Origin of the sequence: Leptolyngbya sp. FACHB-671 (assembly GCF_014695745.1) — a bacterium.
Lineage (GTDB): Bacteria > Cyanobacteriota > Cyanobacteriia > Elainellales > Elainellaceae > JAAUTN01.
On the sequence record NZ_JACJOV010000128.1, the window covers coordinates 1 to 43139 of the forward strand.

The window sequence follows — 43139 nt, forward strand, 5'->3', positions numbered from 1 at the left end:
TTGAGTAATTCTCCTTGCTCATTGATAACTAGATGCAGCTTGAAGCCAAAAAACCAATCGACCGAGGTTTTGCCTCGTGCTGCTAACGGTTTGAACACTTTGTGAGAAGCAATTCGACGGTTATGACAGACCTTGATACTGGTCGCATCGATGAAACTGAGTCCTGTACACGGACCAAAACACTGACGCAAATAGCCGCACCAGGGAATCAAAGCAGATGGCAAGGATTCTCTTGACCTGCCGCCTAAATTTGTGGGATGGGAATCGAAATTCGCTGGATCAGTTCGATACATACCGCACGTTGGAGTTTGCTTATCCAAATCAGATAGAGCAGTTTATTGAGCAATGGTTTGCGCCACGGGAAAAAGCTAATCTTGGTTTCGCTTAGCGTCCTAACGTATCTACGTAGGGCCATATCCCTCTTCCGTCACTCTCGCTGGAGAATAGCTGAAACGACACAAATTCGTTGATATTAGACCGGATGAATTCAGCTAAACCGTACATCAACAGCACGAGAATTTATCCTCCTCTCAGAGTGACAGAAGAGGGATACTCTAATCGGAGAAGCGAATTGAAACTGGAGGTTAGCAACGATTCGTGTAACAACAGAATTCAGGCATCTGGACTGTACACCTCAAAGGGAATGGAGAATGCTGCGAGTTCCTGGCTGCTGATATAACGTCCATTATCTTGAACAAGTTGGACTGAGCGGTTTGAACTGCTCTGAGTGAGGTCATTAATTAAAGTTTCGCTCAGTTGTAAAAAGGCATCATCGCTTTGTAGTGGGGTTCCACGCTGAATGCCTCGATTGGCTGCGAGTTGTCCGATCGCCTGTAATGCCTCGCGAATCGGGAGTAAGCTGGCTATCACCAAAATCTCATGTTTTCCAGTAGGTGGTGTCAGTCTCAAGTTGAAGCGATCGCCCCGATTTGGATCAGGTACCTGTAAAGTTTCACCACTTCTCACGGTTGCTGCTGTCTCTAGAGCATCGTAATCGGTAGGGAACAAACTCACGATTCTGCCATCCGGTTCTACCAGAAGAATACTTGTAAACAAGTCCTGACTAGTATTGTTTTTAACAACAATTTGAACGTAAGTTTCAACGGGCAAACGATTAGGATCTTCAGACACCAAAACAGGTTGTGATGGCATCGTGTTTGCTGCTGATATACCCCGCTGTCCTCGAATTTCGATTGGTGCCGCCGTTGCTCCAGCCGAACTACCTGCTGGTATCAGCGATGCTGTTACATCTAACTGAGATGACCCCGGATTTAGCAACAGCCGTAGCAGGCGTACCGCCAGCAAAACGCTAAATTTAGGACGCAGGCGGTCAATGGCAGCCTGGATTAGTTCTTCGGGCTGTCCAAAGGAATCATGCAGGATCTGTTGTCCAGGCAAAAAGATTCCGATACTGCCAACGGCTGGACGTTCGGCTTCTGGTAGAACCAAGAATGCCCAATACTCAGGAGTCATTCGCCCTATAATGTAGTCTATTTCCCCAGCTAAAACTGGCTTGACCTGCACACGCGGTATATCGACTAATTGCTGCTCTACAGCGCTGCGATCGCCGTCCAGCGAGGAGTCTAACCCCAGTTGCAAAGATAGGTTTTCTGGAATGCTGCGCTGGTCTTCCTGTAAAAATATAGGCTGATTTGAGGAAGGCAGGTTTCCCTCAATCCATTCTCCTTGGGCTACCAAGCCACTGCGCTCAAGGGTTTGTACTTGTCCCAACAGTTGACCCTGGGCATCAATAGCGCGAAAAACGGTGCGATCGTAGGATGCTAACTGCTCCGGATGCACTCCCCCTAACCAAAATCTAACTTGCTGATGGTTAACATCAGTGACAACCGCTTCAGCAGCCGGAGTTGATTTAGAAATGAAGTAAATTGGTGGTTGCTCTATTTGAGAAGGCACTTCGATTTCAAATTCGGGGCGTTGCAATCGTCCAGTATATTTCTCGGCAACGGTGCTAGCAGCTTGAGCAATCGTGTTAAACGCACGCTCAACAGAGTCATTATGGGCTTCTTGCCAAAGGGATTGAGTCATTAAATAGGTGAATGCACCTGCATGAAATTCACCAAAATTGACATCAGCCGCCACTTCTTCTTCTTTTGCAGAGGCAATCACTACGCCTTTTGCAATTCCAGCACAGCGCTGTGTGGCGAAAGCTTCTGGAGATAATCCAAGAGCCGATCGCCATTGTTCTTGATAACTTAGCTCCGTTTGATTGGGATAGATTTGGGGGTTGGTATCGGCTCCATCGCGCGATCGAATCGTCATAGTGCCACGTTTGCCGCCACCCGAATAGCAGCTATCCAGCACTACAGTCACATGTTCGGTTTGCAGCGCACTCATGAGTAAAAAGAGCGATCGCCCCATGATGTCTTGTACTTCACCGCCCTCAGTTCGATAGTTCTCTGGTAGTGGGCTATCAATCGGTACAAGGCTGCTATTCAGCGGGTTTTCACAAGGATTTGGATCAACGATACGAGAGCCATGTCCAGAGAAATGGAACACTACCACATCACCAGGTTTTGCCTGTTGAATTAAATGATCATTGAAGGCAGTGAGAATGCCTGTTCGAGTGGCTTGTTGATCGATCAACGTGACAATATCGCGGTGGTTAAACCCAAAACGATGCACCAGCAATTCTTCCTGCATCTGAATGTCGGTGACACAGCCATTCAGAGGACTCCACCCTGCCGCATCCTGAGAATAAGCATTAATTCCCACCAGCAGCGCTAATTTTCGGGAGGTAGGTTGTGCCAACACTTGAGCATAACGTCTACCTTGCCGCACAACATTTAAAGCATTCATCCCGACTGCTGCGAATGCCGATCCGGTAAGTTGCAGAAAACGACGACGGTTGAGGATAGCCATGAGTTTTGCTAGGTTGCATCCTAAATTATGAACCGACCTTTATTGTGCTTCGCCAATCAGGGTAAAGGCTGCCCAGTCTTTTGGGTCAGGGTGTTGCTGCATCGTGATTAACATGGCTTGTCGTAGTGCCTGCGCTTTGTCAGGATTCGCTTGTAACTGGCGGTAAAACTCGGTCATCAAATCAGCCGTTGGCGCATCCGGTACTGCCCACAGCGATACCACCACACTGGGAACTCCTGCACTGATGAGCGCACGCGATAATCCCACAACTCCATCTCCGGTAATCCGTCCTCTCCCTGTATCACAGGCACTTAATACAACGAGTTCTGCCTGCAAGTCCATCTCTAGAATCTCAGCAGAAGTGAGTAATCCATCGTCACTGCCATCAGGAGTGAGGGCGATCGCCCCTGGCACGTCCAGCACTCCAGAATCGGACGGAATACCATACTCCAGTAATCCATGAGTTGCGAGATGAATAATCTGGGCATCAGGCATTTGCTGCGTGACTGCCGTTTCGGTTGCTGCTTCACCTATAATCGCTTCCGTGTTGAGGAATTGGGCGATCGCTTCGGCTTCCCGTTCGGCTCCAGGTAAGGAAGCAAGTGGAACTTCGGTACTGGTTTGAGTATCCCAAATTTGAGGCATGACGGGGTTCCCCACGATTAAGGCATTCTCTGGCGATCGCTCGTGATTCTGCTGTTGTTGAGTTAGACCGAGAACTTGAATGGAAGGGGCGATCGAAATTGTGTGATTCTCAATCAGATAGTCTCCACTAGCATCTTGCAACGCAGCAAAAGGAACGAGAAATAAACCGCCTTGAGGAATGAAAACAATGCGATCGCTTTGATTCATAGGTAGTAGGTCTGCGATCGGTTCTATCAACAGTTGGTGTAGTTGTAGTAGGCTGTCAGATGCCAAGTCAGGATTATGCTCAAACTCAATATCGCGACTAGCAGAGCGATCCGCAGGGCGCACATTCGAGACTAAGTTTGAGATGGTAGTGCTATCACTCCGAAAAACAGGACTGCCACCAAAAGCTGTATCAATTGCACCAGTTAAGATCTGCTGGTTCTCTTCATTTAACTCCGTTGAACGAAAGCTGATTTCTCCAGTGGGACGAACTACCCATATGTAAATGGCTGGAGCAGCAATTTCTGCATTAATTACAGAATATTGTATTAGCGTGGCGTTTTGCTCTCTGGCAATTTGTTGAATATCGCTAATGGAGGGTGCAGGAAGGTTAGTCGTAACATCATCCTGCAATTGTTGGGAGAGCAGAGAGACAAACGGACGGGCACGACCACGCTCTGAGGTTTCTAGCGCTGCTTCAATTTTGTTCTGAGCAATCTGGATCTGTTGCAGAACCCCATAAAAAAGAACCTGCGTATCAAATAGTGAGATTTTATCCGTGTCTGTGAGATCTTGCTGCAACAATGCGTCTAAAACTGAAAGAGCATCTGAAAGAGCTATTTCAGCAGGTTCAAGCCGATTAGATAGAAAAAGTGACGCTCCAATGTTACTAAGGGTTATACCTTCTCCTGAGCGATCGCCGAGTTCCTGACGAATAGACAACGCCTGTTGGTAATAGTTCAAGGCTTGAATATGCTGCTCCTGGTCGGCGTAAGCTGTTCCCAAATTGTGGATAGCAGTTGCCTCAGCAAACCGATTGCCCAACTCTTGCGCAATAAACAATGCTTGCTGGAGATCATCTCTGGCTTCAGGATATTGCCTTAGCGCAAGATGAACATTCGCAATATTGTTGAGCGATCCTCCCTCCCCTGCGCGATCGCCTATGTCTCGTCGAATGGATAATGATTGCTCGTAGTAGTTCAACGCTTGTGAATATTGTCCCTGGTAATAATAAATTCCTCCAATATTGTTAAGGAGTCCTCCCTCTCCTGCGCGATCGCCGATCTGTTGAGTAATAGTTAGTGCTTGCTGATAGTAGTCTAATGCTTGGGAATGCTGACCTATATGGTTATAAACGAAACCAAGACCACCCAGGGCAAGTATTTCAACTGCCCGATTGCTTGTTTGTTGAGCGAGGGTTAAAGCTTGCCGCAAGGAGCTTAACGCTTGAGGATATTGCCCTAAATGGGTATACCCTTTTCCAATGTTACTGAGAACAAGCCCAGTTTGAGATGAGCTGCCTACTTCTTGCAAAAGTGTTAGTGCTTGTTGGAAATAAGTGAGTGCTTGAGCTGACTGCCCTAAAATGACATGGACTTCTCCAATATTGTTAAGTGTAAGCCCTTCTCCTAAACGATCCCCAATTTCTCGGCGATTCGCTAACGCTTGCTCAAGATAATGTAATGCTTGACTGTATTGACCTAGATTGGAATAAACAGCTCCAATGTTGTTGAAAATAAGTCCTTCGCCATCCTCATCGCCTTCTTCCTGAGCAATTGCTAATGCCTGTTGATGATGATTTAGGGCTTGACGGTATTGCCCACGACTACGGTGAATTTCTCCAATACTGCCAAGAATCCGAACTTCTTGCGCTCGATCGCTTGTCTGTTGAGCCAGGAACAACGCTTCTTGAGCATAGTTCAAAGACTGTGAATAGTCGCCCAGGTGATGGTAGATACCCACAAGGGTGATAAGAATATTTCCCTGTATAGACCGATCACCTAGTTCTTGAGCAATAGACAATGACTGTTGGTAGTAATCTAAGGCTTGGGTAGGTTGTCCGAGGTTACTATAAGCTAGTGCTATATAGGCGAGAGTGCGTCCTTCTCCTGCCTGGTCGCTCTCTTCTTGAGCAATAGACAGCGATTGCTGATAGTAATCTAAGGCGTTTGAGTAGTTTCCTAAGTTCAAGTGAGTTGACCCAAGCCCAGTGAGAGCAGACTTTTCGCCTGTGCGATCGCCAATGTCCTGATAAATCCCTAACGCTCGCTGTAGCGACTGCAACGCCGCTTGGAATTGGCTGGTTTGATATTGCTCATGTCCTCGTTGTAACAGAGCATCAGCTTCAGCCCTACGATCCTCGGTTGTCTGGGCAAGGACTTGAGGAGGAACAACCAAGATTGGAAAAAAGGCAAAAGGGAGGGAAAGCGAGTACGCAGAAAGTATGAGGGGCAGCAGTTGACGAGTGGCGATCGCTTTAGGCAGACTAATTGCGCGAAGGAGAATGAGCATAAATTGTCCTCTCATACAGTGCGGCACCAGAAGGCGACAGGATTTACTTCTCTCAGTTGAGTTGAGCAACAATCCGATCTATGGGAACAGCCAAATTGATAATAATTTCTCCCGATTCAGTATCTACAGCTTCTGCCGTATTGATTGCAACAATTTTTAGTTCGCCGTCCACCAGTCCAAGAATTGGGCCGCCCGATGAACCGCCAAATGTGTCACAGTTATGTAGCAAGACTTCTTCCATTTCATCGAGAATACTACAGCCGAACTGAGCACCCGCTGTTGCTCCTGGATTCTCATTGGGATAGTCACCTGAGTAACCGACAAAAATGAGTTGCTCTTGATACTCTGGGCTAGAGAGTGTGGAAATGGGTAAACTTGACCATCCTAACCAACCATACTTTTCACCAAACGGCTTATCAAGCTTGAGAAATGCCCAATCGTCAGGATGGGGGTGGCTAGGGCGATCGCTAAAATCCGTCCCGACGTAAACACCCTCGACATAGGCAACATCGGCAGCATCAGGAATCTGATTGTTAATCAGGTTGGGCATGAATCGGATTGCCTGACTGAGTTGCTGTGTGGTGATATCAACAACACAGTGAGCATTCGTTAACACAACATCACCACTGACTAGGGTTCCTGTGCAGATGTAGCTTTCTCCATTCACATCAATCCCTTCTATACGACCGATTGTAGACCAGGGATAGGCTTGGCTTAGCACTTCAATGCGATCGTCCGTTCCCAATACTCCTCTTCCTCCAGTTGGAGAATCAGGCTGGTTATCTAAATGAGCGGGAATGAAAGATTGAATATCAGGCGACAAGTTGAAACTTGCCAAATCAGAGATAGGCATAGATTGAGCAAGTTCTGTGTCTGGATGAGTTAAAAACCGGGCTGAAGCAGTAGAGCGATCGCTTGAGGTCAAATGAGGTGAAACAGCAGTTAAGGAAGTACTTGCTGCAAATAGAATAGCGAATTGTTTAAAGACTGCTTTTGTATTCATAAACCTAACTTGATGGAGTTAAAACGAGATTTGATAACAATCTACATTGAGCGAGTTCTTAGACCCAAGAACTCTCGAATTTGATAAGCGATTACCTCTGATAAAGCTACGCAATCATACCCATCTGATAAAGGAATAGCTCCAAAGTTTCCTATGATCAGCCAGAGTCGGGCTGATTCTAATGTGGCTCCATAAGCATAGAATGGACTTTTTCTCACCTCGACTGCCCGAACATTTTGAGATGGAAACTCCTCGATTTTGGCTTGAAATCCGTAATATTTGATAGTTACTTTTCGGAGAGTTTTGTTAAAACTGCAAATTCTAACTACATCACTTGCCCACAAATTTGTCAGTGCTAAAAGAAACCCAACTGCTAGTAAAACGAAACAGAGAGAACCCCACCACCCACTAGGAGAAGCAATTAATACGATGATGAGTAGAGGACCAGTAAACAAAAGAGAAATATTGCCAAACCAATAATTTATAGCTGAATTTTGAAGTGTTAGAACATTTTCAGATTGCTCTAGAATCCTCATTTCTTAATTTTCTCCTACTCGTAGTTGCGCTATCACAAACTTCTGTTCGCTTCTTAAAAGGTCTGATCGCCTTATTTAAAGCTGTTAACCTATAGTTCTGGTGTGAAGCAAGGTATGCAGTCATGAATAGCGCTATGATGACTTAATTACTCTATCTCCCCAATCAATGTGAAAGCTGCCCAATCCTTTGGGTCTGGATGTTGCTGCATGGTGATTAACATTGCCTGTCGTAATGCCTGCGCTTTGTCAGGGTTGGTTTCTAACCGATGATAAAACTCAGTCATCAACTCCGCTGTAGGAGCATCAGGCACAGCCCAGAGAGATACAATAACGCTAGGAACTCCGGCACTAATGAGCGCACGCGATAAACCAACGACACCATCTCCGGTAATTTGTCCTTGCCCGGTGTCACAAGCACTCAATACGACTAATTCTGCCTGCAAGTCCATTTCTAGAATTTCAGCGGAGGTCAACAAACCATCGTCATTGGCAGAAGGAGTGAGGGCGATCGCCCCCGGAACATCCAGCACTCCGGATTCAGAGGGAATGCCATACTCTAATAGCCCGTGTGTCGCCAGATGAATAATTTGAGCATTGGGCATTTGTTGAGTAATGGCTGTTTCTGTGGCGGCTGCACCTGTAATCGCTTCGGTGTTGAGGAATTGGGCGATCGCTTGTGCTTCTTGTTCGGCTCCTGGAAGTGGATTGAGTTGGATGTCAGTGCTGCTTTGAGTATCCCAAACAGTGGGCATCTCAGGATTGCCTACGACCAAGGCATTGTCCAACGACTGGTCAGGACTCGCTTGTTGACGAGTTAGATCGAGAATTTGAATCGAAGGGGCAATCGAGATTGTATGATTCTCAATCAAGTAATCTCCATTTGCGTCTTGCAGCGCTGCAAAGGGAACGAGAAATAAGCCGCCTTGGGGTATGAACACGATGCGATCGCTTTCATTCGTAGGAAGTAAGTCTGCGATCGGTTCTATCAGCAGTTGGTGCAGTTGTCTGAGGCTATCAGTTGCCAGACTGGGATTATATTCAAACTCGATATCGCGAGTAGCGGAACGACTGGTAGGACGCACATCTGAGACTAAGTTTGAGATGGTCGTACTATCGCTACGAAAGACGGCATTGCTATCAAAAGCAGTGGCGATCGCTCCAGACAAGGTTCGTTGATTTGCCTCATTCAGCTCGACGGAACGAAAGGCAATTTCTCCCGCAGGAGGAATCACCCAGATGTAAATAGCTGGAGTACCCACTGATGTGTTGATCACAGAATACTGTACCAACGTAGCATTTTGCGCTCTTGCGGTTTGTTGGATATCGCCAACGGAAGGAGCAGGCAGATTTGCGGTTGCTTCCGTTTGTTGAAACCGTTGAGAGAGCAGAGAAACGAAGGGACGAGCGCGACCGCGTTCTGAGGTTTCTAGAGCAGGTTCAATTTTGTTTTGAGCAATCTGCACTTGTTGTAGAACATCGTAGGCATCAACCTGCGTATCAAACAGCGAGATTTTATCTGCATCGCTAAGGTCTTGTTGCCGTAGCTCGTCTAGTACCGTGATCGCCTCTAAGAGTTCTGCTTCAGCCGATTGGGGTTGACCCAACTCAAAGAGACTTGCCCCAGTACTGCTGAGGATAGTCCCTTCCCCCGCCCGATCGCCCACTTCTCGTGCAATGGATAAGGCTTGCTGGTAAAACTCCAGCGCTTGGGGGTATTGTCCCTGATTGAAATAAACGCTACCAATATTGCCTAGGGTAGCCCCTGCTCCTGCCCGGTTGCCCACTGCTTGTGCAATGGACAAGGCTTGCTGGTAAAACTCCAGCGCTTGGGGGTATTGTCCCTGATTGGTGTAAACTAACCCAATATTATTGAGGGTATTCCCTTCCACAGCCGGGTTGCCCAATTCTCTTGCAATGGACAAGGATTGCTGCAAAGACTCCAGCGCTTGGGGGTATTGTCCCAGATAGAAGTAAACAGTTCCAATATTGCTGAGGATAATCCCTGCTCCTGCCGGGTTGCCCACTTCTCGTGTAATAGACAAGGCTTGCTGATAAGACTCTAACGCTTGGGGGTATTGTCCCAGATTGCGGTAAACAGTCCCAATATTATTGAGGACAGCCCCTGCTCCTGCCGGGTTGCCCACTTCTCGCATAATGGACAAGGCTTGCTGCCAAGACTCCAGCGCTTGGGGGTATTGTCCCAGATTGCGGTAAACAGTCCCAATATTATTGAGGACAGCCCCTTCCCCCACCCGATCGCCCACTTCTCGTGTAATGGACAAGGCTTGCTGATAAGACTCTAACGCTTGGGGGTATTGTCCCAGATTGCGGTAAACTTCCCCAATACCAGTGAGGGTATTCCCTTCCACAGCCCGATTACCCACTGCTCGTGCAATAGACAAGGCTTGCTGATAAGACTCCAACGCTTGGGGGTATTGTCCCTGATAGAGGTAAACACCCCCAATATTATTGAGGGCAGCCCCTTCCCCCACCCGATCACCCACTGCTTGTGCAATGGACAAGGCTTGCTGCAAAGACTCCAACGCTTGGGGGTATTGTCCCTGATGGAGGTAAACATTCCCAATACCAGAGAGGATAATCCCTTCTCCCACCCGATCGTTCACTGCTCGTGTAATAGACAAGGCTTGCCGCCAAGACTCTAGCGCTTGGGGGTATTGTCCCAGATCGAAGTAAACAGCCCCAATACCAGAGAGGGTATCCCCTTCTCCCACCCGATCGCCAATCTCTCGATAAATCTCCAATGCCTCCTGTAAAGATTGCAACGCTGCTTGAAGTTGGCTGGTTTGATACTGTCCCAATCCTTGTTGAGCTAAACGATTTGCTTCCGCTTGACGGTTATCTTGGGTTTGTGCCAACACCTGAATTGTCCGTCCAGGAACTATCCCAGTTGTGAGGCTGGTGGCAATTAAGGTAAGCAGGGCGATCGCGGTGGTAACGCTGAGTTTGGATAAGTTCATAACAACCGTTGAATATTTGTGTGACGACAAACGGACTGAAGCAGGCGATCGCCTCTAGTCTTCTTCACAGACTGCAGTGACGGTTTGATCAATCAGTTCACTCAATTCGCTCGATGGTCGTTCAACGGCAAGCACTTCTCGCCAAAAATCTGACCAGAGTTCCTGTTGAGCGAAGTGATAGGCACGTTCGATAGCGATCGCCTCATTCTGCTGCATTGATGGCAACTGTCGGGCAATCAGGTTCCGTTCTTGAGGGGGGATGACCTGGAACGAAATAATCCGCTGCGGTTCATTACCAAAATCCGAAGTGAAGATTAACCATTGATAAGTGATGTTTGGCTGTAGAGCTTCACCTATGTACGTTATGTGAGTTAAGCCCGTTGCGGCAGCATTCCAAATTTCGTTCTCGCTGTTGGCTCGTCTCACTGCAATTTTTTCAACGTCTCCATCCCAAACAAAAGTGGGGTGCTCGTTCCATACCACTGCGACTTCTGGTAGGGCAAATGGAGCGATTGGGCAGGGTTCATCGGGACCACGTCCACCGCCTCGACCATAGGGGGCAGGAGGGGTTCTGCGACCGTCACCCTCCCAAAAATCTGACCAGGCTTGGCGAAATGAGGCGTGAGCAGGTGGACTGACCAGCAGCCACGGCAAAGAGAGCGTGATGCTTAATACTGAAATGAGTAAAATACGGCGGAGGTAGAGTCGAAGTAGAGTGAGATGAATATAGCGCATCAGTGTTTCCTCATAACTTAGATTGGCAAGAGATTGTTGAGTTGAAATTGCCGCATAATCCTGTGATTCCACCTTGCCAGGGACTACCTGCTTGTTCTTAAAATTTCTGGTTAAGTTGACAGTATCTTCCACAGATATCTAGGGGAAAGCTTGGATCAATAGAGCCCAGTGAGATTTAGAACGTATCGAATTCCTCGCTAAAGGGATTTTTTGTTTGCGCCCTTGAACTCACTTCAAGGGCGCAAACTTGATATCACCATTAGTCCACAGCCGAACAAGGTTGCTCCTGCAAAACGATTGAGCCATTTGAGGACAGTGGGGTGAAATGGCGAACGTCCTACCCTAGCAGAATAATTCTTTAGCCTGGAACGTAATAGTTCACAAGTGCTGCAAAGCCCTAACCACCAGAGCATAGAGCCACTGAAAACACCCAGGCTCAACATTCCAACGTGAAACGGATAAGTGGTCGGTTTAATCCCTGCCAAAATGACAATGGAAAGAAAAATGGGAACCGGATCGGCTAGCGTCAAAGCCAACATGGAACCGTAGCGATTGAGCAGTTTTGTATTGTGTACAGAGGCAAGTTGAATAGCAGGCATCAGAGCAATTCTGCATCCGACTATGCATAACAACAGTCCTGCAAAGCCGCGTAACCAGTGATGATAATGCTCTAAAAGATGGGCCACCAAATCTGCTCCAGAGCTGGCGATCGCACTATAAAATGCGTCAACTGTTGCGATCCCCAAACCAGAAGTTACCCCACACAGCCATCCTTCTGCTAGCGTGCGCCGAACACACAAAATACTCAATCCAACAGACGGCGCAGCTGCTGCTAAGCCAACCATACATCCTCTGAAATAGCTTAGATTCATCATGACGATCTTCTTCACTTATCCAATTGCAAAAGGTAGCTTTAGTGGACTTGCTCATACTCAAGGCAGCATCTTTGATAGAAACTGCTGTAGTTCAAGCGCTCTACACAAAATCAATGCGTTTCCAGACTGTGAATAGAAGTATTGAAGGAATACCACTGGTAAGTGTGGAAGGAGGATAGGCAAGGAATTGCGGAATTGTTATGCCGTCTCTTATTGGTTAATTGCAGGTAGCTTCAAAATCTACGAAAACCGATCGCTATTTGAAGCGAATTTCTTCCGCCGAAATTGGCGCAATGTCTTTTAGAACAAGAACTGGCTGAAGTTTTTGAGCCGTATGAACTTGATTAGCCGTCCATTCATACTCTGTACCTTATGATCTTCTTTTTAGTTTGTCGGTCTGCAAAAGTCAGAAAAGGTCAGAAACATAATTCCTAGAAATGGAGTGATAGCTTGATATAGGGTTGTATCGCAAAGATCAGTCAATAGTAAGGTAGACAAACCGAACTCTGCCGACTCATTCTCATGATGTCTACTCCTGCTCGTGCCCACTTAGCCCATTGGGCACGAGTTTGTCCTGGAAATCATGAAAGTGCTGGCTAAGCGCTACACGGGGGCAATTGGACAGGGAAATAATTGGTTACGCAGTGTTTTGGTTCAAGCCGCCAATAGCCACATCCCGTTGCAAAACATCGTATTTGTCTGCTGTTTATCGTCACTTAGCTGCACGTCGAGGTCGTAAGCGAGCCATTATTGCGGTGGCTCATCGGATTCTTAATTGCTGTTTATCATATGCTCAGCAAGCAGCAACCCTTCCGTGATCTAGGGACAACTCATTTGGATGAGCATCACAAAGACCATTTGCTCAAGCGAATGTGTAACCGTATTCAGCAGTTAGGCTACAAGGTTAGTTTAGAACCTATCTCAAGCCTATCTTCTTAAGTCACAGCTATCTTTGAGTTTCAGGATAGAACCGGAGGAACTGCTCTTTCCATTCAACTTCACCTCCCTATTTCCGATTAAGTTTATTGTTTGTCTTTAGAGGATTTTTGCAACACAACCTTCTGAGAAACGACTAATTTACAGTCCCATGAGTTGAGCAAATAATCCTGCTTGATTTTCCAGCTCTGTAAAACTTCCTTGCTGAACAATCCGACCCGCTTGCAGCACATAAATACGATCGGCATTGCGAATGGTACTGAGGCGATGAGCAATCACCAATCGAGTCGCCTGCAATCGATCGAGACTGTCGCTGACGATCGCCTGAGTTTTATTATCTAAGGCACTGGTGGCTTCATCAAACAGCAAAATTCGCGGCTTGAGCGCTAATGCCCGCGCAATCAAGAGGCGCTGTCGTTGTCCGCCTGAAAGGTTGCCGCCTCCCTCGCTGATCACCGTATGCATTTGCATCGGCATTGCCGTGATGTCCTCCGCCAACCCAGCCATTTGTGCTGCTTCCCAGGCTTCATCTAAGCTAATGTGAGCACCGCTGGCAATGTTCTCAAAAATGGAAGCAGACAGAATGCGTCCGGACTGTAAAACCACGCCCATTTGACGGCGAACCGCATCGACATCCAGTCCTGCTAAATCTTGTCCATCATAGTAGACAGCACCCATTTCAGGCGTCTCGAAGCCTAGCAGGAGCCGAAGCAAGGTTGATTTGCCGCTACCAGAGCTTCCCACGAGGGCAACAAACTCTCCCGGTTCGGCATATAAGCTGACATCGTTTAAGGTAGAAGCACCCTCCTGACGGTAGCGGAAGCTGATTCGATCGACGATAATTCTGCCCTTTAATTGACCCGGATCGGCTTTGCTCAAATCAACTTCTGGGACAGTTGCCAGAATCGGCTGGGCCCGCTTCCACTGCGGAACGATTTGTAACGCGCCTGTCAGCGTATTGCTGAGGTCAGTAGCTCCTTTGATAAAGGTGCCAAATGCCGTGTTGAACGCTAGAAATGTACCGATCGACAATCCAACTGCTTCTGGTGCGGTCATCAACTGGATTGTGAACCAGAATAGTACAGCCGACGTTAAAGTTGGCATCACGGTATTGAATAAGGCAATTCCATCTTCGATATACTGCGTGCCTAAGTCGAGCTTAATTTGCCGATGGTAGGTTTTGCTCCAAAAAGCAAATGCTCGTGATTCTGCATTGGCAACGCGTAGTTTAGAAATGCCGTTAATGAGCTGAACGGTTTGTCCAAACAGGGCACCTCGCAATTCCAATAGAGGGCGAACTTTCCGAATCAACAAAACACTCGAAATGAAAGTCACTAAAATCACCACCGCTGCTACGACCACCGCAATCAGCGCTAGCTTGAAACTGTAGTAGAGCAACAACCCTAAGTTCAGGAGGGCAAATAAAGCGCTCGTCAGGTTGATTAAGGTTGTACCACCCAGTTGTCGCCGAATCTGGCTGACAGACATGACCCGCGACTGAAGATCACCGACCGTATATTGCCGAAAAAAGGAGACGGGTAAAGTGAGCAACCGATCCCATACGGCTGCTTGCGTCGCTGCATCAGAGGAAGTTTCTAAGCGCAGCAAGAATAGTCCTTGAGCTAACCGAAAGAGGGCAATGCCGATCGCCACGACAAACAATCCCAGTCCAACTTGCAGCAACAGTCCGCGATCGCCATCTGGAATGGCACTGTCAATCAAAATGCTCGTGGCATAAGGGGTGAGCATTCCCAGCAAGGTAACGGCAATTCCGGTCAGCAGAATCATCAGTAAGTCTTTGGCACGATTTTTGAGAGCAAATCGAAGCAAATCGATCGCTTTCAGTGCTCTATCCGGTAAGGGACGATAGAACATATAGGCGAACGGAACCACGGTTTGAGCCACATCAGCAGTGATGAGCGTTCGGCTATCGTGAATTGAATCGAAAAGTATATAGCGATCGGCAGCGTCAGGTAGAAGGGCAACGGGCTGTTGCGTTGCTTGAATGAACGCTAGGAGGGGACCACAATCCTGCTGCCACCAATTGTCTTGCAGCAACACCCGTCGCCCCCGAACTCTAGAAGCCCGCAGAATTGCCTCCAGGGGATCTCTGACTCGGCTCAAATCTACCGATTTGCCCAGTGGACGAATCGAAATCCCTGCTGCCTTGCCGACTGCTCCTGCCGCAACCAATAAGGGAATTCCTTCCCGCAAAAATTCTGGCTCTTGAGGTCTGAACGTGGACGCTAGTGCTTCTAATGCTGCTTCTGTCACCTGCTGATTGAGTTGCAGTTGCGCGGCTAATCGCTGTTCCTCTTCTCGTTGTTCTTCCTGTTCTCGTAAATATGTATACTGCAATAAATAGCAGTGGAACTGCGAAATTCCCTGAAGCAAGATGCTGACGTCCTGAAGAGCCGCGGTGGGTTGAGTCAGAATCTGGGCTGAACCTTTGGATTTAAGCCAGAGTGAACGGGTGAGGGGGACAATGCCCGTTGAGGGTGTGAGGGTGAATTCCTGAAACCCCATCCAATAGACGTCTCCTTGCTGAATTTGCACCCAAACAATTGGATCGGGGTCAGGCTGAAACAATTCTCCTTCGACCAGTGAAAAATGTGTTTTTCCTGCCACTTTCGCCTGAGCAAGTTTTGGTAGCTCGGACAGGACAGAATCCATATTTTGCAACCAGGCTTCTATCCAATGAATGATTCTGGCATCGGCAACGCACGCTTCAATGCAGTCCTGATCGAGCTTGAGTAGCGTTGCTTCCCCCATTGGCACCGCCAAAAGTTGACGGCTGACTTGAGCAGAACCCGTCAGCAAATTAAGTAGAGTCTGGTTGCCGCCAAACAGCGCTTCTCCTTGGTTCACATTGAAGAGATAGCGACGCGCACTTTCAATTCGATCGTGAGGGGTGATGGAAAAGATCTCAATACAGCCTGATTCAACGATCCAGACAGCATTGGAATCATTGAGAGGAATAGTTTGATTACCCCTAATAATATGTTGTGCTCCACATAGAGCAGGAGATTTAATGGCATTCAGCATGGCGTTTTTCCTCAAGCCTCAGCTTCACTGCGAATTAACGTTGAGTACACGCCTTCCGCATTCCATAAGCTCTGATGTGTTCCTCGCTGCACCACTTTGCCGCGCTCCAAAACAATAATTTCATCGCAATTGCGGATCGTACTTAGTCGATGCGCCACGATCAGACAGGTACATCCCCGCCGCCGCAAATTTTGGTCAATAATCCGCTCGGATTCGGTATCGAGTGCGCTGGTTGCCTCATCCATAATTAGAATCGAGGGATTTGTGACCAGCGATCGCGCAATTTCTAGCCGTTGCCGTTGACCACCACTCAAGTTGGTTGCCCCCTCCAGCAGCTCAGCATCATAACCACCAGTTAAAGAGAGAATGACGGAATGAATGGCAGCATCCTGGCAAGCTCTAATTAGATTTTTGTCAGGCACGGTTGCATCCCAAAGGGTTAAGTTCTCTCGCACCGTACCGCCAAATAACAAAATGTCTTGTTCCACCATTGCCACCGAATTTGCCAAGACAGGGCGGGCAATCTGGCTGCGGGGAAAGTGATCAAGATAGATTTCACCAGACCAAGGCTGATAAAGTCCGCTCACCAACTTAGCAACGGTAGACTTTCCAGAACCACTGCCCCCCACCAACGCCACCCGTTGCCCAGGTTTTATTGACAAACTCAAGTTCTCAATTAGAGGAAGCGCTAAACGACTGTAGCCAAAGGTGACATTCTGCAATTCAACATAACCCTGCAACTTTGAGCGTAAAGACGCGAACTGCAATCCGGTCTTTGTGAGACTATTCTCTTCATTAACGTTATTCTCTGTTGCTGTATATTCCGGTTCCATTTGCACGTTCGTCTGAATGACTTGCGGATCGATCGGATTTCGCAACACATCATCCAGCCGGATCAAGTTGCCCTCCAGTTCTTGCAGGGTGCTACCAAAGTTCACCAAGTTATTCACAGGCATCAGAAAGCTTTGCATCAGTCCTTGAAACGCGACCAGCATCCCAATCGTGAGGTGTCCACCCATAACTCGAAAGCCTCCAATAACTAGCAATAGCATTGCGGAGAGCGCAGAGAGAAAAGTAGGTAAAACCGAGAAAGCTTGGTTCGTCACGCCCAACGCTTGCTGCGAATTGATTGCCTTTGTGTAATAGCCTGCCCAACGTGTAAAGAAATCTGACTCTAAGCCAGATGCCTTCAAGGTCTCAATACTTTGCAATGCTGCGATCGATATTCCTGCCGCTTTACCGTGTTCCTGAATCAACCGCTGATTTGTGTCAATGCGTTTGCGAGAGAGCCGCTGTAGCATGATTATATTGATCACCGCAAAGCTGACCACCAGCAGCGTCAACAGCCAGTCATACTGCACCATGATCAGTGCGTAAAAAATGACCATTACAGCGTCAATTGCAGTAGTTGCTAAGCGTCCTGATAGAACATCTGCAACTTGGTCATTCAGGCTGGTGCGATTACTAATTTCCCCAGCAAATCGTTGGGCATAGAAACCGATGGGTAGCCGCAAGATATGCCAGAGAAATTTGCTCGACATACTAATCGATAGTTTAATTTTCAGACGGCGGAGATATCTTAATCGCAACAGAGTTAACATTCCTTGAACCACAGCGGTAAATACCATCCCGATTATTAAAGGACGCAACCACTGCTGGCGACCTTGCACTAAAATTTCATCGACAAAGACTTGACTGAACACCGGGATTGCCATGCCTGTAAGCGTCAAGAGAAATCCTGCTGCAATGCAGTAAACGACTGCTCCAATTGCGCCTCCGAGACGCTCTCGCAGGGCTGCTACCAGACTTGGCTTTTGACCGCCTTTCGTAAAGTTAGGCCCCAGCTTTAGTAACAGGACAACTCCCGTATAGCTGTCATCAAATTCCTGCCAAGATACTGAGCGCGGCCCGGTTGCCGGATCATTTAAGTAAACCCGCTGTTTGCTATATCCCTCAACCACTAGAAAATGATTGAAGTTCCAAAAGACAATGTAAGGCGGTTGGAGCGCTGTTAACTGATCAACCTCCAGTTTTAGCCCCTTCCCTTCAAGCCCATAAATTTTCGCTGCGTTGAGAATGTTGGACGCTTTGCTGCCGTCACGAGAAACTCCACACTCTCGTCGCAGTTCAGGCAGAGGCACAATGCGACTGTAATAACTTAAAATAATCCCCAAAGCTGCCGCGCCACACTCTACTGCCTCCATTTGCAGTAGAGTTGGCGTCTTAACGCGAACGCCCGTATCTCCCAATCTGGTTTTTAGACAAGGCAACGGATTAAAGCGTTTGGCTTGTATTCTGGCTTGGGCTTGAACCTGTGCCACCCAGGACAAATTAGTAAACACCAGTAGCAGACCTCAAGATCGGTAGAACAAAGGTAATTGGAGCGCGTTCTTCTACTTTGACGCGAACGGTTGTGGTGGTGCCTGAAGAAATTTGCGTTTCCGGTCCTTTGGAAGAAGACCATTGGTAACCGCTAAAGGTGGTAATGTCTGGCGTCAGCGTACTTGAGACTTGAATCAGACTGGATTGATCAGCAGTTAACCCTTCGACAACTTCCGCATTACCGATGACTGCCGCCGCTCCCTCGCGCGTAATTGGAAACGATGAAACGGCTGTCACAGAACCGATGATGCCGCCAAAGCGCTCGCGCTTAACGATTTGAGGGGTAATCTGGATTACCATTCCTTCTTGTACCTTCTTGCCATCTTCAACGCTGAAGTAGGTAATGCTCTCTAATGCTTCAGAGCTATCTTCTTCCGCTAAATTAGCAATCCGGCTGCCAGCGCTAATGACCTGATTTTGAGTCACCGCAATTTCTAGCACCCGTCCGTCCTGTTGGCTGATAATTTGTCCGTTGTTGCTCAGTTGCAGCGTCAGTTGATCAATTTCTCTTTGCGTTTCCTGCATTTCTTTTTTTCGAGCCGTTGAAGCTTCTAACTCCTGTCGATTTTGCTCGGCAGTTTGGCTATTTAACTCTTGTAATTGAGCCTGTAAATCTGTAATCGTTTGCAAATTTTTGAGATACTGCTGTTCGGCGTCCAACAATACATCATTCGCAATCAGTCTTTGAGCATATAACCGTTTACGAACTTGCAAGCGTTCCTGATAGGTTGCAGTTAAGTTTTGCTCGTGTTGGAGGCTCTGCTCAAGGAATTGACGCTGTTGCTCAGTAGCTCGGTTTTTCTCGGCAATGCTTGTGTTTTGCAGTGAACTAACCTGTTGATCCTGGCTTTGAAGTTGTGTTAGTTTGGCTTGTTGCTGGTCAAGCTGCTCGCGGAGTTCAGTCTGATCGATGATACCGATCACCTGTCCGTCTTTGACAACATCACCTACTTTGATCTTAAGTTCAATAATCTGTCCGGCACTTTTTGATTGCAGCGGGACGACATTACCCGGAAAAACTAGAATCCCTCGTCCTTCAACCGTGATTGGAATGCGTCCAATAATGCTCCAGAGCAAGGCGATAAAGACTAAGGAACCCAAAGTGGCTAAAGGTATCCAACTTCTGGGATTGACCACCTGCATGAGTTGATCAAGCTGTTCTGGAGACGATAAACGCTCTAATGATTTTTGGCGGAATAGGTTTTGCTTCTGGGCGATCATCTGACTCTTCTATCTTTTCAAGAATAAAGTGAGAGTAGAAGTATCACTGGGAAAAATAACACTACTCCCACCAAATGAGGAACATGAGTTGATTTTTTCAAGAGTTCACAACGTTCTGTTTTGTTTCTCCCTAGGTTGCATCGCCATCAAAAAGTGAGCGCAACATAATTCAGAGCTGGAACCAATTTGCTGGAACTAAAAATAAACATTGAAGGAACGAAGGCGGATTAAGTTAAGATCCTCACGCACCCCTTCATCTAGCGGATTCGGAGGAGGACATCCTCCTGCAATACTCGCTAGTTTCTCAATATTCAGTTCGCTAACATCTTGAAATTCAAAAATTGACAAAGTTTTCTCGTTAACGCTTTCCATTTCTCTTTCTCCTGTTAGGTTGATTGCAGGTTTCTTGAGTTGCCCAGGAACTTTTTCTGTGCAATCGTCTGGCTCTTCCATTGTTTCAAGAATGAAGCGGGAGTAGAGTCTTGCTTAGAGCAATTACAACACTCCCACTTAATCAGGGATTATTTAAGAGTTTCGGCTCAAATTCTTCTAGATTTTCAGAAGATTTTCCCCGTGAAATCATCCACAGTTGTTTATTGTCACATTGCCATTGTTTACTGTCACATTTTCAACGTTAGTATGATTTTCGTTAGGTTCATCAGATCCTCCGAACAGCCAATCTACTGCAAAACCGATGGCACCCCACACACCTCCAGTAACTGCCTCTAGTTCCTCAGCATTCAGTTCATTGACATCTTGAAACTCAGAAGTTGACAAGCTGATCTCGTTAACGCTTTCCATTTCTCTTTCTCCTGTTTAGATTAATTACAGGTTTCTTGAGTTGTATAGAAGTTTTCTATGTCTCAATTTCCCTGCGTTAAATACAACTATAGAAGGCAAAAAGATTGACGACAATGCATAATATTTAGATGGTTAGAATGTTTTTAATTTTTATTTGATATTCATGCAGGAACAGACTCAATACAAATCACAAAACCACCCATAAATGAATTTATGGGTGGTTTAAACTAGTTAAAAAAGATGCAAAATATAGTTAGATCTAAAATTTTACTGAACAATTAAGCATTCAGTTGAATCCAGTTTCAGTCAAAATTCTACTGCTGACTAAACATACTAGAAAGGGTTTCATTAAAGAACCTGACAATGACAATGCACAATCTTTAGTTAATTACTAAATTTGGTATTTTTTATGCTTTGCCGCTTTAATTGATCTTCGTCTAGTTGCGTTGACAACTAGCATCATCAACGCAAGAACAGCAGCATAATCCATCGATAAAACCAAAGCGCAAAGTTGATATCTTGACTTAACTGGAATTGCGCTGTGATTCTCTCCAAATTTGAGGAGTTGTACCGTAGCGGTGTCGGAATTGGCGAAAGAAATAGTTGATATGTTGATAGCCGACTGTTTCCGCGATCTGGCTCACGGTCTGGTTTGTTTCCAGCAGTAAACGGCTAGCCTGAGTCAGTCGATGTTCAATAATCCACTGATTTACCGTCTGTCCGGTTTCACGCCGCACTAAATCTGTTAAATAAGCTGGGGAATAGCCAACTGCTTTCGCTACATCACAGAGGCTAATCGACTGATGGTAATGCGCGGCGATGAATTGAAGAACGGCTTTGACATGAGTGTATGAACCAAATTGCTTTTTCATGCTCAAATAAATGAGAAGTGCAAGTATCCGTGCCGAGCGATCGTTTCAGAGAGCAACACCTTTTTCTTTTGAGTGTGAAACGCCTGTTGTGACAGCAGAACGGCTCTCATGAAGTTCATGAGATTTGGCAGTTTGTTGAGATACATCTGCTAAGCAGCGTTGCCCTTATCGAAAGAAGTTGAGCGTGAAATTGTACCGAGACTCTCTGGTACGGTGCTCTACTTTAAGATAAAAAGTAGCGGGGAATTGGTTTGGATTCGTAAGACGGTTGTGTCGCAAAAATCAAATCTCTCGAACCCCTATTTGTAGTGTTGTAATTGGTGTACATCAATTCTACGCATAGCGCTTTTGGAATTTTTGCGACACAACTCTTTAAGCTGGACTACGATATGAGTTTAGACAAAGGCAAAGTTCTTGCTAAAGCTCACATTGGTCGAATCTTGGATTACTCCAATTAAATCATTGCCTACATAAATGCCAGTGTCTTTTGCTGAGGAACCTAACAAGTTTTTGTTTTTAACTAATTCGTAGCTGCTAGAGCTTCCGTAAGCTCGAATACGGTCAACTGCAGTCCAGTCTGTGATTAAGGCGTAGGAAGCATCCTTACCATTTGCGGTACGTCCTCTCAAATAAAACATCCCAGTTGAATCTCCCAGCATAAAGGTGTCAGAACCCGTTCCACCCGCCAAAACGTCAATTTCTCGACTGTATCCCCCCGAGAAGCCGCGCAAGGTGTCTCTGCCTGAACCCCCAACCAACCTATCGCTGCCTGAATCGCCAACTAAGAAATCATTGCCTGCTCTGCCTAATAACGTATCATTGCCTGACCCCCCATACAGCCTGTCATTGTAGCTGCCACCCCAGATCCGATCTTTGCCTGCAAATCCTTCTGCAATTAGGTTGTCGGAACCTCTATAGGCAAAAGAATTGTTACCATTGTTGCCGTAGTAAAGAAAAGTCATGTTGATCTCCGAGTAGATTGAGATAGATCAAATAAGTTGCCAGCACTGCAAAATTCGTAGGTTAGTCATTTAACCTAGACATTGCTGTAGAAATGTCTGAAGTTGCAAAAAGCTGCTTGCTCAAGATGAGTGAAGATAACTGAGATGAATTTGCTCTGTTTGGTTATCCACAACGTGACTTAGTTCTGGCGATTGCAGACGTATGCAAAAAGATGAGGTTGTATAACCTGACGTTGCTGATCAAATGTATGAAGTGTAGGCGCGTTCTGTGAAATGCCTTAAAGGCTGCACATCTATAAGTTATGTTTGCACTTAGCAATGCTTATAACCTTTACCTGGGCTAGGAAGCAGAGTAAAGTGCATAGGTGCGCTCGGTTCAGACCTATGTAACGTCGAACGTGATGGTTGTCTGAAATGATGAGAGAAATATTGCTACGAACTGTACCCAATCCAGTTGATCGCCAGCCAGGAGAAAAGCTATGGGAACGGCGTTGAGATACTGGAGGTTAGTAACAATCAGAGCAGATGGGAAGCGGAGACAGCAGGAGATCCCAAATCTCAAAACTTTTTGGCAGCAGCAATTTCCAAATTCTGTTGACTCAGAGCGTGTTCCCGATCTAATCATTCAACGTCAACTTGTTCAAATCTGGCAAGCTAACCCCACTTCGCAAGCAGATCCCTTGCAAGAAAACACCTCGTTTCTAGCAGAGTGCTGCTTACGCTGCTTCATCTCAAATCAGATTGAAAGCACCTGCTGGCAATTAGAAGAGCAGTTTGGAGCATTGCACGGAATACAGGCGATCGCCCTGTTTCCCCTGGTGCTGACTGATTTGGTTCCCCTTTCCCTGATTCGCCAACTGGCTGAACCTACTTCGCCCTATCGATCGCTAGCAACAGAGATTCTACAAGCCTTTGATCCGACTCAAAGTAATCTGAGTACCTGGACAAATCGCCTGGTGCGATCGCATCCAGACCTGAAAGCTTTTCTGCTAGAACATGGACTGTATTTAGTTAGTGATTGGGCACTGCTCAACGACACTTCCCCCGCTCAGGTGCAGCGCATTCTGTTAGAGTTTTGTGGACTGAGCGAACTCGAAATCAAGCAGGCAGTCCAATTGCTGCAAAGCTACCATACTGTTTATCAGCGCGATCGCTTGCAGCAGCGCCGAGCAGGAGCAAGAGGAGCTTGCGCCGAACCAACTCCCAATCAGTTGATGCAAATTGCTCAAAGGATGCCCTTGACGGGCGATCGCGCCTTTTCCCCTGAACAGATCAAACAAAATCTACAAACACTAGTGCAGCATCTACGAGAGTATCGAGTAGCGGTCAGGAGTAAGAAATTACCGACTCGATCAATTGATGATGCCAACAATCCGATTTCTATTGGAGAAATTCCGATTCCGAGTTCTGAGTCGGACTCCTCTGCGGAATTTCTCGTAACCTATCGTCAAACATTATTGGGTTGTCTGGATCTCGCCATTGCTGAAGTCGTTGACAGTCGTCTGACTCACCACCAACGTAAGAACCCCCCAACCGATCAGCGTTTCCTTACAGCACTGCATCTGTTTCACTGTCGGGGAAAAGCGATGAGTGATATTGCAGCTGCAATTGGTTTACACAAGCAATATGAAGTGTCTCGTTTGCTCAAACTTAGAGAACTCCGTGCAGATGTGCGACAGAACTGGTTACTCAAGTTGCGTGACCAAGTGCGCGATTTGGCTCAAACCTATGTTGACTCCGCACGGTTACAGCAAGTCGATCAGCAATTAGAAACCGTTCTCGAAGAGCAGGTGAGCAGCTTAATCGAGGAAGCAGAAGCAGAAGCGAGCGTTGGCAATCGTTCTCTTAAGAGCCAATTTGCTCGTAGGTTATGTTCCAATTTAGACAAACGAGGTATATAAGGATGCCCCACACTATGATGACGAATGATCCCTCTCACGATTCCTTTGATGACCCACTTCCTGAAACTCTTTATGTAGATGCGCTGCCACCAGAGTCAATTAGCCTAACACGCGCTCAAATTCAGCACGCTACTCAACTGAGTCAGCGTTGCCCAGACCCCGATCACCAGTGGCAAGCTTATCTTGCGGCACTCGCTCAGATTGGTTTTGAGCAATGGCTACAGGAGCGATCGCCCGATCTTGCTGCTAGAGTAACTCCCAAGCCATTACCAGAGGTAACATTGCCCATTCCGATCGCTCTGCTGCAAGTCGGCGACTACACTCTGTGTCTACTCACCATTAGTAGTGTGATGGACGATCGCATTCCGATTCCGATCGCAGTCGTGAATGAACCTGACTATATTCCACACTTTTATGTGTTGATCGAAGTATGGGAAGAGCAAGACTATGTAAACATTTATGGTTATCTACGCCGCGATCGCCTGATGCAGCAAGCTGCCTTACTTTCAACGGGAGCGATCGCCAATGCCCAGTTATCTCTGGATTGGTTTGACTCCAATGTAGATACTTTATTACTTTACTTACGCTGTCTGAATCCTGACGCTATCTTGTCTAGTGCTACCTTGCATACCATCACCCAAGACCCAGCAACTCACAAACACTCGTCTGAGTTAGTTTCTCACTTCTCTACGCCTTTCCTTTCTGGAATCAATGTAGGATGTTGGCTGCGCGATCGCCTGGATGAAGTTGCCCAAGAACTATCCTGGGTACTGTTGCCACCCTTAGCCGTCACATTTCGTGAAATACACCCTCCCACCGAACAGTTTGATCAAGTAACGATGGCATTACTCAAACAAGGTATTGTCATTCCGTCTCAAGCTAGAGGTGCCTATCAAAATTTGGCGGGGGAAAACATAGCATTGCGTTTATACGCCCTCACCTGGCAAGAAAACCAATCGACTAAGGTGCCAGAATGGTCATTACTGTTGATTTTAGGGGCACAACCTGGTGATGAGTTGCCCGTTGGGACAAGGTTAATTGTGGAGGATGATCTGCAACTGTTGGATGAGCAAATTCTGAGGGAAAAGCAACCGGAGGCATTCCTGTTTACACGAGTGATTGGAACGTGGAATGAGCAGTTTCGGGTAGCGATCGCCTTTAGTAATGGTGAGATTGTCCGCTTACCCCCTTTCCGATTTCAGCCCGACGCTTGACCGTAATGAACTTTGATCATGGCTTCTGCATCTCAATTTCATCTCAAGATTCAGCGCATCGAACAGACTTGTCTGTTTGAGTTGACCTGGAAACAAGGACTGCGGCTTGCGGCAACGATGAACTATCCTGCCGAATTATCTCACTTGTTTCAAGAATGGCAGCGACTCTATATTGAGTTTTATAACAAACCAGATATTTCCCTGGCAGAACCCTCTCCCGAAACACCCTTGAGAGGAAGGGTCGCAGAGCGTGGAGTGATCACGTCTCAAACCGACTGGCACGCTCAGTTAGTGCAGGCAGAAGCAAAGCTGCTCTATGAATTTCATCGCTGGTTGCGACGAGAGGAACTGTATGAGATGCGGACGAAAATGGCGGAAGCCAGTCGCAAGCTGGAGCAGCCCAACCAACTCATTGATTTGTTCCTAACCTGTACCCCAATCGACCTGGCGCGGCTTCCCTGGGAGGCGTGGGAGTTGAGTACAGAGTGTAAAGTTCGCATTGCTCGAACGCCAGCCACAATTCAAGCAGAACCCGTTCGGCGTGATCGCACTCGTCGAACCCGCCCACGAATCTTGGCAATCATTGGTGGGTTTGAGTTTCAGGCAGACCGAGCTGCGGTGCGATCGCTCTCTCGTCTAGCGGAGGTGCAGTTTGTCGGATGGCAGCCTGGACAATCTATTGAGCAGGTCAAAACTCAAATCACTCAAGCGATTGCAGATGATCGGGGTTGGGATGTCTTATTTTTTGGCGGACATAGTAATGAAACTCAAATTACAGGAGGTGAATTAGCGATCGCACCTCACACCTCTATCCAGATTCAGGAAATTGCGCCCCAGTTGGCAATCGCCCAAGCTAAAGGACTCCAGTTTGCGTTGTTTAATTCGTGCAAAGGGCTGCAAATCGCCGAATCGTTGATTGAGTTGGGTTTGAGTCAGGTTGCGGTGATGCGAGAACCGATTCATAACCGAGTGGCACAGGAGTTTTTAGTTCAATTCTTTCAAGGACTGGCGGCTCACAAAGATGTGCATGTCTCTCTAATTGAAGCGTGTCAGTGGTTGGAGGTAGAAAAATCTTTGACTTATCCTTCTGCTTTTCTAGTGCCTTCCCTGTTTCGCCATCCAGAGTCACCTTTGTTTTGTATTGAGCGATCGGGCTGGAAAGAGCGGTGGATGTTGTGGCGACCCACTCGTTATGAGGCGATCGGATTAACGCTGTTCATGGTGCTGGGTTTGTCCCTGCCGGTTCAAAATTGGCTTCTACAGCGTCGAGTTTTGGTGCAAACCTTTTACAGGCAATTGTTACAGCCCGCAGTTGTCAATACACCACCCGTTTTGCTAGTGCAAATTGATGATGAGTCAATCCAAAAAGCAGGCGTTGCAGACCATCGCCCTATGGATCGAGCCTATCTAGCTCAATTAGTCGATCGCCTAACGGCACTGGGTGCAAACGTAATTGGGGTCGATTACTTGTTGGATTATCCACAACCTGCTAACGATCAACGGTTAACCGCCAGCATTCAGCGATCGCTGCAACAAGGCACAACCTTTGTCTTTGCCACCGCACAAGACAACAACGGTAACTGGATCAGGTTGATTGAAGGCATTGAACAGTTTGAAAGTTTGAAAGGCGACATCGGATATTGGGGAACTGGAAATTATGCAGTTTTGTTGTCTTCTGACCAACCCCACTTACCATTCTTCTACGGGTTAGCAAGATTACATCAAGAGAGAGTCGATCCAGCATTATCCACACTATCGGGTCAATCATCCTTAAATTCCAACTTATGTTCTTTAAGTTCAAGGATGTGTGCCAAAAGAATTACCTATTTCTCCTACATGATTAATCAGCTTTGGTTACATCCTGTTGTTGATTATTCCACTCCTCCTGATCAAGTTTATCAACGTATCTCAGCCTGGGCTGTGTTGCAACCTTCTATTCCACTGACTCATCTCTCTGAGCAAGTTGTGATCATTGCACCCGGTGGATATGCTGATGCGGGTATTAAACCCGGAGAAGATAACTTTACGCCACCCACCGCAATGCAGTATTGGTATGACTTGGAAAATCCCACCAATCCTGCTCGACTAATGACGGGAGGGGAACTGCACGCTTATCTAATTCACCATGCGCTTAACCAGCGGTTTGTAGTTCCCATCCCCGATGTATGGATGATGGGACTGGTGGCGATCGCCGCAAAAGGAATAACACTACTCATACAGTCCCCAAAAGCGCCACGGCAACGCCAGCGATTAGGAATATGGTTTGCTGGCAGTACAGTGCTGTATGCCGTTATCAGTTTGCAGCTTTATGCTTCGTCGCTAGCAGTGCTGCTGCCGATCGCCCTTCCCAGTGGTGTGCTGTGGATGTATGTCTTGCCCCTGTTGATCAAACGCAGAATTTAAGTTGTGAGGAAATGCTGATGCGTTATATTCATCTCACTCTCGCTCAACCCTACCTACGTCGTATTCTACTCATTCCAGGATTAAGCATCGTTCTGTTTGTGTCGGGGTTGCTGGTCATTTCACCTGCCCAAGCCTCATTTCGCCAAGCCTGGTCAGACTTTTGGGAGGGTAACGGTCGCAGAACCCCTCCTGTCCCCTATGGTCGAGGTGGTGGACGCGACCCCCATGAACCTTGCCCGATCGCTCCGTTCGCCCTACCAGAAGTCGCAATGGTGTGGAGCGATCGCCCCACTTTTGTTTGGGATGGAGAAGTTGAAAAAATTGCCGTGAGACGAGCCAACAGCGATAACGAAATTTGGAATGCTGCGGCAACTGGCTTAACTCACGTGACATACACGGGTGAAGCCTTACAGCCCAACATCACTTATCAATGGCTAATCTTCACTTCGGATTTTGGCAATCAACCGCAGCGGATTATTTCGTTCCAGGTAATTCCCTCTCAGGAACGGAATCTGCTTGCCCAACAGTTGCCGGAAATGCAGCAGGATGAGGCGATCGCCATTGAACGGGCTTATCACTTCGCCCAACAGGAACTCTGGTCTGACTTTTGGCGAGAAGTGCTTGCCGTTGAACAACCATCAAGCAAATTAAGTGAACTGATTGACCAAACCGTCACCGCAGTCTGCGAAGAGAACTAGAGGCGATCGCCTGCTTCAGTCCGTTTGTCGTTACACTAGGATTCAACGGTTGTTATGAACTTATCCAGATTTAGCACTATTACCGCGATCGCCCTGCTCACACTCATTTCTTCCAGCATTACCACTGGGATGCTCCCTGGGCGATCGATTCAAGTATTGGCACAAACCCAAGATAACCGTCAAGCGGAAGCAGATCGTTTAGCTCAACAAGCATGGGAACAGTATCAAACCAGCCAATTCCAGGCGGCGTTGCAGTCTTGGCAGCAGGCATTGGAGATTTATCGGGAGATTGGCGATCGGACTGGGGAAGGCATCATCCTCAATAATATTGGGGGTGTTTACGCCAATCAGGGACAATACCCACAAGCATTGGAGTTTTACCAACAAGCTTTGTCCATTGCACAAGCAGTAGGCGATCGAGCTGGGGAAGGAACTACCCTTAACGGCATTGGGAGAGTTTACCTCGATCAAGGACAATACCCACAAGCATTGGAGTTTTACCAACAAGCCTTGTCCATTGCACGAGCAATTGGCGATCGGGCTGGGGAAGGAACTACCCTTAACGGCATTGGGGGTGTTTACCTCTATCAAGGACAATACCCACAAGCATTGGAGTCTTTCCAACAAGCCTTGTCCATTGCACGAGCAATTGGCGATCCGGCTGGGGAAGGGGCTACTCTTAATAATATTGGGAGAGTTTACCTCTATCAAGGACAATACCCACAAGCATTGGAGTCTCTCCAACAAGCCTTGTCCATTGCACGAGCAATTGGCGATCGGGCTGGGGAAGGAACTACCCTCAACGGCATTGGGAGAGTTTACCTCTATCAAGGACAATACCCACAAGCATTGGAGTCTTTCCAACAAGCCTTGTCCATTGCACGAGAGGTGGACAACCGGGCTGGGGAAGGAAATATTCTCGACAATATGGGAAAAGTTTACTTCTATCAAGGACAATACCCACAAGCATTGGAGTCTTTCCAACAAGCCTTGTCCATTGCACGAGCAATTGGCGATTGGGCTGGGGAAGGAACTACCCTCAATAATATTGGGAATGTTTACCTCTATCAAGGACAATACCCACAAGCATTGGGGTTTTATCAACAAGCTCTGTCCATTGCACGAGAAGTGGGCAATCGGGCTGAAGAAGGAACTACCCTTAATAATATTGGGGAAGTTTACCGCAATCTGGGACAATACCCACAAGCATTGGAGTCTCTCCAACAAGCTCTGTTCATTGTGCGAGAAGTGGGCGATCGGGCTGGGGAGGGAACTACCTTCAGTAATATTGGGAATGTTTACCTCTATCAAGGACAATACCCACAAGCATTGGAGTCTCTCCAACAAGCTCTGTTCATTGTGCGAGAAGTGGGCGATCGGGCTGGAGAAGGGACTATCCTCAACAATATTGGGAATGTTTACCTCTATCAAGGACAATACTCACAAGCATTGGGGTCTTATCAACAAGCCTTGTCCATTGCACGAGAAGTGGGCAGCCGGGCTGGAGAAGGGACTATCCTCAATAATATTGGGAATGTTTACGCCAATCAGGGACTATACCCTCAAGCATTGGAGTCTTATCAGCAAGCCTTGTCCATTGCACAAGAAGTGGGCGACCGGGCTGGAGAAGGGACTATCCTCAGCAGTATTGGGGCAAGTCTCTTTGAGTTAGGGCAACTTCAATCAGCTGAAGCAGAACTCTTAGAGGCGATCACGGTACTAGACGCGCTACGGCAACAAGACTTCACTGATGCAGATAGAATCTCGCTGTTTGATACACAAGTTGTTGTCTATGATGTTCTACAACAAGTGCAGATTGCTCAAAACAAGATTGAACCTGCTCTAGAAGCCTCGGAACGCGGTCGTGCTCGTCCCTTCGTTTCTCTGCTCTCTCAACGGTTGCAACAAGCGGAGACAACCGCGAATCTGCCTGCTCCCTCTGTTAGCGATATCCAACAAACCGCAAGAGCACAAAATGCTACGTTGGTGCAATACTCCGTGATTAGCACAACGGTTGGAACTCCAGCCATTTACATCTGGGTGATTCCTCCCACGGGAGATATTGCCTTTCGTTCCATCGAGCTGAATGAAGCAAATCAGCGAACCTTATCTGGAGCGATCGCCACTGCCTTTGGCGAAAACACCGTCTTTCGTAGCGGTAGTACGACTATCTCCAACTTAGTTTCTAATGTACGTCCTACCGATCGCTCTGCTAGTCGCGATATCGAGTTTGAATATAATCCCGGTGTGGCATCTGACAACCTCAGACAACTGCATCAACTGTTGATAGAACCGATCGCAGACTTGCTGCCTACAAATGAAAGCGATCGCATCGTGTTCATACCCCAAGGCGGCTTATTTCTCGTTCCCTTTGCAGCGCTGCAAGACGCAAATGGAGATTACTTGATTGAGAATCATACAATCTCGATTGCCCCTTCGATTCAAATTCTCGATCTAACTCGTCAACAAGCGAGTCCTGACCAGTCGTTGGACAATGCCTTGGTCGTAGGCAATCCTGAGATGCCCACTGTTTGGGATACTCAAAGCAGCACTGACATCCAACTCAATCCACTTCCAGGAGCCGAACAAGAAGCACAAGCGATCGCCCAATTCCTCAACACCGAAGCGATTATCGGCAATGCAGCAACCGAAACAGCCGTTACTCAACAAATGCCCGATGCCCAGATTATTCATCTTGCGACTCATGGATTGCTGGAGTATGGTATTCCCTCCGAGTCAGGGGTGCTGGATGTGCCAGGGGCGATCGCTCTCACTCCCTCTGCTAGTGACGATGGGTTACTCACTTCTGCTGAGATTCTAGAAATGGAATTGCAGGCAGAATTAGTCGTGTTAAGTGCTTGTGACACAGGGAGAGGACAAATTACCGGAGATGGTGTCGTGGGATTATCACGTGCGCTCATCAGTGCAGGAGTGCCCAGTGTGGTGGTATCGCTGTGGGCAGTGCCAGATGCTCCTACGGCTGAGCTGATGACCCAGTTTTACCATCAGTTAGAAACAAATCCTGACAAAGCGCAGGCATTGCGGCAGGCAATGTTAACTACCATGAATCAACACCCTGACCCAAAAGACTGGGCAGCCTTTACCCTGATTGGCGAAACGGAGTAATTACGTTATCACAAAGCTGTCTGTGATTGCATACCTCTCTCTACGTCAGAACTATTAGTTGATAGCTTCAAATACAGCGTGTAACTGTACTTATTTTAAGGACAATCCATTGTTTCAATCTGCTGCTCCTACATTGTTAAACTAGCTTCAACAATTCCTGCTTCCCAGGTTTTTCCATTAGCAGCAAATCTACCTCGCTCGTAACCCGTTCTCTGAGGAAGAGCTTCCTCCTAGATGTTGCTCAGATGGGCACGTACCGCGAGATACTCTACTGGTAAAGATGTTGCAATTACCGCGCAGGGCATGATTGATCGAGAACAAAAGCCAAAATACCTTCCCTGCATTTTGGCAACTTTCAGAGCATTGGCCTACTCTCGCTGAAAAATTGTCAACAATACTTCAGCATTTACATTCTTGCGTAGGCTGTATGTTCAAGAGCAGTTTCAACTTTTTTCGAGTAACCAGGTTTTAACCCAGCCATTCTGACCACCTTCCAGTGCTCGATCGCTTCTCCCTGCTGATCAAGTTGCTTAACCACCCATTGAATTCGTCGAATCTGAAAATCTTCAACTGTTTCTACCACTGAATCTAGATAAGTTCTGGTGAGAGACATTTTATCGATGTGTTGCTCGATTAATGCAAGTTGGGCGATCGCCTTTGCAACTCGACTGACCGTAATCTGAACGGGTTTCTCTACTGCTAGTAGCTTTTGTACAGCTTGCTTGACTTTAGCCAAGATCTGCTCATCCCGCTGTTGCCAATCCACTCGGTTAACTTGAGCGATTGGTCTACGAGCAGACGGAGAGTTCCGGTGCAGCCATTTTCTGTCGTGTTTGTACAGCCAAGTGTAGGTTGCCGGAGCCATCCGCCTCAATGCGGTTTTCGATGAATGTGGATGCTTCCGCTGAAGTGTTTTCCAAGTTTCTCTGTGCTGATTTTTTGCATCGACCGCATGAGTTTCTGGCAAAGCTGAAACTGTAATAGTTTTAGGTTCTTCAACAGAAGTTGAGGATTGCCAAGCAGGAGTAAGTCCCAGCAATCGCACGTACCGCTTAACGGTGTTGGGATCAACGTTTAGCTGCCGTGCAGTTTGTCGTAGCCCCAATCGCTCAACCTCAACGAAGTGTCGCAGCCTCTGTTGCCACAAAGCACCTACCTCTTTGATTTTGCCAACCCGACCTGTGTCTTCCTCTGTTGTATCGGGTCCAGTTCGACAGTAAATGAAGCCGCAGGAACAAGAGAACGTCCCTGCAGGTTTCTTAGTGTCATAGCAGCGGCTGATATCAAGACGAGTAACAACTGGCTTGAGATAATGCTTAGCAGCCGCATTCAAACACAACCATGGCCCTGCCCCAAACGGTAGGTAGGTGCGATCGCCCTCCCAAAAATCTGCAATAGGCACTTGTAAAAAACGCATCATCAGCAAATGTCGGATGGGGTGAAACACTTTGCGATGCTTCCGCACGATGTTTGATAGCCAGGTATGGTCATCGTCCCGTTCCACGGCTGAATCTAATGCTGCTAGAACTGAGTGCCCATAGAAGTACAAAAACTGATCAAGCAATTCGTGTTGATGTACTCGCCCAGTTGCCGTAGCTAACCCACGTTCGATCAAGAGGGTTGTATATTGCTGAGAAAACCAATTCAAATCTCTGGCAGGTAAATCGTGGGTGAGAAGGAAGTCTACATCCTGCGCCAGTTTCTGCAAAATCTGTAGAGCTTTATTACTCAACGCTTGATCTGGTGTAACAGCAACGCAGGTGTCAGGACTAGCCGCCTGATATTCGTGTCGATTGAAACCTTGAATGGTAACAGAGCTATCTTGCAAGACTTCTGCATGATGAGGGCAAACAACCACTCCCGGCACCTGATGAATTCGATGCCAATACAACTCGCCATAACGCGTTTGATCCTCTTGAATGCATTGGGGGCAAAATCGAAAGAATTTTGGGACACGAACAGAACTTGCTCTGATGCCTACTTTGTCGTGAATGGCTCCTCCTTGCTCTGATTTCATCGCCTCAAGCACTTGCTGCGATCGCTCCTTGGGTAAGAAGGCAGCATAGAAGGGGTAGAGAGTATGGTTCTGTACCAGTTCTTGAGGCGTAACGCCTGAAATCAAGGACAGGTTAGAAGCAACTGCGCCTAGATTACTGGGAAGATCAGCTGTAGCGATCGCAGTTCTAGAACCGAACAATTCTTGCAGGGTAAGCTTGGGGCTGGTGTTGCCGCTGCGAATGTGGTATCTAGCCAGAATGCTATAAAGCAACTCGTCTGGGTAGGGTTTGGGGAAGAAGCTTAACATGGAAGCGGAGGGCGAGCGCCCCAATTTATAGTCAGAAAGTTTGAGCCAGACCCAACACTCAAAAGGTTGAATCTGGCATTGACGGTTACGATTGACGGCGTAATTCTTCGACAATTTGTTGGGCTAAGGTTTTGCTCCATACCTGTTCAAAGGGGCAGGATATGCGATCGCCTTGCTGAAACCATGCGATCGCCTCTTCGAGTTGGGCGACTGAGTAGGTATCGTTCACGAGCATTTTGGTGAGCAAAGTTTTCACAATCAGGGCTTGAGCATCATTCAACACGAGCATGGTTACCCTCCTCAATACGGTGATCCCTTGCTTTCTGAACGGGCATCGATTCTGCCAGGAGGGGTTGGGGTGAGTCAAAGGCAATGACGAACTTAGAAATGGGGATCAATCGCTCAAGGGTGGCGAGATACATACTGGCATCGTTGCGGCGGCGAAACCGAGCAATAGCCAGACTTTGGCAATTGGGCAGCAAGCGATAGACCACCCATGGGTGAAGCTGGTCGTAATAACTCATGGTGATAGGTAGAAAGAAATGAGACACTAAAGCAGGGTCAAGCCACAACCCATCTTTATCGTTGGGCTGCTAGCTTCCCTGTTGTTTCTTCTAGACACATTGTCTAGACAGTTCGTCTTTTTGTCAAGCTGTCTAGACAATGTGTCTGTATGCTCGTTACTACATTGATTGCCGACCCGATGGGAGAATCGCCGCTTAAAAAACTGAGAGAAGAACTGGGTATGTCTCAGGAGGAGTTTGCACGACAAATTGGTACATCAGCACGAACGATTAGCCGTTGGGAGACTGGTGACAGTGTTCCATCATTTACGATCGCTCAGATGAAAGCTTTAGATGAATTACTTAAAGCGAATGGCAAAAGTTTGCAGGATTTACCAGATACATTCGCAGCAGATTAGCAATGTAGAGCAGTTCCCCTTTTGGGGTAATCGCCCCTTACTCAGTTCGTGGTGCCCAAGAACCAACCACAGGTTCACCCTGCTTCTCTTTCTCTGCCAGTTCGAGATTGAGAGTCAGTAGCTTTTCTAGAATGTCGTCGCTATCATTGAAGCCGTAAGCCTGCATGACCAAGCGATCGAAAAATACTTGTGCTTCTCCCTTTTTGTCGGCTCTAACATGCTGCTGGCAAAACTGGACAGACTTGGCGATCGCTTCGGGTATCGAGGGCATGAGACAGTTTGACGATTTTAGTAAGAGGTTAGAGAGCGCAAGCAGTCACGCTACAGTATTCCCCCTTAAATCTCCATCCTTAATCCTCAAATCCCGGAACGTCAGCCTCTACACACGAAACTTTGGCTTTTGAGCAAAATTAATCCTGTCTTGAATACAATTCTCTGTCTTCAAAACTAAAAACCTCGACCTTTTTACTTAAAAAGCTACTCCCATACTTCAACCGTCGAGCAAACTGCCTAACAATACCCATACTGACGCACAGGAACCACTGAGCTATACAACGTGCAGATTAGTACTCAACACCTAATGGCATCCATTGCTAACGCACATGCTCTGTACAGTTGCGCCCATAGTGCCCAGTTTTGTACTCAACACCTAATGGCATCTATTGCTAATGCACAAGCCATCGCTTCTTCGTCAGCAAAGCGCTCTAGCCCGTACTCAACACCTAATGGCATCCATTGCTAATGCACCACCAAAACTATCACAGTCAAAACACAACCGCTTCAGTACTCAACACCTAATGGCATCCATTGCTAATGCACAGCACTCCTTAAAAGTTATGCTCATCAAGTAACACAGATTTACTTTACAAGCACCTCCAAGGAAAGTAGAACAAGAGTTCATAATTTGACAGAAGTTAGTCGATTTGAATGACTAAAACCTTTGTTCAGACTGGCTTTTAAGCAACGCAAGCACCTCAACTTACCCCTAAAGTCTCAAACGCCTGCTGTACAAAGGCTTCTGTTCATTAACCTGGCAAATTTAGATGAAACAGGAAGACATCCTTGCAAATCAGTGTAACAAAGCTTGGACGTTGCATTATGAGGCTTGAATTGCAGTCCAAGCAGAATCAGGAAGTTGGTACGAGTCTACCTTCTGAATCAAATATCTCAACCAACGAGTTCCTTTTGAGCCAACATGGTCAACCCAGTAAGGCAACCTTAAGGACCCCTGTTCATCTTGGACTAACCATCGTATTGATTCTCCATCTAAGTTTGTAATTAGAGTTACTGCGTTAACTAAATCGCGGCTTTCACCCAAAGATAAACCACCAAAGCGATCGATTGATGCAGGCTCAGTAAAGGCTTGCCGTAACCGCTCCACTAAAGTTGGTTTTGCCCTGTCTGTTCCTTGATCTACTTTCACTATCAATTGAATATCGGTAAGCAATTCCTGATAATCAGGTCGAATATTGCTTGGGTCATGAATGTTCCGTGTCTTGTATCTATGGAATGTTCTAACAACTCTAGACTTTTGAGGTTCTGATAGAAGCGCGATCGCAAGACGAGTTCCACAATGTTCATATCGATCCATCTCACCCACCAATGACAGCAACATTCCATAAACAGTAGAAGGAGGGGGCACTGGATAGGTCTCAAGGTACTCCCTTGCATGAGATTGGCGAAAACAGGCGATCGGAACTTCAATCTTCAATGCAATAGTCATGTTATGAATCCTTGTCCGATTGCATATCGTGTTTAATAACCTGCTTAAGTGCTTCACCAGCAGCTTTTATACCTGAAAATTTATGCACTTCTGAATCTGCTAAGGTTTCAGCAATTTCGCCCCCAACCCAAAGCTCCTTGGGATCAATATCTCCGGCATTGATTCGATACACTAAGTCTTCTGCTGATAGATTCTTCCCTGCTTCATCACACTTAAAGCAGTAAAGCAGCCGAGGTGAAAAGTCTTGAGTCCATCTCAAGACAATGCTGCTGGGGGCGAAATCATACAGGAACCGAGCTTGATTGCCAGCGACTTCATTGAGTGAAAGCAAACCATCGAGAACAGCAAAAATACGAGATTTGTTTTTCAGGCGATCGGGTGTCATCGCGAAGCCATATTGATAGCGGGTAGCGTGAAATTCTGTGCCATACAACGATGTTCGATTCTTAGCTCCACTTACTGCATTGAAGGTAATATCTCCATCATACGGAGTACTCGAAACAGCACGAGTAACCTCTAAAACCCCTCGTCGGTTCAATACCGTTCCTTTGGGGCGTTTTTTCCCTTTCTTGGAGGGTTCATCTGCACTCTCAGCTTTTGCTCCCTCAGCCCTCATGAAACCTAAAACATCATCATCAATAAAAGTTTCAGAGTTAAAGTTTAGATCTTGAAGTGCAAATTCATTTGTCTCTCCATTCCATCGCCTATTGACGTTGTAGCCTGCCTTTTGCCAGTAATAACGCAGTGCCCAACGGATTGCCTCAGCAGAGACAGTCGTATGAGTTTCGCCTTGCCACGCCAATTTCTGTAGCGGGGTAATGTTCCCCTCATTCTCACCACGATTATTTGCAGAAGGACCATGATGGGTGAGGATATTGCCAAATAGATGAAACATAAGGCATCTCCAGCTCACTGTTCTAACTTGAGTTAACCAACATTGCCTTCACCAACATGTGAATTCTGCAATTCCTCTATCTCAGGCTGTTTATCATCCTTGAGTACTTCACTTTTTGAATAACTAGCCAAAGCAAGCAGTGTCAAATCTCGCGTTAACTTCCAATCAACTTCACCTGTAGTAATAGGTAGCAACTCCTCCCAATGCTTCTGAAGAATTGGAATTTGCCCTGCTTTGGAAAAGAATTGGCTGAGGAACTCCCGAAATGCTGTTGCATTTTTACAACGCATTAGCTCAGAGCGAATGTGAATATTACAACGCTCAATTTGAGCATAGTCGCCCTCAGCAGTTTGGTCATAGAGTTTTGCATAAGTTCTCCGCAAAGCTTCGTGACAAGCTTTCACAAATAGCTTTTTGGCTTGATCCTTCCACTCAGCCTCCTCAATCATTGTAAGTAACCCTTCTTCTGTAAAACTAAGTTCTTCAAACAAACATTGGCTGTTAGTTTCCTTAGAAATACCGTCCCACCAAGCTAAGCCTCTACCTAAGTTGTCAGCAATTAACCCGCGAATGTTGCTAACACGGATATGAAATTTCCCCTCCTGCCAGAAAATAGTATTTTGGGGTATATATTTATAGCAAAGTCGATAGCAGAAAAGACTTTCTTTCGTTGCTTCTATCCTTTCTACCTCTTTACGAACTAACTGCTGCCGAGACCATGTTGGTTTTGTGAATAAAACACTTTGACATCCTCTAACTTCACCCTCTTTAATGGGTTGTACATCATCTTGAAGCGTGAGGAACTTAAGTCCTGCATCTCCCAGACTGGAAACCCAGAAGTTCTCATAACTAGAGTTTCTGATTTCTCGGCCGTGTTTGGCGTAAGCCTCTAAATCACTGATTTCTGGAATAACTAAAATGTACTGTATCCGTTTGTTGCGTGGGCTACTTGGCACCATAAAATACCAGCAGGCTACAGGTGCAAACAGCAACACTAAAGCTTCATTTGAAGCCACTTCAAACTTAGTTTGCTTTTCAAAAGCCGCATGGTTCATAACTGCACCTGGATAGAGCAACCCAGCTATTTGAATAGGCTCCTGCAAGAGTTGCCCCTGTTTATTACAGAGACGTCGAGCAAAATCTCGATGAGCATAAGAAATTAACTTGCTATATGAAATAACAATCGTCTTTTCACCAACTTCTAAGAATAAATAGAAATCCATGGAAAATTTAATAAAGAGAAGGTAGTAAACAAGGCTGAGATGCCAATGCTCAAGCCCCCTGACCTCCTTTGCTTCGTTGGACTGTGCAGCAAAATACCATTTGTACCAGTAATTTAGAAGAAGAAACAAAAGTTTCTTATCGACTGTAGTGCGGAATTTATGGTGCTGTAGAAAAGTGCCGACTATGCCTTGATGAGTGGCGATCTGAGTATGAACATCCAGTGTTTGAATATCCATGCCTGTTAAAGCAATTAGCCCCTGTTCATTTACCTGAAATGCTTGCTTGAGCAGCCAATCTAAAATATCTAAGTCTCTACCGCTCCACCAAAGATTAATGCTACAGGAGGAAAGCTGCCAATCTAATTGCCCTGGTCTCTGATTAGCATCTGGAAACTGCTTCTTTAACTGGCTTAGCGTCATCCATAACCCTGCCATTCCAGCACAATGTAGCTGGGTCATATAACGATCGCTCAGCGCAAGTTGAATTTTTGACTGAACTGAGCTTGTAAGTGATGGACTACTATGAGATTCCATATATTCTACTTAGGCACGAAAATTCCACAACCCATTTTCCGCTTGCCGCCAATGCCATAGGTTTGTAGTTTGAGCGAATCCTGATCGCTAAGTTCTGCAACTTCTAGCCCAAACCCCACAACTGTGTACCCTCGAACTTTCACCGTCTTTCGGTTTAGGGAACCGTGAGAGCCAACAGAGATACAAGCTTCTCCCTCAATTCCTAAACGCTTTAGTTGAGATTGAGCAGCCTCTAAAAATAACTCAGGTTCTTGGTGCCCTTTGATCACAACCATGCGTGAATACAAACTTCCTGCTGGTTGTAGCAAATCAATTTTCGGAATTCCCAATCGGATTTTGTCCTTACCCAACATCAGTGACTTGTTTGCTAGAGAGTAAACAAGCCGTACTTGCTCTACAAGCAATCGTATTCGCAATTTTGAATACTTGCTCAAGAGCAGTTTATTATTTTCAAAGGCAGTGTTGGTAATGGTTTGGATGCTTAAGAATTTTAGGTCGTGCAACTGAGCTTGAAGGTGGGCGATCGCAGAGAAAAGCTCATAAGCATGGTCTACTGGAATGGCATGACCAACAACATCAAAACTCAATTCAACAAGAAGTGGCAGTTCTGTAGAAGTTGTTGTTGGCAAGCCATCAGAGCTACTTTCATAAAGGTTCGCAAATCCTAATTCTTCTGTAAGAGTTAGCACAATCGGCTATCCAAGTGAGATTAGCAGTAACACTACAGAAAGAAACTGATGAAACATAAACAAAGATAGACAAGTTTAGTAAAAGTTACGCTTCCAGAAGATTTTTCAAGGAGTTTAATAGAAATTTAATCAATAGAACATGAGTGACACGATCAATTACGGGTTCTACATCACAAGCGAAGAGGCAACGGTAAAAATATCGCCCCAAACGATCAGCTAGACCAGGTTTAATCAAGCTCAAACAGTCTTGACCATAACAAGACAAAACCGCATCTACAAATTTCTCTTCATGGAATTTGAATGCCCTAGATGAGGAAAAGCTCACAAAACTTTGAGCAACTAGATGATGTTGGTATTGCTTACGCAACCATTGAAGTCCCTTGAACTCAAACTGGGCACTACATAGCCAACTGATCTCTTTGGCGATCGCAATCAATTGTTGTAGAGTGCTTTCTTGGCAAATTGCTGGAACATCACTAACCAAACAGTTTTCTAGATTGGCAGCATAGCAATCCAAATACCCATCCTGAAGAGGTACTAGACTATCATTCAGAAGTTTTTTATGCTCTAAGCAAACTAAGACTCCTGGAATTTGATGAGTTCGATGCCAATACGCTTCTCCATATTTTTGGAAGTCTTCCTCAAAGCATTGGCTGCAAAATCTTAGAAGTTGCTTGTCCGAGTCTTTTTCGATTACGGCTATTTTAGCTACCTGAAAAATTGGTTTCCCAGCCTTCTTTTTCATTAAATCCTTTAGGCGAAAGGCTTCAGGCGGCGTGAGAAAACTTTTATAGAAGGGAAATAGGGTATGCTCTACAACTAAACCTTCTACGGTCAGGTTTGTAATTGGGTGTAGATTCTTGGCTAAAACACTTAAGCTATTTGGTAAACCAAGCCCATAAAGTTGTTGGGGTACATAACCTAATAACTCTTCAACCGTTTGCTGAAAGCTTTTATTACCACTTCTGATGTGATGCCTAGCAAAAATACTGTAGAGAAGTTCGTCAGGGTAAGGCGTTGGAAAGGTTCTCAGCAAGATTCTCTACCTTTATAAATCTTTCAACTGGATCGATGAAGACTCCCAGACCTTCTAGAGATTCAAATTCAGATAATCCTTTCTCCAATCCATCCTGAATAGCCTTTCTCATATCTCCCACGCTGTAAACAGGCTTTAGTTTAGCTTCTTCTTTAGTAGATTGCTTTTGATTTCCAAGTAGCCCTTCCAATGCTAATTTATACGCCTCATCAACCAGCTTAGAGGGGTGTATGTTTCCTGCATTAGCAGCTAAAACCTTTTCTGCACATATCTTCGCTAGAGAACGATCAACCTCCAGTTTCAAAAGCTCAAGAATAATATAATTGAGCTTCGCTGAATCAGTACCTGCCTTATTTTGTTGCTGCTTTGCTTGCTTTCTAATCTCAGCAATTTTAATAGAATCAATCTTAGACAGCCACTTCTGATAGTATTCCTCAGTATCAACAGGACTGATATCATCGTACTTCTCCATCCAATCTGGATCTCCAGAACGAATGGCATCTATCATAGGCTTCACTAACACTAATCCATCCGCAGCGACTTCATGTATTAAGCCAGGTGTAATAATTTCATTACCACCAAGAGCGATCGCTCTCCACTGAACCATCTTATGCAACTTGATGGCAATATCAGCGATTCCCTGGCTCTCCTCAAATAACGCATCAGCAATCTTGGATGAAAATGGGGTTACTGTTTTTGTCCACTGTGCCTCAAATAATCCTTCACAGAACAGTTCCCATTCCTCATCCTTCTTCATCAAATTCCAGAATATACCGCCTGCTCTTCTAGCGTGTTTCAAGCCTTTGTTAAGCAACTGGACGGCTTTGTTTGTACCAACACGGATTACAGGAACACCTAAGCAATTGACCATTGAAACGAAATAATTGAGCATTCGCTCTGGTAATTCCTTTTTAGCCGCAGTCAAGTATTGAAGTTCATCAATAATTAATGCACCTACACCGTGGTTATGCATAATTAATGCGACTTGGGCAAGCATATGCCCTTCCGAGTTGCTTCTAGAACTAAATTTTTAATAATAATCAGTCGTGCCGAATAGACTGTCAACTTTCAAGAAAATATTAATACACAAGTCCTTGAGCGAACCTGAATGCGGGCACTCAACTTTAATGTAAGGAATTTGAAAGAAAGTATATTCGGGGTGAAAGATTATTCTTGGAATCAAATTTAGAACTCTCAATAGGGCAGTTGTTTTTCCACATCCAGATGGACCTATCAGAGTAATACTATGAGCAGACGTTTCTCCAGTTAAGTACTTGTCTAAATTGTTTCCCTCTTCTTTCACCAATGCTTGATGAATTTGCCTTGCTCGGATAGCATGTCCTGGCTTTGCAATGTTGCGGGGTAAATATCCCTGCATTATTGCGATTACAACCATGCGGTGTAATTCAACATGCCGATTCAAAGGTTGAAAATACCCTTGAGGAATTGGAGCGGTTAATCGTTCGACGCAATGATATCTTAGCTGGAGTGGTAAGTTTCTCTCATCTTCAGTACTGATTGGATAGTGCTGAACTGCTTCAACAAACTCTTCATCATCGAGAATTCTAGGTAGTGCTTGAATTAGTGGATTAGAGTCATATTCAGGTAAACCATGCAGCTTATAGCTAGCTACTGGGACAGATACACCAGAAGGTAGCTCCACATATTCAGTCTGGTTTTGCATCTCTTGCTTCCTCCTTCTTCCGCTTCAACAGGCTCAAATAATTCGGGCGGCTTGACTTCTGAGTATCAGATTCTACAGGTTTAATTTCTTCAACAGCAATATCATTATTCACAGGCACGTTACCCAACTCAAAAGCCTGTTCCTCACGGAGTTCCGATTTCTCAAAAGCTCTATTTTCTCTAATATTCGAGACTCTCGCAGCATTACTTAAAGTATTACTGGAAAGCTGTTCAGACCCTGGCTGCCTGACAGAAGTAGGTAAAAGCCAATAAATACGTGGAAATTTGGAGGGACGGGTAGAGAGATATGAGAGGCTAGAGTTACCACACAACAGCCAAGAATCATGACAAACTCTACCCATTTGTATGGTCAACTAATCAACCAATTGCGTCAACACAGCCGAGCTTGCGATCTGCGTC

At 46.2% G+C, this 43139-nt stretch carries 29 protein-coding genes and 2 pseudogenes; 6 read left to right on the forward strand and 25 right to left on the reverse strand.

The window, feature by feature from the left end; genetic code table 11:
* From H6F93_RS18625 to H6F93_RS18700, 15 genes and pseudogenes are all read right to left on the reverse strand, one after another.
* Positions 1-221 (reverse strand): annotated as a pseudogene (locus H6F93_RS18625) (transposase); the annotation flags it as partial.
* A 391-nt stretch (positions 222-612) separates the two neighbouring features.
* The gene (locus H6F93_RS18635; protein ID WP_190683739.1) at positions 613-2880 is read right to left on the reverse strand and encodes a caspase family protein; all 2268 of its coding nucleotides are present in this window, start codon (positions 2878-2880) and stop codon (positions 613-615) included.
* Positions 2881-2919: 39 nt separating this feature from the next.
* On the reverse strand, positions 2920-6021 hold the full coding sequence (locus H6F93_RS18640; RefSeq protein ID WP_190683743.1) for a CHAT domain-containing tetratricopeptide repeat protein: 3102 nt from the start codon (positions 6019-6021) through the stop codon (positions 2920-2922).
* A gap of 52 nt (positions 6022-6073) precedes the next feature.
* Entirely contained in the window at positions 6074-7024 is a 951-nt protein-coding gene (locus tag H6F93_RS18645; protein ID WP_190683746.1) for a trypsin-like serine peptidase, read from the reverse strand.
* 41 nt (positions 7025-7065) lie between these two features.
* Entirely contained in the window at positions 7066-7560 is a 495-nt protein-coding gene (locus H6F93_RS18650) for a hypothetical protein (protein WP_190683750.1), read from the reverse strand.
* A 146-nt stretch (positions 7561-7706) separates the two neighbouring features.
* On the reverse strand, positions 7707-10538 hold the full coding sequence (locus H6F93_RS18655; protein WP_190683753.1) for a CHAT domain-containing tetratricopeptide repeat protein: 2832 nt from the start codon (positions 10536-10538) through the stop codon (positions 7707-7709).
* Positions 10539-10592: 54 nt separating this feature from the next.
* Positions 10593-11345 carry a hypothetical protein gene (locus tag H6F93_RS18660; RefSeq protein WP_190683757.1) on the reverse strand — a complete coding sequence of 251 codons (753 nt, stop codon included), beginning with the start codon at positions 11343-11345 and terminating at the stop codon, positions 10593-10595.
* A 161-nt stretch (positions 11346-11506) separates the two neighbouring features.
* Complete coding sequence (locus tag H6F93_RS18665) at positions 11507-12148, reverse strand: LysE family translocator (protein ID WP_190683761.1); 642 nt, start codon at positions 12146-12148, stop codon at positions 11507-11509.
* A gap of 1077 nt (positions 12149-13225) precedes the next feature.
* Positions 13226-16129, reverse strand: a complete 2904-nt coding sequence (locus tag H6F93_RS18670; protein ID WP_190683763.1) for an NHLP bacteriocin export ABC transporter permease/ATPase subunit — start codon at positions 16127-16129, stop codon at positions 13226-13228.
* Positions 16130-16140: 11 nt separating this feature from the next.
* Entirely contained in the window at positions 16141-18471 is a 2331-nt protein-coding gene (locus tag H6F93_RS18675) for an NHLP family bacteriocin export ABC transporter peptidase/permease/ATPase subunit (protein WP_524537967.1), read from the reverse strand.
* Positions 18461-19732, reverse strand: coding sequence for an NHLP bacteriocin system secretion protein (locus H6F93_RS18680; protein WP_190683766.1), 1272 nt, complete (start codon positions 19730-19732; stop codon positions 18461-18463). The genes H6F93_RS18675 and H6F93_RS18680 overlap by 11 nt, the downstream gene beginning before the upstream one ends.
* Positions 19733-19927: 195 nt before the next feature.
* The gene (locus H6F93_RS18685) at positions 19928-20185 is read right to left on the reverse strand and encodes a hypothetical protein (RefSeq protein WP_190683768.1); all 258 of its coding nucleotides are present in this window, start codon (positions 20183-20185) and stop codon (positions 19928-19930) included.
* A 126-nt stretch (positions 20186-20311) separates the two neighbouring features.
* Positions 20312-20533, reverse strand: a complete 222-nt coding sequence (locus tag H6F93_RS18690; RefSeq protein ID WP_190683771.1) for a hypothetical protein — start codon at positions 20531-20533, stop codon at positions 20312-20314.
* Between the two features lie 524 nt (positions 20534-21057).
* Entirely contained in the window at positions 21058-21405 is a 348-nt protein-coding gene (locus H6F93_RS18695) for a helix-turn-helix transcriptional regulator (RefSeq protein WP_190683773.1), read from the reverse strand.
* A gap of 395 nt (positions 21406-21800) precedes the next feature.
* On the reverse strand, positions 21801-22367 hold the full coding sequence (locus H6F93_RS18700) for a calcium-binding protein (RefSeq protein WP_190683775.1): 567 nt from the start codon (positions 22365-22367) through the stop codon (positions 21801-21803).
* A 479-nt stretch (positions 22368-22846) separates the two neighbouring features.
* Here H6F93_RS18700 and H6F93_RS18705 point away from each other — a divergent pair, with 479 nt between their 5' ends.
* Genes H6F93_RS18705 through H6F93_RS18725 form a run of 5 tightly spaced genes read left to right on the forward strand, consistent with a single transcriptional unit; the run spans position 22847 to position 31709 of the window.
* A complete protein-coding gene (locus H6F93_RS18705) occupies positions 22847-24268 on the forward strand; it encodes a hypothetical protein (RefSeq protein ID WP_190683776.1) in 1422 nt (473 codons plus the stop codon).
* Positions 24269-24270: 2 nt separating this feature from the next.
* Positions 24271-25482, forward strand: a complete 1212-nt coding sequence (locus tag H6F93_RS18710; protein WP_190683778.1) for a DUF1822 family protein — start codon at positions 24271-24273, stop codon at positions 25480-25482.
* A gap of 18 nt (positions 25483-25500) precedes the next feature.
* Entirely contained in the window at positions 25501-27885 is a 2385-nt protein-coding gene (locus tag H6F93_RS18715; protein WP_190683781.1) for a CHASE2 domain-containing protein, read from the forward strand.
* Between the two features lie 17 nt (positions 27886-27902).
* Positions 27903-28583 carry a hypothetical protein gene (locus H6F93_RS18720; protein WP_190683785.1) on the forward strand — a complete coding sequence of 227 codons (681 nt, stop codon included), beginning with the start codon at positions 27903-27905 and terminating at the stop codon, positions 28581-28583.
* Between the two features lie 54 nt (positions 28584-28637).
* Entirely contained in the window at positions 28638-31709 is a 3072-nt protein-coding gene (locus H6F93_RS18725) for a CHAT domain-containing tetratricopeptide repeat protein (RefSeq protein ID WP_190683789.1), read from the forward strand.
* A gap of 406 nt (positions 31710-32115) precedes the next feature.
* On the opposite strand, the gene H6F93_RS18730 is transcribed toward H6F93_RS18725, so the two are convergent.
* The 3 genes from H6F93_RS18730 to H6F93_RS18740 are packed head-to-tail and all read right to left on the reverse strand — an operon-like array spanning position 32116 to position 34538.
* On the reverse strand, positions 32116-34128 hold the full coding sequence (locus H6F93_RS18730) for a TnsD family Tn7-like transposition protein (protein WP_199313819.1): 2013 nt from the start codon (positions 34126-34128) through the stop codon (positions 32116-32118).
* Positions 34100-34303, reverse strand: a complete 204-nt coding sequence (locus H6F93_RS18735) for a hypothetical protein (RefSeq protein ID WP_190683792.1) — start codon at positions 34301-34303, stop codon at positions 34100-34102. The genes H6F93_RS18730 and H6F93_RS18735 overlap by 29 nt, the downstream gene beginning before the upstream one ends.
* The gene (locus tag H6F93_RS18740) at positions 34287-34538 is read right to left on the reverse strand and encodes a hypothetical protein (protein ID WP_190683796.1); all 252 of its coding nucleotides are present in this window, start codon (positions 34536-34538) and stop codon (positions 34287-34289) included. Before H6F93_RS18740 ends, H6F93_RS18735 begins: the two co-directional genes overlap by 17 nt.
* Before the next feature lie 149 nt (positions 34539-34687).
* On the opposite strand from H6F93_RS18740, the gene H6F93_RS18745 reads away from it, so the two are divergent.
* Complete coding sequence (locus H6F93_RS18745) at positions 34688-34936, forward strand: helix-turn-helix domain-containing protein (RefSeq protein ID WP_190683798.1); 249 nt, start codon at positions 34688-34690, stop codon at positions 34934-34936.
* Positions 34937-34973: 37 nt separating this feature from the next.
* On the opposite strand, the gene H6F93_RS18750 is transcribed toward H6F93_RS18745, so the two are convergent.
* From H6F93_RS18750 to H6F93_RS18780, 7 genes and pseudogenes are all read right to left on the reverse strand, one after another.
* A complete protein-coding gene (locus H6F93_RS18750; RefSeq protein WP_190683828.1) occupies positions 34974-35207 on the reverse strand; it encodes a hypothetical protein in 234 nt (77 codons plus the stop codon).
* A gap of 825 nt (positions 35208-36032) precedes the next feature.
* Positions 36033-36659 (reverse strand): type I-MYXAN CRISPR-associated protein Cas5/Cmx5/DevS, encoded by a 627-nt coding sequence (gene cas5 / locus H6F93_RS18755; RefSeq protein WP_190683802.1) that lies wholly within the window; start codon positions 36657-36659, stop codon positions 36033-36035.
* Position 36660: 1 nt separating this feature from the next.
* Positions 36661-37554: a type I-B CRISPR-associated protein Cas7/Cst2/DevR gene (gene cas7i / locus H6F93_RS18760; protein ID WP_190683804.1), complete on the reverse strand. Its 894-nt coding sequence runs from the start codon at positions 37552-37554 to the stop codon at positions 36661-36663.
* Between the two features lie 32 nt (positions 37555-37586).
* Positions 37587-39311: a type I-MYXAN CRISPR-associated Cas8a1/Cmx1 gene (gene cas8a1 / locus H6F93_RS18765; RefSeq protein ID WP_190683807.1), complete on the reverse strand. Its 1725-nt coding sequence runs from the start codon at positions 39309-39311 to the stop codon at positions 37587-37589.
* A 5-nt stretch (positions 39312-39316) separates the two neighbouring features.
* Positions 39317-40000, reverse strand: coding sequence for a type I-MYXAN CRISPR-associated protein Cas6/Cmx6 (gene cas6 / locus H6F93_RS18770; RefSeq protein WP_347277322.1), 684 nt, complete (start codon positions 39998-40000; stop codon positions 39317-39319).
* Between the two features lie 85 nt (positions 40001-40085).
* A complete protein-coding gene (locus H6F93_RS18775) occupies positions 40086-41036 on the reverse strand; it encodes a TnsD family Tn7-like transposition protein (RefSeq protein WP_190683810.1) in 951 nt (316 codons plus the stop codon).
* A pseudogene (locus H6F93_RS18780) lies at positions 41005-42720 on the reverse strand (ATP-binding protein). Before H6F93_RS18780 ends, H6F93_RS18775 begins: the two are co-directional and overlap by 32 nt.
* Between the last annotated feature and the right edge of the window lie 419 nt (positions 42721-43139).

Coding starts and splice junctions, on each gene's coding strand:
- H6F93_RS18635 (WP_190683739.1), bottom strand. CDS start 2,880: ATGGCTATCCTCAACCGTCGTCGTTTTCTGCAACTTACCGGATCGGCA.
- H6F93_RS18640 (WP_190683743.1), bottom strand. CDS start 6,021: ATGCTCATTCTCCTTCGCGCAATTAGTCTGCCTAAAGCGATCGCCACT.
- H6F93_RS18645 (WP_190683746.1), bottom strand. CDS start 7,024: ATGAATACAAAAGCAGTCTTTAAACAATTCGCTATTCTATTTGCAGCA.
- H6F93_RS18650 (WP_190683750.1), bottom strand. CDS start 7,560: ATGAGGATTCTAGAGCAATCTGAAAATGTTCTAACACTTCAAAATTCA.
- H6F93_RS18655 (WP_190683753.1), bottom strand. CDS start 10,538: ATGAACTTATCCAAACTCAGCGTTACCACCGCGATCGCCCTGCTTACC.
- H6F93_RS18665 (WP_190683761.1), bottom strand. CDS start 12,148: ATGATGAATCTAAGCTATTTCAGAGGATGTATGGTTGGCTTAGCAGCA.
- H6F93_RS18670 (WP_190683763.1), bottom strand. CDS start 16,129: ATGCTGAATGCCATTAAATCTCCTGCTCTATGTGGAGCACAACATATT.
- H6F93_RS18680 (WP_190683766.1), bottom strand. CDS start 19,732: ATGATCGCCCAGAAGCAAAACCTATTCCGCCAAAAATCATTAGAGCGT.
- H6F93_RS18685 (WP_190683768.1), bottom strand. CDS start 20,185: ATGGAAGAGCCAGACGATTGCACAGAAAAAGTTCCTGGGCAACTCAAG.
- H6F93_RS18690 (WP_190683771.1), bottom strand. CDS start 20,533: ATGGAAAGCGTTAACGAGATCAGCTTGTCAACTTCTGAGTTTCAAGAT.
- H6F93_RS18695 (WP_190683773.1), bottom strand. CDS start 21,405: ATGAAAAAGCAATTTGGTTCATACACTCATGTCAAAGCCGTTCTTCAA.
- H6F93_RS18700 (WP_190683775.1), bottom strand. CDS start 22,367: ATGACTTTTCTTTACTACGGCAACAATGGTAACAATTCTTTTGCCTAT.
- H6F93_RS18705 (WP_190683776.1), top strand. CDS start 22,847: ATGGGAACGGCGTTGAGATACTGGAGGTTAGTAACAATCAGAGCAGAT.
- H6F93_RS18710 (WP_190683778.1), top strand. CDS start 24,271: ATGCCCCACACTATGATGACGAATGATCCCTCTCACGATTCCTTTGAT.
- H6F93_RS18715 (WP_190683781.1), top strand. CDS start 25,501: ATGGCTTCTGCATCTCAATTTCATCTCAAGATTCAGCGCATCGAACAG.
- H6F93_RS18720 (WP_190683785.1), top strand. CDS start 27,903: ATGCGTTATATTCATCTCACTCTCGCTCAACCCTACCTACGTCGTATT.
- H6F93_RS18725 (WP_190683789.1), top strand. CDS start 28,638: ATGAACTTATCCAGATTTAGCACTATTACCGCGATCGCCCTGCTCACA.
- H6F93_RS18735 (WP_190683792.1), bottom strand. CDS start 34,303: ATGCTCGTGTTGAATGATGCTCAAGCCCTGATTGTGAAAACTTTGCTC.
- H6F93_RS18740 (WP_190683796.1), bottom strand. CDS start 34,538: ATGAGTTATTACGACCAGCTTCACCCATGGGTGGTCTATCGCTTGCTG.
- H6F93_RS18745 (WP_190683798.1), top strand. CDS start 34,688: ATGCTCGTTACTACATTGATTGCCGACCCGATGGGAGAATCGCCGCTT.
- H6F93_RS18750 (WP_190683828.1), bottom strand. CDS start 35,207: ATGCCCTCGATACCCGAAGCGATCGCCAAGTCTGTCCAGTTTTGCCAG.
- cas5 (WP_190683802.1), bottom strand. CDS start 36,659: ATGACTATTGCATTGAAGATTGAAGTTCCGATCGCCTGTTTTCGCCAA.
- cas7i (WP_190683804.1), bottom strand. CDS start 37,554: ATGTTTCATCTATTTGGCAATATCCTCACCCATCATGGTCCTTCTGCA.
- cas8a1 (WP_190683807.1), bottom strand. CDS start 39,311: ATGGAATCTCATAGTAGTCCATCACTTACAAGCTCAGTTCAGTCAAAA.